The 57,671-nt window shown below is 49.8% G+C and carries 50 protein-coding genes (1 of these 50 running past the window's edge); 19 read left to right on the top strand and 31 right to left on the bottom strand.

The genetic code is table 11. The annotated features are described in order from the left end of the window. Nucleotides 1–1,343 carry the 3' end of an alpha-L-arabinofuranosidase C-terminal domain-containing protein gene (locus HMPREF9441_RS05235; RefSeq protein WP_244949628.1) on the top strand. It extends 3,880 nt beyond the left edge of the window, so 1,343 of the gene's 5,223 nt are visible here — the last part of the coding sequence; its start codon lies beyond the left edge, outside the window; it ends in the stop codon at nucleotides 1,341–1,343. Nucleotides 1,344–1,601: 258 nt separating this feature from the next. Continuing rightward, nucleotides 1,602–2,213 carry a porin family protein gene (locus HMPREF9441_RS05230; RefSeq protein WP_021981367.1) on the top strand — a complete coding sequence of 204 codons (612 nt, stop codon included), beginning with the start codon at nucleotides 1,602–1,604 and terminating at the stop codon, nucleotides 2,211–2,213. Between the two features lie 817 nt (nucleotides 2,214–3,030). On the opposite strand, the gene queG is transcribed toward HMPREF9441_RS05230, so the two are convergent. The 12 genes from queG to HMPREF9441_RS05165 form a co-directional block, all read right to left on the bottom strand. Continuing rightward, nucleotides 3,031–3,987 carry a tRNA epoxyqueuosine(34) reductase QueG gene (gene queG, locus HMPREF9441_RS05220; RefSeq protein WP_008618817.1) on the bottom strand — a complete coding sequence of 319 codons (957 nt, stop codon included), beginning with the start codon at nucleotides 3,985–3,987 and terminating at the stop codon, nucleotides 3,031–3,033. 89 nt (nucleotides 3,988–4,076) lie between these two features. After that, nucleotides 4,077–4,697 carry a polysaccharide deacetylase family protein gene (locus HMPREF9441_RS05215; RefSeq protein ID WP_008618807.1) on the bottom strand — a complete coding sequence of 207 codons (621 nt, stop codon included), beginning with the start codon at nucleotides 4,695–4,697 and terminating at the stop codon, nucleotides 4,077–4,079. Nucleotides 4,698–4,722: 25 nt separating this feature from the next. Continuing rightward, nucleotides 4,723–8,034 carry a DUF2723 domain-containing protein gene (locus HMPREF9441_RS05210; RefSeq protein WP_008618806.1) on the bottom strand — a complete coding sequence of 1,104 codons (3,312 nt, stop codon included), beginning with the start codon at nucleotides 8,032–8,034 and terminating at the stop codon, nucleotides 4,723–4,725. Nucleotides 8,035–8,141: 107 nt separating this feature from the next. Continuing rightward, entirely contained in the window at nucleotides 8,142–8,966 is an 825-nt protein-coding gene (locus tag HMPREF9441_RS05205) for a metal ABC transporter ATP-binding protein (RefSeq protein ID WP_008618805.1), read from the bottom strand. After that, nucleotides 8,963–9,844, bottom strand: a complete 882-nt coding sequence (locus HMPREF9441_RS05200; RefSeq protein WP_407946608.1) for a metal ABC transporter solute-binding protein, Zn/Mn family — start codon at nucleotides 9,842–9,844, stop codon at nucleotides 8,963–8,965. The genes HMPREF9441_RS05205 and HMPREF9441_RS05200 overlap by 4 nt, the downstream gene beginning before the upstream one ends. 5 nt (nucleotides 9,845–9,849) lie before the next feature. Next, complete coding sequence (locus HMPREF9441_RS05195; protein WP_008618803.1) at nucleotides 9,850–10,302, bottom strand: YqaA family protein; 453 nt, start codon at nucleotides 10,300–10,302, stop codon at nucleotides 9,850–9,852. Then, entirely contained in the window at nucleotides 10,278–11,225 is a 948-nt protein-coding gene (locus HMPREF9441_RS05190; RefSeq protein WP_008618795.1) for a hypothetical protein, read from the bottom strand. Before HMPREF9441_RS05190 ends, HMPREF9441_RS05195 begins: the two co-directional genes overlap by 25 nt. A 4-nt stretch (nucleotides 11,226–11,229) precedes the next feature. Continuing rightward, nucleotides 11,230–12,498, bottom strand: coding sequence for a phosphoribosylamine--glycine ligase (gene purD / locus HMPREF9441_RS05185; protein ID WP_008618793.1), 1,269 nt, complete (start codon nucleotides 12,496–12,498; stop codon nucleotides 11,230–11,232). Nucleotides 12,499–12,510: 12 nt separating this feature from the next. After that, a complete protein-coding gene (locus HMPREF9441_RS05180) occupies nucleotides 12,511–14,751 on the bottom strand; it encodes a S9 family peptidase (protein ID WP_008618791.1) in 2,241 nt (746 codons plus the stop codon). Continuing rightward, complete coding sequence (locus HMPREF9441_RS05175) at nucleotides 14,735–16,261, bottom strand: THUMP domain-containing class I SAM-dependent RNA methyltransferase (protein ID WP_039864956.1); 1,527 nt, start codon at nucleotides 16,259–16,261, stop codon at nucleotides 14,735–14,737. Before HMPREF9441_RS05175 ends, HMPREF9441_RS05180 begins: the two co-directional genes overlap by 17 nt. A 105-nt stretch (nucleotides 16,262–16,366) precedes the next feature. After that, entirely contained in the window at nucleotides 16,367–17,263 is an 897-nt protein-coding gene (locus HMPREF9441_RS05170; protein ID WP_008618788.1) for a serine O-acetyltransferase, read from the bottom strand. A gap of 116 nt (nucleotides 17,264–17,379) precedes the next feature. Then, entirely contained in the window at nucleotides 17,380–18,630 is a 1,251-nt protein-coding gene (locus tag HMPREF9441_RS05165) for a peptidase U32 family protein (protein WP_039864952.1), read from the bottom strand. A gap of 221 nt (nucleotides 18,631–18,851) precedes the next feature. On the opposite strand from HMPREF9441_RS05165, the gene dusB reads away from it, so the two are divergent. After that, a complete protein-coding gene (dusB, locus tag HMPREF9441_RS05160) occupies nucleotides 18,852–19,877 on the top strand; it encodes a tRNA dihydrouridine synthase DusB (RefSeq protein WP_008618785.1) in 1,026 nt (341 codons plus the stop codon). A 156-nt stretch (nucleotides 19,878–20,033) separates the two neighbouring features. Here dusB and HMPREF9441_RS05155 read toward each other — a convergent pair whose 3' ends face one another. The 7 genes from HMPREF9441_RS05155 to HMPREF9441_RS05125 form a co-directional block, all read right to left on the bottom strand. Beyond that, complete coding sequence (locus HMPREF9441_RS05155; protein WP_008618782.1) at nucleotides 20,034–20,642, bottom strand: hypothetical protein; 609 nt, start codon at nucleotides 20,640–20,642, stop codon at nucleotides 20,034–20,036. After that, entirely contained in the window at nucleotides 20,630–21,145 is a 516-nt protein-coding gene (locus HMPREF9441_RS05150; RefSeq protein ID WP_244949627.1) for a hypothetical protein, read from the bottom strand. Before HMPREF9441_RS05150 ends, HMPREF9441_RS05155 begins: the two co-directional genes overlap by 13 nt. Nucleotides 21,146–21,292: 147 nt before the next feature. Then, the gene (locus tag HMPREF9441_RS05145; RefSeq protein WP_008618779.1) at nucleotides 21,293–23,269 is read right to left on the bottom strand and encodes a TlpA family protein disulfide reductase; all 1,977 of its coding nucleotides are present in this window, start codon (nucleotides 23,267–23,269) and stop codon (nucleotides 21,293–21,295) included. Nucleotides 23,270–23,277: 8 nt separating this feature from the next. Then, nucleotides 23,278–25,245: a TlpA family protein disulfide reductase gene (locus HMPREF9441_RS05140; RefSeq protein WP_008618755.1), complete on the bottom strand. Its 1,968-nt coding sequence runs from the start codon at nucleotides 25,243–25,245 to the stop codon at nucleotides 23,278–23,280. 63 nt (nucleotides 25,246–25,308) lie between these two features. After that, on the bottom strand, nucleotides 25,309–27,210 hold the full coding sequence (locus HMPREF9441_RS05135; RefSeq protein ID WP_008618754.1) for a hypothetical protein: 1,902 nt from the start codon (nucleotides 27,208–27,210) through the stop codon (nucleotides 25,309–25,311). Nucleotides 27,211–27,245: 35 nt separating this feature from the next. Continuing rightward, nucleotides 27,246–28,130, bottom strand: coding sequence for an energy transducer TonB (locus HMPREF9441_RS05130; RefSeq protein WP_407946607.1), 885 nt, complete (start codon nucleotides 28,128–28,130; stop codon nucleotides 27,246–27,248). 319 nt (nucleotides 28,131–28,449) lie between these two features. Continuing rightward, entirely contained in the window at nucleotides 28,450–28,938 is a 489-nt protein-coding gene (locus tag HMPREF9441_RS05125; protein ID WP_008618752.1) for a Dps family protein, read from the bottom strand. Nucleotides 28,939–29,080: 142 nt separating this feature from the next. On the opposite strand from HMPREF9441_RS05125, the gene HMPREF9441_RS05120 reads away from it, so the two are divergent. Next, nucleotides 29,081–30,007: a hydrogen peroxide-inducible genes activator gene (locus tag HMPREF9441_RS05120; RefSeq protein ID WP_008618751.1), complete on the top strand. Its 927-nt coding sequence runs from the start codon at nucleotides 29,081–29,083 to the stop codon at nucleotides 30,005–30,007. 98 nt (nucleotides 30,008–30,105) lie between these two features. Beyond that, the gene (ahpC, locus tag HMPREF9441_RS05115) at nucleotides 30,106–30,672 is read left to right on the top strand and encodes an alkyl hydroperoxide reductase subunit C (RefSeq protein WP_008618750.1); all 567 of its coding nucleotides are present in this window, start codon (nucleotides 30,106–30,108) and stop codon (nucleotides 30,670–30,672) included. 84 nt (nucleotides 30,673–30,756) lie between these two features. Here ahpC and HMPREF9441_RS05110 read toward each other — a convergent pair whose 3' ends face one another. The 7 genes from HMPREF9441_RS05110 to HMPREF9441_RS05080 form a co-directional block, all read right to left on the bottom strand. Continuing rightward, nucleotides 30,757–31,188, bottom strand: coding sequence for a SufE family protein (locus HMPREF9441_RS05110; protein WP_008618749.1), 432 nt, complete (start codon nucleotides 31,186–31,188; stop codon nucleotides 30,757–30,759). A 1-nt stretch (nucleotide 31,189) separates the two neighbouring features. Further along, nucleotides 31,190–32,200, bottom strand: coding sequence for a M28 family peptidase (locus tag HMPREF9441_RS05105; RefSeq protein ID WP_407946606.1), 1,011 nt, complete (start codon nucleotides 32,198–32,200; stop codon nucleotides 31,190–31,192). A 29-nt stretch (nucleotides 32,201–32,229) separates the two neighbouring features. Further along, nucleotides 32,230–33,999 carry a fused gamma-glutamyl-gamma-aminobutyrate hydrolase/peptidase gene (locus tag HMPREF9441_RS05100; protein WP_008618747.1) on the bottom strand — a complete coding sequence of 590 codons (1,770 nt, stop codon included), beginning with the start codon at nucleotides 33,997–33,999 and terminating at the stop codon, nucleotides 32,230–32,232. Between the two features lie 5 nt (nucleotides 34,000–34,004). Beyond that, nucleotides 34,005–34,472 (bottom strand): Lrp/AsnC family transcriptional regulator, encoded by a 468-nt coding sequence (locus HMPREF9441_RS05095; protein WP_021979496.1) that lies wholly within the window; start codon nucleotides 34,470–34,472, stop codon nucleotides 34,005–34,007. A 129-nt stretch (nucleotides 34,473–34,601) separates the two neighbouring features. Then, the gene (locus HMPREF9441_RS05090) at nucleotides 34,602–35,498 is read right to left on the bottom strand and encodes an FKBP-type peptidyl-prolyl cis-trans isomerase (protein ID WP_008618745.1); all 897 of its coding nucleotides are present in this window, start codon (nucleotides 35,496–35,498) and stop codon (nucleotides 34,602–34,604) included. A gap of 9 nt (nucleotides 35,499–35,507) precedes the next feature. Continuing rightward, nucleotides 35,508–36,377: an FKBP-type peptidyl-prolyl cis-trans isomerase gene (locus tag HMPREF9441_RS05085; protein ID WP_021979494.1), complete on the bottom strand. Its 870-nt coding sequence runs from the start codon at nucleotides 36,375–36,377 to the stop codon at nucleotides 35,508–35,510. Between the two features lie 27 nt (nucleotides 36,378–36,404). Beyond that, nucleotides 36,405–37,010 carry an FKBP-type peptidyl-prolyl cis-trans isomerase gene (locus HMPREF9441_RS05080; protein WP_008618741.1) on the bottom strand — a complete coding sequence of 202 codons (606 nt, stop codon included), beginning with the start codon at nucleotides 37,008–37,010 and terminating at the stop codon, nucleotides 36,405–36,407. Nucleotides 37,011–37,127: 117 nt separating this feature from the next. Between HMPREF9441_RS05080 and HMPREF9441_RS05075 the strand changes: the two genes are divergently transcribed. The 7 genes from HMPREF9441_RS05075 to HMPREF9441_RS05050 all read left to right on the top strand — a co-directional run bounded on the left by HMPREF9441_RS05075 (nucleotide 37,128) and on the right by HMPREF9441_RS05050 (nucleotide 42,237). Then, the gene (locus tag HMPREF9441_RS05075; protein WP_008618739.1) at nucleotides 37,128–37,829 is read left to right on the top strand and encodes an SIR2 family NAD-dependent protein deacylase; all 702 of its coding nucleotides are present in this window, start codon (nucleotides 37,128–37,130) and stop codon (nucleotides 37,827–37,829) included. A 568-nt stretch (nucleotides 37,830–38,397) separates the two neighbouring features. After that, nucleotides 38,398–38,652: a hypothetical protein gene (locus HMPREF9441_RS19025; RefSeq protein WP_244949626.1), complete on the top strand. Its 255-nt coding sequence runs from the start codon at nucleotides 38,398–38,400 to the stop codon at nucleotides 38,650–38,652. 49 nt (nucleotides 38,653–38,701) lie between these two features. Then, nucleotides 38,702–39,562, top strand: coding sequence for a hypothetical protein (locus HMPREF9441_RS05065; RefSeq protein WP_008618733.1), 861 nt, complete (start codon nucleotides 38,702–38,704; stop codon nucleotides 39,560–39,562). Next, nucleotides 39,562–39,711: a hypothetical protein gene (locus HMPREF9441_RS18590; protein WP_008618731.1), complete on the top strand. Its 150-nt coding sequence runs from the start codon at nucleotides 39,562–39,564 to the stop codon at nucleotides 39,709–39,711. Before HMPREF9441_RS05065 ends, HMPREF9441_RS18590 begins: the two co-directional genes overlap by 1 nt. Continuing rightward, entirely contained in the window at nucleotides 39,708–39,872 is a 165-nt protein-coding gene (gene rd, locus HMPREF9441_RS05060) for a rubredoxin (protein WP_008618729.1), read from the top strand. The genes HMPREF9441_RS18590 and rd overlap by 4 nt, the downstream gene beginning before the upstream one ends. Nucleotides 39,873–40,510: 638 nt before the next feature. Beyond that, a complete protein-coding gene (locus tag HMPREF9441_RS05055) occupies nucleotides 40,511–41,119 on the top strand; it encodes a TetR/AcrR family transcriptional regulator (RefSeq protein ID WP_230315443.1) in 609 nt (202 codons plus the stop codon). Continuing rightward, entirely contained in the window at nucleotides 41,116–42,237 is a 1,122-nt protein-coding gene (locus tag HMPREF9441_RS05050; RefSeq protein WP_008618723.1) for a 3-oxoacyl-[acyl-carrier-protein] synthase III C-terminal domain-containing protein, read from the top strand. Before HMPREF9441_RS05055 ends, HMPREF9441_RS05050 begins: the two co-directional genes overlap by 4 nt. Before the next feature lie 56 nt (nucleotides 42,238–42,293). Here HMPREF9441_RS05050 and HMPREF9441_RS05045 read toward each other — a convergent pair whose 3' ends face one another. Next, nucleotides 42,294–43,979, bottom strand: a complete 1,686-nt coding sequence (locus HMPREF9441_RS05045) for a Na/Pi cotransporter family protein (protein WP_008618721.1) — start codon at nucleotides 43,977–43,979, stop codon at nucleotides 42,294–42,296. Between the two features lie 89 nt (nucleotides 43,980–44,068). Here HMPREF9441_RS05045 and HMPREF9441_RS05040 point away from each other — a divergent pair, with 89 nt between their 5' ends. After that, nucleotides 44,069–45,730, top strand: a complete 1,662-nt coding sequence (locus tag HMPREF9441_RS05040) for a nucleoside kinase (protein WP_008618720.1) — start codon at nucleotides 44,069–44,071, stop codon at nucleotides 45,728–45,730. A 24-nt stretch (nucleotides 45,731–45,754) separates the two neighbouring features. Here HMPREF9441_RS05040 and HMPREF9441_RS05035 read toward each other — a convergent pair whose 3' ends face one another. Genes HMPREF9441_RS05035 through HMPREF9441_RS05025 form a run of 3 tightly spaced genes read right to left on the bottom strand, consistent with a single transcriptional unit; the run spans nucleotide 45,755 to nucleotide 48,716 of the window. Beyond that, a complete protein-coding gene (locus tag HMPREF9441_RS05035; protein WP_008618719.1) occupies nucleotides 45,755–46,750 on the bottom strand; it encodes a phosphatase PAP2 family protein in 996 nt (331 codons plus the stop codon). Then, nucleotides 46,741–47,778, bottom strand: a complete 1,038-nt coding sequence (locus HMPREF9441_RS05030) for an NAD-dependent epimerase/dehydratase family protein (protein WP_008618718.1) — start codon at nucleotides 47,776–47,778, stop codon at nucleotides 46,741–46,743. The genes HMPREF9441_RS05035 and HMPREF9441_RS05030 overlap by 10 nt, the downstream gene beginning before the upstream one ends. A gap of 20 nt (nucleotides 47,779–47,798) precedes the next feature. After that, nucleotides 47,799–48,716, bottom strand: coding sequence for a cation diffusion facilitator family transporter (locus tag HMPREF9441_RS05025; protein WP_008618717.1), 918 nt, complete (start codon nucleotides 48,714–48,716; stop codon nucleotides 47,799–47,801). Between the two features lie 139 nt (nucleotides 48,717–48,855). On the opposite strand from HMPREF9441_RS05025, the gene rnr reads away from it, so the two are divergent. The 6 genes from rnr (at nucleotide 48,856) to cysS (ending at nucleotide 57,239) form a co-directional block, all read left to right on the top strand. Beyond that, the gene (gene rnr / locus HMPREF9441_RS05020) at nucleotides 48,856–51,081 is read left to right on the top strand and encodes a ribonuclease R (RefSeq protein WP_008618716.1); all 2,226 of its coding nucleotides are present in this window, start codon (nucleotides 48,856–48,858) and stop codon (nucleotides 51,079–51,081) included. A 95-nt stretch (nucleotides 51,082–51,176) separates the two neighbouring features. Beyond that, nucleotides 51,177–52,697, top strand: a complete 1,521-nt coding sequence (gene rpoN, locus HMPREF9441_RS05015; RefSeq protein WP_008618715.1) for an RNA polymerase factor sigma-54 — start codon at nucleotides 51,177–51,179, stop codon at nucleotides 52,695–52,697. Then, nucleotides 52,694–53,311 (top strand): membrane protein, encoded by a 618-nt coding sequence (locus tag HMPREF9441_RS05010; protein WP_008618714.1) that lies wholly within the window; start codon nucleotides 52,694–52,696, stop codon nucleotides 53,309–53,311. The genes rpoN and HMPREF9441_RS05010 overlap by 4 nt, the downstream gene beginning before the upstream one ends. 32 nt (nucleotides 53,312–53,343) lie before the next feature. Continuing rightward, complete coding sequence (gene purE, locus HMPREF9441_RS05005; protein WP_008618713.1) at nucleotides 53,344–53,850, top strand: 5-(carboxyamino)imidazole ribonucleotide mutase; 507 nt, start codon at nucleotides 53,344–53,346, stop codon at nucleotides 53,848–53,850. A 10-nt stretch (nucleotides 53,851–53,860) separates the two neighbouring features. Beyond that, nucleotides 53,861–55,735, top strand: a complete 1,875-nt coding sequence (locus HMPREF9441_RS05000) for a 4-hydroxy-3-methylbut-2-en-1-yl diphosphate synthase (protein ID WP_008618712.1) — start codon at nucleotides 53,861–53,863, stop codon at nucleotides 55,733–55,735. Nucleotides 55,736–55,754: 19 nt separating this feature from the next. Further along, a complete protein-coding gene (gene cysS, locus HMPREF9441_RS04995) occupies nucleotides 55,755–57,239 on the top strand; it encodes a cysteine--tRNA ligase (protein WP_008618711.1) in 1,485 nt (494 codons plus the stop codon). Between the two features lie 230 nt (nucleotides 57,240–57,469). Here the strand turns inward: cysS and HMPREF9441_RS18745 are convergent. Further along, on the bottom strand, nucleotides 57,470–57,671 hold a 202-nt coding region (locus HMPREF9441_RS18745; protein WP_008618709.1), incomplete at its 5' end, for a hypothetical protein.

The raw sequence follows: 57,671 nt of genomic DNA, 5'->3' as shown, positions 1-57,671 counted from the left end.
TTTTTTATTCCTATGCCGACCGGGAGTTCAAGACGCTGACCCAACCCCGTGTCTTTTTCGACCCCGGAATCTCGGTAATCGACGCGGACATCGTGTATAATCCTTACGACAGCCTCTACCATATGTATTACAAACGTGAAGGGGCTTCGGGCACGGAACGGGGCATTTATGAGGCCACGAGCAAGACGTTGGTGGGAGGTACCTGGACGGAAGTGATGCACGTGACGAACGAAGGTTCGGAACAGGTGGAAGGTTCGAGTACGGTGCGCCGCATCAATGAGGACGTGTACAACCTGTATTATATGCGCTACTCCGGCGGCAGTGCCTACAAGTATTGCGAGACAGACCATCTGGGATTGAACGTGACGCATTCCTCCAATGTGGAAGGGACCGGAGCGTTCCAGCACGGTTCCGTCATGACGGTGACGGAAGAAGAGTACCGCCTGTTGCAGGCATGGAGCGATGTGCGTTTGTATCTGCCACGTGTGGAGGATCTGAAGGAGGAGAGCGGTAGCCAAGTGTTCGATGCCGCCATCCGGCAAGCCGAAGAAGCGTTGGACCTGACCTCCGTGTCCGAACTGTCAATGGCTTTGCCTGCGGCCTACGAGGCCCTGAAAGCGGCGGTGGAAACCTATACGGAGGACTTGTGCGCCGGTTGGACACCCGGAGAGGAAGTAGACCTTACCTGGCTTTTAGTCAATCCCGATTTTTCGGAAGGCAGCAAGGGATGGGAAGGCACGTCTTTTACGGCGGCTTCTTCCGGTGTGGCTGAGTTTTACGACAAGACTTACGACACTTATCAGGTGTTGGAACGTATGCCGGCCGGTACATACCTCCTTCGCGCCCAAGGCTTTTATCGCTATGGAGACAAGGCGGAAGCCTATGACGCGCATCGGGACGGTTCGGAACAGCTTTTGGCCGGACTGTATCTCAATAGCAGCCGCCAGACGTTCATGTCTTTGTTCGACGGTTCCGCTCCCTACACTTACAATCCCTATACCTATCCCGATGATGTATGGACAGCCAACGATGCCTTCAACCGCGACGGGGAATACCGCGCCAACGAAGTGGAATACGAGTTATTGGCGAAAGGGGATTTGCGGGTCGGTCTGGACAAGACCGAGTATAGGTACCACGACTGGAACTGTTTCGACAACTTCAAGTTGTTGTATGTCGCCAAACCGACTGCCATTCGCGAAGTGACGGATTCGGCTGAGGTTCCGGTAGATGTGTACACCGTGAGCGGCGTGAAAGTGCGCAGTGCGGTCATGCCGCATGAAGCCGTGAACGGACTTCCGCACGGGATTTATATCGTGGGCACGCGCAAATTTGCGATTAAGTGAGCGCAGACCGAGCTTGCTCGAAGTCTGCCGAGCGTGAGCAAATTATGTAAAGTCGTGGTGGATTGACTTCTGCTTTTTAGAAAAAAGGTATGGCCGGACTGGAGATAAAGGCCGGAACCAAATGAAATCGAACAGGCTTCTAAAAGTTGGGGATAAAACTTTTAGAAGCCTGTTAGGTTTTATAGCTTGGAGATGATTGGCTGTTTCTTTACAATATTTGCGTACAATTATCGTTTGTTTTATATCAAAAAGTATGGAATGAAACGACTTTTTATAATAGGAATATGTTTATGTTTGAGCGGAATGGTTTCTGCCCAATGGCATGTGGGTTGTGAAGTGGGGGCAAACTGGTCCACGGTAAAGTTTCCTTCGTATGAGATGGGCGGCAAGCGTATGACCGGTTTTAATATCGGTGCGGTGGGGATGTACCGTTGGAGTGAGCGGTGGGGCTTGCAGGCCAATCTGATGTACACGACAAGGGGATACAACGTATCCGATGGAGTCATAATTCCCGGTGATGAAATCATAAAGGACAGGGTGGAAGATGTGGCAGTGGAGAGCAAGTATATCGACATCCCTGTGGTGGCCAAGTTTTATCCCGGCCTTGGTGTGCATTTGGATGCAGGCATGCAAGTCGGTTTTTTGGTGGGGCGGACGTTGAAGTACGGTAACAGCCGTCAACCTTCTTCCCTTTTAGGCGAGAGGCAGCCGGTAGATGTCGGGCTTGTGTTCGGGGGAGGATGGGAATCCCGCAGTGGGGTGAACGTCGGCTTGCGTTATATGTTGGGACTGAATTCTTGCTATAAGAAAGTGGATGACTTCACGAACCGTTCGCTCATGGTGACTGTGGGTTATTTGTTTTGTCTTTAAGATTTTGGGGAACATGTCGTCCTAACGTTGGGGGATGATTGGGAAGCATTTAGGATTGGTGCGTCTTTTCCGATTTTGGACATTTGATGTCGGAATCTCTCTTTATGCCGACAGAATGTAAGCGATTTGACGATTTTTGGAGAGATAAAAGTCGCCTAAAAAGTACGTTCCGTGTGTTTTTTAGGCTATTTTGAATACATATATTCACATTTCAGCCTCGTTTTTTATATACTTAAAGCATTTTTAGGAATCAGTTTCAGCCGAAAGATTTTCCGTTCGGCTGAAAAAACACTTTTTTTCTGCGCAGAACTTTTTGTGTTTGTCCGCATGTCGTTGGAAAAATCGGCTTCGGGCGGTACGTAGGTGTGCTCCGAGGGCTTGTTTTTTCTTTAGATGGAAGCCTGTTCCTATTCCAATCCGTGTGACAAGATGATTGGCCGGAAAGGCTCCGGGCTTACGTGGTGTGTAACGGCTTGCGCCCGGGATAATGGCTTTGTATGCAGGAAGTAAGCGTAAGGAGGGAAACGAGCGACATAAAGGATTTTGCAAGGCATGCGAGAATCGTGTTTTTTCGTCCGTGTGTATCGCTGTATCCAAAAATGGAATCCTAAGGGTGTTGGATTGACAGATTGTCAGAATGGCGTTTGCAGATTTGTTTTTTAGACAGAAGAACAAAAGAACAAATTTTTTCAATTCTGCCCGCCATTAAAACTTCTGTTCTTTTGTTCTTCTGTCCAATTCAAAAACCAGATTTTCCTCCGCTCACGCCATTAATACTTGTATTCCTTTGTTCTTTTGTCGAACCCGGAATATATTTTTATCTATCCCCGTTGCCGCGCAGTGCTTTCAGGTTGCGGATGAGGCCCTCGTATTTCGCCCGTTTCACGGCAGAGCCTTTGAAGAGCATCCGATAACGCTCCACGTCCAATCCCATCCAGTCCTCCTCCTCCATTTGCCGCAGTTCGGGACGGGGAGTGAAGGCCGGTTCCGTGGCGGGAGGCGCGGAACGCAAGTGAGGACAGGCACGCAGGCAACGGTCGCAACCGTAGAAATAAGGATACATCCGGGCAGCCGCCTCTTCGGGAATCCCGCCCCGGTTCTCGATGGTCAGGTAGCTCAGGCAGCGGCGGGCATCCAGTCCGCGTCCTTCTTCCAAGGCCTGTGTGGGGCAGGCTTCGATACAACGGCGGCAAGTGCCGCAACGGTCGGTGGGGAAAGGCGCATCGTAGGCATCCGCAGGCAGGTTGAGCATCAGTTCGCCGAGGAAGAATGCACTGCCCGCCCGGGGGATGACGAGTTGGGTGTGACGGCCTATCCACCCCAAGCCGCACCGCCAGGCCCAATAACGTTCCAGTACCGGTGCTGTGTCGCAGAAGGCGCGGCCTTGTAAGGTGCCTTCCGGCGTACTGTGCCGCAGGGCTTCGAGCAGGCTGTTCAGCTTCTGCCGCATGATGTCGTGGTAGTCTTGTCCGTAAGCATACCAGGCGATTTGCAGTTTATGGTCCGGGATGGGCGTGGACGGGCGGTAGTTCAGGGCTACGCTGACCACTGTCCGGCATCCTTCCACGAGGAGGCGAGGGTCGAGCCGTTTGGCTTCATGCCCTTCCATGTAAGCCATACCGGCCTGCCGTCCTTCGCCGAGCCAGCGTTTGAAGAAAGCGGCGTGCAGAGGGGCGACCGGTTCGGCCGGGGCCAGTCCGCAAGCAGAAAAGCCGAGGCGTGCGGCCTCGGCTTTTATTTGAGTGGCAGAAAGTATGTTTTCTGTTTTTACCATCCGTTATTTGCATAAATCGCTCACGCTCGGCAGACACTGAACAAGTTCGGCCTGCGCTCACTTACTCGCGTTTTTGCCATTAGATATACTTACTCGCGATTTTCTATCACCTTGAAAGCATATCCCTGGTCTTTCAGCCATTGCAGGGCTTCGGGCAAAGCTGTTTGCAGCTTGTCGATGCTTTTCAGCGAGTCGTGGAACGTGATGATGGAACCGTTGCGCGCATAGCGTTTCACGTTGTTTACCACGTCCTCCGCCGTCACCCTTTTACTGTAGTCGCGCGTGACCAAATCCCACATGATGATGCGGTAGTGCTTGCGCAGCAGTTTGAATTGCAGCAATCGCATCCAACCGTGAGGCGGGCGGAAGAGGTTGGTATGCAGCAGGCGGTTAGCCTTGTCGGCATTCTCCAGATATTCTTCGCTCGAATGGCGGAAGCCGCCGATGTGGTTGAACGTATGGTTGCCGACGCAGTGCCCGCGTTCGACGACCATACGGTAGATGTCGGGATACTTGCGCACGTTGTCTCCCACCATGAAGAAAGTGGCCTTGACACCGAACCTGTCCAATATGTCCAGCACAAACGGGGTGGCTTCGGGTATCGGTCCGTCATCGAATGTCAGATAGACTACTTTCTTCTTGCGGCTCATCCGCCATATCGCGGTCGGATAGAGCCATCGGAGAAAGACTGCGGGTTGTTCTATGAACATGGGTCTCTTCGGGTTTCAGACAGGATTACAAGCTCATGCCTCTCTGGTGGCAACGTGAAGCATAGTTGTTCACTTCCATGCGATAGGTCTCCGCTTTTTTCTTGTCTATAGGTTCCCATGTCTTGGCGATATCGTTCAGTATGTATATCTGCATCAGACACTCTCTCGATGATTGCAACAGGCGCTGGGTATTCAGGCTTAAATACCATTCTATATATTCCCTTGCATTCTGTCCTACAGCGTTAAGCAGTTTCTCGGCTTCGGCCTTATGGCCTAATGCCAGCCAGGCGTCAGCCAGTTCGAGCGAATGGCCGTAAAAGGCTTCGTGCGGGACGATGCTGCCCGGGATTTCTTCTTCGGCCCGTTGCAACACTTTCAATGCCTTATCTTTCTGTCCTTCTTTTAACAACTGTTGGGCCAGTTGGTTGAAGAGGCGACGGTGTGTGTAGCACATGCGTATCACGGTCTCGTCGAGGTAAATGTCCGGATTCTCTTTCAATCCGCCGTATTTGAACTTGTTCATCATGTTGTTGTACATTCTTTCGCTGTCGATGGTGCGGCCGCTCTGTTTGGTGTCGAACGGCGTGATGCGGCAGGCAAGGCCTTCCTGTACGAAGTTGTCGCCCAGATGTCCGTAATTGTCGGGACCTACTGTCGTAGACATGTAGAGCGGGCGTTCCCAGTTGGCCTGCGAAATCATTTCCAGCATCATCATTTCACTCTTGTAGACGGCGCGTTTGCCTTTGAGTGAGATGTGCATCACATCGGGAATGGAATCAGCGGCAATCATCATGCCGGAGCGTTTCACGGCTTCCTTGTCCACTGTCACTACGATACTGTCGGTCGGGAAGATTTGCAAGTCCGGGTTGTCGTTCAAGACCCAGTGCCGGATGATGTTCTTCAACTCGTACGGGTTGTCGCCCAACATCTGTTTCAGGTCTTCCGGACTGTCTTTGTAATAGTCGATGACTTGCTGGAGGGCATCGGGCTGCACGGGGATGCCTTCGCGCGTGCCGGTGACGTATTGCAGACGGGTCCAACTGATGGGCAACGACGGCGAGTCGTAGGCCGGACGGCGCATCTGGTCGATATACCAGTCGGTTTGCAGGTAACTCAAGTTGCAGACACGGGCATCGGTACGCACGCCTTCCGTTTCCTGGTTATACCACAACGGGAAGGTGTCGTTGTCACCGTTGGTGAAGATCACCGGATTGCCCTTGGCGTCCATGGAGTTCAGGTAGTTCTGTCCGAAGTCGCGGCAGGTGTAGCGTCCGCTGCGGTCGTGGTCGTCCCACGTCTGTCCGGCCATTTGTATGGGGACAAGCAAGGCGAGCAGACTGACTAAGGAGGCTGCGGTTTCCGGCACTTTGAGACGTTTCAGTCCGTCTACGATGGCGGCTACGCCCATACCTACCCAAATGGCGAAGGCATAGAACGAACCGGCGTAAGCATAATCACGTTCACGCGGCTGCAATGGTGTCTGGTTGAGGTAGACCACAATGGCCAGACCGGTCATGAAGAACAGGAAGAAGACGACCCAGAACTGGCGTACGCCTTCTTGGTTCTTATAAGCCTGCCAGAAGAGTCCGATGAGACCCAACAACAGGGGTAGGCAGTAGAATACATTATGTCCCTTGTTCTCTTTCAGTTCAGTGGGCAGTTTGCTTTGGTCGCCCAGACGGGCATTGTCGATGAACGGAATTCCGGTCAGCCAGTTACCGTGTTCCAATTCGCCATTACCCTGTATGTCGTTCTGGCGGCCGGCAAAATTCCACATGAAATACCGCCAGTACATGAAGTTTATCTGGTAACTGAAGAAGAAGCGCAGGTTTTCGGCTTGCGTCGGTACCTTTACCATTACCATTTGTCCGCATTGGTCGTAAGGTACTTGCTTGCCTTCCACGCCGCCCATCCAGTCTTCGTAAGCCCTGACGTGCTCGGGGCGGTCGGAATACATACGCGGGAACACCATGTTTTGTGCATAGATAGGTTCTTTGTCGTAATACACTATGCGATAAGCGTCCTTCTCGTCGGCACTATGTTTTTCTACGCGTTGGTAAATCGGTGCCCCTTCTTTATATTCCGGCATGCAGTAGCCGTCTTTGGTCTCTAACTGAACTTTCGAAGTGTAGGCCTGCCCGTAGAACAACGGACGGCTACCGTATTGTTCACGGTTCAGGTATTGTCCCAACGTGAAGATGTCCTCCGGTGAATTTTGATCCATCGGTGGATTTGCCGTGGAACGGATGACGATGACGGCGTATGTGGAATATCCGATCATGATCATCAGCATGCAAAGCAATGAGGTGTTCATGACGCGGGGGCTGATGAGCGGTTTTCCCTGTACCTTTCGGCTGAGGACGAAAGCTAAAATGCCTAAGACGATGACTCCGATGATGAAACTGCTCCATCCGTATCCGTAGAAGGGAATACCCAACATGCCTACGGATACCAGATAAGCGATATTCATGCGGCGACGGCTTTTCTGGATAAGCGTTTCGCGGATAGCCCAAAGTACGGTGGCTATCAGGCAGAAAATGTAGAAAATGAGGCCGGTGTTAAACGGAAGTCCCAAAGTGTTGACGAAGAACAGCTCGAACCATCCTCCTACTTTCACGATGCCCGGTACGATGCCGTACAGTACGGCGGCTACCAGAATAAAGGAAGCCACCAAAGCCCAAAGTGAACCTTTCAGGTTGGCATTGGGATTTTTCTTGTAATACCAAATGAGTACGATGGCCGGCAAGCACAATAAGTTCAGCAAATGCACGCCGATGGAAAGCCCCGTCAGGTAGGCAATCAGCACGAGCCAACGGTCGCTGTGAGGCTCGTCGGCATGTTCTTCCCATTTCAGAATGAGCCAGAACACCAATGCCGTAAATAAGGATGAATAAGCGTAAACCTCACCTTCTACGGCACTGAACCAGAATGTGTCGCTAAAAGTATAGACCAACGCGCCCACCAAACCGCTTCCTTCGATGGTAATCAACTTGGCAGTTGTCATCTGGTCGTAGTCGCTACATACCAGTTTGCGCGTCAGGTGCGTGATGCTCCAGAAAAGGAACAGGATACAACCGGCACTCATCAACGCCGACATCGTGTTGACCATCAGGGCCACTTGCGAAGGGTCGCTGGTAAATTGCGAGAATAAGTTAGCCGTAAGCATGAAGAAAGGTGCACCGGGCGGGTGTCCTACTTCCAGTTTATAGCCGGTAGTGATAAACTCCGGACAGTCCCAGAAACTTGCGGTCGGTTCAATGGTGGAACAGTAAACCCACGCGGCAATAGCAAATGTAATCCATCCCAAAAGAGTGTTTACAAGTTTGAACTGTTTCATTGTTTTGCTGTTATTTGATTTTGTTCTTATCGGTTGAGTTGCAAAATTAGTAACTTTTTCCTTTCTGTACGGCTCTTTTCCGAACTTTAAAAGGTTTGTCGGCCGTTTTAACTATGTTTGTGACATTTTAATACACGGTGAGGATAGTTGCCGTGTCCTACCAAATCGATGGGGCAGTTGAACTTGTCTTCGAGCCAGCCTTCCGGCAGTTCCGTGTCCGGATGGTAGTCGAGGGTCTCGTTGACACAGGCGATGGTACGTACATTCTGGAGTACCGAACCCAAGTCGTGGCTGACCAGGATGATGGCACTTTCGCGGTTGATTTCTTCTAATTGTTGATAGAGTTGCGTTTCGAACCGCTTGTCTATATAAGTATTGGGTTCATCCAGTATGACCACATCCGGTTGCGATATGATGGCCCGGCCGAGCAGGGCACGTTGCAATTGGCCGCCGCTGAGACTACCTATCGGACGGTCGGCCAATGTGTCCAGCCCCATACGGCAGAGCATGTTCCGCGTGGCTTGGTGCTGTGCCTTGGAATAACGCTTCCAAAAGCTTTTCCGCAGTCCCGACAGCACGACTTCGTAGACCGAGATGGGGAAGTTCTTGTCTATTTTGTTGTATTGGGGCAGATAGCCCATGCGGACGGAGGGGACGGGGCGGCCTTCACGGAAGAAGGTGACTGTCCCGGACATCGGTTTTTTCAATCCGAGAATCGTTTTGATTAAAGTGGTCTTTCCCCCGCCGTTCGGGCCGATGACACCCAAAAAGTCATGGGTGTACACCGTCAGGTCGATGTCTCGCAGGACTTGTTTTCCGTCATATCCTACCTGGATCCGGTTTAATTGTATAAGGGGCTCTTTGGATAAATCGCCCCCGCTCGGCAGACTCGAACAAGACTCGGTCTGCTCTCTCTTCATTTCGATTTTCATTGTGCGTGTAGTGTACGGGCTATTTTCAGCATTTCTTCTTTCCACTCGTATGACAGGGGGTTGATGTCTACGAGGTGCGTGCCGGTTTCTTTGGCAATGAGTTCCGCATTTCTCCGGTCGAATTCCTGTTGGACGAAAATGGTACGGACCTGTTTTTCTTTGCAAAGCCGGATGAGCCGGACGAGTTGTGCCGGGGAAGGTTCTTTACCGTCGGTTTCTATGGCGATTTGCGTGAGGCCGTAATCCTGTGCGAAGTAGGTGAGCGTGGGGTGGTAGATGAGGAAAGCTTTGGAGGGTAGGCTGTCTACGAGCGTGTGGATGCTGTCTTCCGTAGCTTGCAGGTCGGCCAGTGTCTGTTGCAGGTTCCGGCGGAATTGCCGGGCGTGTGCCGTGTCGAGCTTGCAGAGCGAGGCACAGATGTTTTGTGCGATGGTCTTCATGTGGACCGGTGAAGTCCATACGTGCGGGTCGGTTTCGTTTTCCGGTGTGTCGGATGAGCCGTGATGATGTCCCTCTATGAGCTTGATGCCTTCCGAAGTCCGGACGAACGGGACTTCGGGGGACATTTGCCGGAGCCGGTCTGTCCAAGTACGTTCAAAACCTAAATCGCCGACCGTGAAGTAGACCAGACTTTGCCCGAGTTTCATCATCTGTTCGGGAGTAGGCTCGTAGGTCTCGGGGCTGCTGCCTTTCGGTACGAAGGTTTCTATGCGGAACCCATCGCCTGCAATGCGTTCCGTAATGTAGCGCAGCGGTTCGATAGATACAGTGATCATCGGTCGCTGCGTGTCTTTGTTGTCTGTACGGCCGGACGGCTTGCATCCGGCGAGAAGGCAAAGACATGCCCATAGGTAAAACAGGAAGGGTCGTAATTTCATTTTCATTAAAATAAAGTGACGGTATAGACTAAAATGGCATAACGTACCAGTTTCCCGATCGTAATGGAAATCAGGCATATCAGCCAGTTGGCACGCATGAAACCCAATGCCACGGAAATGGCATCGCCGATGACGGGGACCACACATAGGACACCGCCCACCCAAGCGCCTTTACGTTCCATCCAATGTTGCGCTTTCTCCACGCTTTCCCGCTTCACGTGCAAGTATTTTTCTATCCATTCCATGCGGCCGAGCCGCCCTAAACAGTAATTGAACATGCTGCCGCCCACGTTGCCTACGGTGCCCCACACCAATAGCATGACCGGATCCAGACCGGCCAGTTGCAGGCCGACCATGACGGCCTCGGAGCTGAACGGGAATATGCTGGCAGCCAGAAAAGCAGCCAGAAACATGCCCCAATAGCCGTACTGTATCAGAAAGTCAACCACTGCGTCCATACGTTCAGAAAAGATAAGGCTGCAAACATGAACAGGAACAGCACGAACACCGCACGAGTAAACCGGCTGCCTGTCAGAGCAAAGTAATGGGATAGGATGGGAGCGGAGTTCATGACCAACAGACCGAGCAGTACTTGGAAATGTACGGGTTGCAGGGCCATGAACAGTGCGATAAGTAACTCTTGGGTGAGAATGAGATACAGGAACATCCGTGTGCGTATCTTGTCGTTGAAACTGGTGCGTATGCAATGCTGTGCGGCTATAAAGGTAAATACCGCCACCAGTCCTATGGTACTGATTTGCAAAAAATCGAGATTCCGGTAATTCTCATAATGTATCGGTTGGAAGAGGATGAGTTCCCGGAAATGTCCGATGAACCGGCTGAAGTCTTCCGTATAAAGGAAATATCCGGCCATGAACCAGTAAGGGAGAATCAAGCCCGTCATGGCCGCCCAGAACGTACGCCATGTCAGCGAACGGAGGTAGACTGTGGCATACCAAAGATAAAATGGGGCGAAAAAAAGCAGTTGCGGGAAAAACAGACTGCCGATGCCGAGACAGAGAAACGAGTGAAAGATAGGGCTTACGGCTTCCGTGCGCTGATAGGATTTGAACAACAGATAATAGGACGCCAGCATGAGGCAAGATACGATTAAGCCGTCTTGCAAAGGATGCAGGCTGAATATACATCCCGTCATCCACAGGTAAATGGCCGGTGTCAACCGGCTGCGGATGCGGATGAGCGAATGGGCATTGTTGGTCTCTACCCAAAAATAGGCCGTCAGGCCGCAAACGGCCCAACCCAGTATGCGGTCGGGCGTATAGATTCCTTCCGCACACCACAGCAGTGTGGTGAGAAAAGCGGCTACGGGCAGTGTGAAATTACTCGTAGCCACCTTGTTCTGGAATCTGTTCCGTCTCATTTCCTTATAAGTCTTGACCGATGTCGGAACGGAAATATTTCTTCTCGAACCGGATTTTCTGCGCCTGGCTGAAAGATTGCTTCAAGGCTTCTTCCTTATCCTGTCCGTAAGAGCTGACTGCGATGACCCGTCCACCGGCTGTAACCACCTGTCCGTCCTTCAAAGCCGTGCCGGCATGGAAGACGATGCTGTCCTGTACGTCTTCGATACCCGTGATGGGGAATCCTTTTTCGTATGCTTCGGGGTACCCGCCGGATACCAGCATGACACATACGGCACTGCGTTCGTCGATTTCCAGTGTCCGTCGGTCGAGGTCGCCCTGTGCCACGCCTTCCAAAAGCTCTACCAGATCGCTCTTCACACGAAGCATGACACTTTCGGTTTCTGGGTCGCCCATGCGTACATTGTATTCAATGACCATCGGTTCGCCTTCCACGTTGATTAGTCCGAAGAAGATAAAGCCCTTGTAGTCGATGCCCTCTTCGGCCAGTCCCTCCACCGTGGGGCGGATGATGCGGTCTTCGACTTTCCGCATCCATTCCGGGGTAGCGAACGGGACGGGAGACACACTCCCCATGCCGCCGGTGTTCAGACCGGTGTCATGTTCTCCGATACGTTTGTAATCTTTAGCCTCCGGCAGGATTTTGTAGTTCCGTCCGTCTGTCAGCACGAATACGGAACATTCGATTCCGCTGAGGAATTCCTCGATGACCACCGACGAGGAGGCCGTGCCGAACATGCCGCCCAGCATTTCTTTCAGTTCCTTGCGGGCTTCTTCCAATGTCGGCAGGATGAGCACGCCTTTGCCTGCGCAAAGTCCGTCGGCTTTCAGTACGTAAGGAGCTTTCAGGGTTTCCAAAAATTTCAGGCCTTCTTCCAACGTCTCCCCCGTGAACGTACGGTAGGCGGCTGTCGGTATGCCATGGCGTTGCATGAATGCCTTGGCGAAATCTTTACTTCCCTCCAGTACGGCTCCCTGTTTGGACGGACCGATGACAGGGATGTCTTTCAGTTGGTTGTCGTTCTTGAAGAAATCATACACTCCTTTGACCAAGGGATCTTCCGGGCCGACTACCACCATGTCCACGCCTTTGCTGAGGACAAATTGCCTGATGCCTTCAAAATCATCGGCTTTGAGCGGTACGTTTTCCCCCACACTGCCCGTACCCGCATTTCCGGGTGCGATGTACAGTTGGTCTACTTTCTTGCTTTGGGCGATTTTCCAGGCCAGAGCGTGTTCGCGCCCTCCGCTGCCTAACAGTAATATCTTCATATCCGATTGTTTTTATTTCAAATAGTCTTCAAAATATTGCGTGATGCGTTCGTGCAGGTGTACGCGGTCCTTTCCCATCATGTTATGTTCATCGCCCGGATAAGTGAAGAAATCCGGTTGGGTACCCGCGTCGATGCAGGCACGCAGGAACGACAGGGAGTGTTGCGGGACGCACACCGGGTCGTTGTAACCGATGATGACTTGGAGTTTGCCTTTCAGGTTACCGGCTTTGAGTCTCAGGTTACTGCCTTTGTAGCCTTCGGGATTGTCTTGCGGACGGTCCATATAACGCTCGCCGTACATCACTTCGTAGTATTGCCAATCGACGACAGGACCTCCGGCCACACCGGCCTTGAATACGTCGGGATAAGTCAGCATGAGGTTGGTGGTCATGAAACCGCCGAACGACCATCCGTGCACACCCATCCGGTCGACATCGACGTAGGGCAATGATTTCAGGAACTTTACGCCTTCCATCTGGTCTTTCATTTCTTCTATGCCCAGATGCCGGAAGGTAACGTTCTCGAAAGCCAGTCCCCGATGTTCCGAACCTCGGTTGTCGAGGATGAACAGCAGGTAACCTTTCTGTGCCATATAGATTTCCCAACCGCGTGCCAGATAATTCCGGCTCGCCTCTACGTTGTGAGCGTGCGGCCCGCCGTACACGTAGATTACGGTAGGATATTTCTTATTCGGGTCGAAATCCACGGGTTTCACCATCCGGTAATAGAGGTCGGTGGTGCCGTCGGCGGCTTTGATGCTACCGCATGTGATTTCCGGCACGTTATAGTCTTTCCATGGGTCTTCGGCAGTCAACAAGTTACAGCCTTTCCCGTTCCGGGTGTCTGTCAGGCTGATGCTGCGCGCCACGGTGGGGGAAGAGTAACGGTCTTCTACGTAAGTGCCGTCTGCATTCACGCTACCGTAATGTACGCCTTCGCCGTTGTCCAAAAGGGTACGTTTGCCGTCCTTTACGCGTACCTTATATATATTGGACTGCAACGGATGGATTTCGTTGCTGCAAAAAAGCAGGCTTTTTTCTTTCAGGTCAAAGCCCAAAACTTCTTTCACCACCCATTCGCCGGAGGTCAACGGGGTGACTTCGACATGCTCTTCGCACGCGCCGCCCTGAAATGTCTTATGTCGTTGTGGAGCCTGCGGTTTGGACAGGTCGAACAAATAGAGATGGTTGTAACCGTCCCGTTGACTTTGATAAATAAACTTAGAACTGTCCCATGGCAGGAACAGCAGGCCGTGCATCGGTTCCACGTATTTGGGATGCTCCTCTTCGTATATCACACCCTCCTTTTTGCCCGTAGCCGCATCGTAACGAACCAGTTCCGCACGGTTTTGGTCGCGGTTCAGTTCAATCATGTATATTTTCCGGTTATCCGGGCTCCAGGAAATGTTCGTGAAATAACGGTCGGTGGGATCTCCTGCTTGCAACCATACCGTCCGGCCTGTGGCCGGCGTAAAGACACCCACCGTCACTTTGTGCATTTTTTCTCCTGCCATCGGATATTTGCAAGGATAAGTGGTGGCTATGCGTGTCGTGATATCTACTTGCGGATAGTCGGGCACCATGCTTTGGTCCATCCGATAGAAAGCGAGTTGTTTCCCGTCCGGACTCCAAAATGTTCCTTTGGTAATGCCGAACTCGTTACGATGTACGGTTTCTCCATACACCAAGTCGTTGCTGCCATCGGAAGACACGGCCATCGTTTGCCCCTCTTTCGTCGTGACATATAGGTTGTGTTGCCGCACGAAAGCCAGGCTATTGGAAGACGGGGAGCGGTCCAATGCCGTGGCATCCGCCGGATATTCCTGTTCCCATACCTTCTTTCCCGATTTGAAGTCTACTACAGTGTATATGGAGGTCGGTTTACCTCCGTTTTTTCCTTTCCCGGAAACGACGGTGGCTACCCATGGTTGTCCGCCATCGGGGAACTCCACATTGTAGCAGCTCCGCACGACCGATGAGTCTTCCCCGGCTCCCAGCCATTGGTTCAGTTGCTGTAAGGTGAACAGCACCTTCTTGCTTCCGTTCTTGGGGTTTATCTCATTGCAGCCGTCCAAGTCCGTTTCTACCAACCGGTTACCCCACCAAGCCGTGTACAGGTTCTGGGGCTGTAATTGATGGTACGTACTTCCTCCCGGAAGCAAATCATCCAACGTAAAGCTCTTTTTTCCTTGTGCCATGGCGAGGACGGACAGAAGTGAAACCATTATGAAAAGATTAATCCTCTTCGTCATAGCGGTCGAATTTACGGTTTTTTCCGAATGGTTTCCGTTCGCGGTCAAAAGGTTTCCGCTCGCGTTCGAACGGCTTGTTTTTGCGTTCGAACGAGCGTTCTCTGCGTTCGAAAGGTTTTCCTTCGCGTTTAAACGGTCGTTTTTCGTATGACCCTCCTCTGTCCTCACGGTCTTCCCGTGGACGGCGGTCGAAAGAATGACCTCCGCGCGGCCGGCCGTTGCGGTCGTCGTAATCCCTTCTTCTGGGGGTGAAGTCTTCTTCATCGTCATCAATGGCCCTTTTAAACTCGCGGTGCATCTTGAAACGTCGTTTTTCCGCCATTTGCCGACGCTCTTCGTCGGTTTTGATTTCCTTGCCTTCAGCGCGTAGTTCCTTGTATTTTCCACTGAATATTTGGTATTTGCGGAACTCGCATTCCAACGAACCGTTGTACAAAGGTATTTTGATGGAAGGTTTCAAGCCTATCTGGTCGAAACATTCTTCGCGGTAACTCAGAATCCAGGCATCGTTGTCCAGGAACTGGTGTTTCAGCCGTTCGCCGATGGTCCGGTACAGCCCCAACAAGTCGGGCGTGGAGATACGTTCGCCATACGGCGGATTGGTGATGATGATGCTTTTCTCGGCCGGTTGCGTAAACTTGTGGAAATCTTGCTGGGCTATTTCGATCTCTTTGCTCAGTCCGGCAGCTTTGACATTCCGTGTGGCGATGTCTACGGCGTTGCGGTTAATGTCGTAACCATAGATCTTATGTGTGAATTCACGTTCTTGCGACTCGTCGTTGTAAATCCGGTCAAACATCTCCTTGTCGAAGTCAGGCCATTTCTCGAAAGCATATTCCTTGCGGAATACGCCCGGTGCGATGCCGCGGGCGATAAGTGCCGCTTCGATGGCTATCGTTCCCGAACCGCACATCGGGTCTATCAGGTCGCATTCGCCGTCCCAGCCCGTCATCAGGATCATGCCGGCGGCCAATACCTCGTTCAACGGGGCTTCCACGGCTTCCTGCCTGTAGCCGCGCCGGTGCAACGATTCACCGGAACTGTCTAACGACAGCGTACAGTCGTTTTCTGCAATATGGATATTCAGTTGCAAGTCCGGATGAGTCACGCTGATGTTGGGGCGCGAACCGGTTTTCTCGCGGAAGTAATCCACAATGGCATCCTTTACCTTATAGGCCACAAACTTACTGTGACGGAACTCTTGGGAAAAGACCACAGAGTCTACGGCAAAGCTGGTTTCATTGTTCAGATACTGATTCCAGTCGATGGCCTTGACGGCATCATAAACCTGATCGGCAGATTCCGCCTTGAAATGCTTGATAGGTTTAAGGATGCGGATGGCCGTACGCAGGGCAAAGTTGGCCCGATACATGAGTTCCTTGTCGCCGGTGAAAGACACCATTCGGCGTCCGGTCTGGATGTTGTTTGCTCCTAAGTCGGTCAGCTCTTTGGCCAAAACATTCTCTAATCCCTGGAAGGTTTTGGCGATGAGTTCAAATTCAGTTTCCATTGTGTAAGTTTTGTTGGATAAATCGCTCATGCTCGGCAGACTCGAGCAGGCTCGGTCTGCGCTCGCTTACTCGCGATTTTCGATGGATGCTTGTTTGCTATTGGTTTATTTATATTTCTTTTGTACGAGTCGGGCACCGGCAGATACGTCCTCCGTCACCCAGATGTTACCGCCTACCGTCGCACCACGGCCTACCGTGATGCGCCCCAGAATGGTGGCGTTGGAGTAGACAATCACGTCGTCTTCCAGAATCGGGTGGCGCGGAATGCCTTTGATGGGGTGTCCGTCGTCGTCGAGCGGGAAGCTTTTGGCTCCGAGCGTGACTCCCTGATAGAGCTTTACGTGGTTGCCGATGATGCAAGTGGCCCCTATCACGACACCCGTGCCGTGGTCGATAGTGAAGTGGTGGCCGATTCGGGCGGCGGGATGGATGTCGATGCCGGTCTCGGAATGCGCCATTTCCGTGATGATGCGCGGAATCAAAGGCACGTCCAATAAAAGCAGTTCATGGGCGATGCGGTAATTGCTCAACGCCTTGATGATAGGGTAACAACTGATGATTTCGCCGTAAGACTCGGCAGCCGGGTCGCCGTTGTAAGCCGCTTCCACATCGGTGGCCAGCACTTCGCGCAGGGCTGGCAGGCGGCTGATGAACTGTCCGGCCAAGTCGATGGCCTTTTCGCGTTTGGTGTCGCATGCACAGTCGCCTGTTTCCTTGGCATCGAAGCATAGTCCGGCATGTATCTGTTCGGTCAGCAGATTGTACAACCGTTCGATGTTGACACCGATATGATAAGTGATGGTATGATGGTTGACCGTGGATTTCCCGTAAAATCCCGGGAAAAGGATGGCACGGCACAATTCGATAATTTCGTGCAGGACTTTTCCCGAAGGGAGGGGGTCTCCGTCTTGATGTTCATGAAACAAACCTTTCAGAGACGAGTCTTCGGATAATTCCGTGACGGTTTGTGCCAAAAGGTGAGTGAAATTCAACAAACTCATTAAACTTTAAAATGTGTGATATTCTCCGTGCAAAGATAAAAAAATCAGGCTTCCTTCCCAAAAAAAAGCCTGATTATTTGTTACGGGCCTACGCTTTGCCCCGATATTACGACGCGTCATGCTTCTTTCGCGCTTTTCACCAACTTATACAACTTGTCGTTCGGCCTTATTTTCTCCGGCACTTTAAACGACACGCGCATGCCTTTTCCTACGGTTTCCACCGGTTTCAGGTCGTAACGCACTTCTTCCAAATCCATGAACAATGCCCCTGTCGTAGGACCGGTGACGAGCAGACGGTCGCCTACACTCATGTCCGCCGCTTCAATTTGGAACTCTCCCACGCCAAGTTTGGAAAAGTATTTGATGGCCTTGCCCACGTAGACCTTTTTTTCCGTGGCGGCCGAGCCGTAGTTCGTCGTCCATTCGCCTAAAGTCTGTCCCTGGTAGTACCCGTCCCAGAAACCACGGTTGAACACGCGGGCCAACCGCGCGTCCCATCCGTCTTTTTTCTCTTCGGTGAACGTCCCGTCCAACACGCTTTGTATGGCTTCCTGATAGCAGCCCACGACGGTGGCCACATATTCCGGTCCCCGGGCACGTCCCTCGATTTTGAACACGCGTACGCCCGCCTCCATCATCCGGTCGATGAAGCGTACGGTCTTCAGGTCTTTCGGGCTCATGATGTATTTGTTGTCGATTTCCAGTTCCGTGCCCGTTTCGCGGTCTTTCACGATGTAGCCCCGGCGGCAGATTTGCATGCAGGCCCCCCGGTTGGCCGACCGTCCTGTGTTGTCCAGACTGAGGTAACATTTCCCGCTGACGGCCATGCAGAGTGCTCCGTGACAGAACATCTCGATACGTATCAGCTCTCCGCCCGGACCGCAAATGCGTTGTTCCTCTATTTGCCGGTGTATGTCGGCCACCTGCGTCATATTCAGTTCGCGGGCCAACACCACGACATCGGCAAATTGGGCATAGAATTTCAACGCTTCGATGTTGCTGATGTTCAGTTGGGTGGACAGGTGTACCTCCTGCCCTATCTGTCGGCAGTACATCATGACGGCTACGTCCGAAGCTATGACAGCGGAGATGTCGGCTTCCTTGGCTGCATCTATGATGGTACGCATCAGCGGAAGATCCTCGCCGTAGATGATGGTGTTTACCGTCAGATAGCTCTTGATGCCGTGTGCGGCACAAGTTTGTGCCATTTCCTTCAGGTCGTCGATGGTGAACGTACTGGCCGAATGCGCCCGCATGTTCAGGTTTTCGATGCCGAAGTATATGGAGTCGGCTCCGGCTTTGATGGCTGCGGCCAATGATTCGCGCGAGCCTACCGGTGCCATGATTTCAAAATCTTTTCTCGTCATGGTGTGGGGTTTTGTTTGCAAAGATACGCCCTTTTCCCGACATACCGGAGACGCGGTAGTTTTTTTTGCTTTTTTACGCTCTCTTTGGGCTTTCTTTGCCGTTTCATTGAAGAGGTTGCTGACCTTGCTTCCCGCGAAGGTAGGCTTCGGCCCAGCAGAGCCAAATAAGAAAACTTCGTTTTCATTTGTCTCTGCTCTCACCTTTCACTACCTTTGCACCCATGAAAATAGGAAATGTGGAGTTCGGGCCTTATCCCGTGTTTCTGGCCCCGATGGAAGATGTGACGGACATCGGTTTCCGTCTCTTATGCAAGCGTTTCGGCGCGGCGATGGTATATTCCGAGTTTGTGGCGGCAGATGCCTTGGTGCGCATGGTGAACCGCAGTTTGGAGAAACTGGCGGTGTGCGACGACGAGCGTCCCGTGGCCATCCAGATTTACGGCAAGGAACCGGGTCCGGTGGCCGATGCGGCCCGTATCGTGGTGGAACGTGCCCGTCCCGACATGCTCGACTTGAATTTCGGTTGCCCCGTGAAGCGCGTGGCGGGCAAGGGAGCCGGGGCCGGCATGTTGCAGAACATTCCCAAGATGTTGGAAATCACGCGGGCCGTGGTGGATGCCGTGGACATTCCCGTCACGGTGAAAACCCGTCTGGGATGGGATGAAAGCAGCAAGGTGATTGTGGATTTGGCCGAACGTCTTCAAGATTGCGGCATCCGGGCGTTGACCATACACGGCCGTACTCGGGCGCAGATGTACACCGGCGAAGCGGACTGGACGCTCATCGGCGAGGTGAAAAACAATCCGCGCATGACGATTCCCATCATCGGAAACGGCGACATCACTTCACCCGAACGTGCCCGTGAGTGTTTCGACTGCTACGGGGTGGATGCCGTCATGGTGGGGCGTGCCACTTTCGGCCGCCCATGGATTTTCAAGGAAATCATGGATGTCCTGAACCCGGAGAGCGTGTCGGTTGCGCACGAAGCCGTGAAGAGCGGCTATCCGGTGATGAGTGCGGACTGGAAGATAGACGTGCTCAAGGAGCAGGTGCTCACCAGCGTGCGCCGCATCGACGAATACCGGGGCATCCTGCACAGCCGCCGCCATCTGGCTGCGTCGCCCGTGTTCAAGGGAATCCCCAATTTCCGTGAAACACGTATCGCCATGTTGCGTGCCGAAACGGTGGACGAACTTTTCGCCATCTTGGAACGTGCCCGCGAGGCGGTGAGGCAGGTTACGGATTGAAACCGGGAGGCGGGAAAATCACCTTGCGCCAATCGGAAAATCAATCTCAGCCGAACGAAAAATCGTTTGGCTGAGATTGGAAAATCATTCGGCTGAGATTGATTTCTGCCCTTGGAGGATTGTCGTAATCCTTTGTATATCTGTATGCTTAACAGTCTATAACCGAAAAGCTTCTTTTAGCCTGTCCATGACCTTGTCCGTAGAATCCTCGTCCATGAAATCCAACATGTCATATCGGGCATAGACACTGCCGGATTTGGAGTGGTAAATGTTTTCGGGCATATGGATAAGTTCGCGGATGGTGGCTTCACTGGTGTGCATGGCATTGCCTGCGGGTTTCATTTTAAAGATAAGCAATGACCCGCATTCGTCTGCCGGGGGGAAAGCGGAAGAGTCTTTCTTCTTGTAACTTTCAACCGTGGTTCGGTAACTGCCCGTATCGCTTACTTGAATGACAGAAAAGCTTTTCCCTTTGACGCTTCCCAAGTAGAACTCCAGTACATGAGTATAAATCAAATCCCACGCCCAATTATCGGGGGAGAACCCGAAACAAGAGCCGGAAAGAGCTTTGTCGGGGGATTTGATGGCTCTGAGCGGGCTACAGAAAAGGCGGCGGCACTCTAACTTGCCGGGTAACAGCCCGAACGTCGGCATGACCTTTTTGAATATGACTTCAAAAATGGCGGTCTGGCATTCGTTGATAAGCCTGTGTGCGCTACGGAATTCCCGGAGCAATTCTTGTCGTGAGTCTGTCATCTTTTCCATATCGTTCGGATGGTGTCTGAGGTGTTGTTTGTTATTCCGTAAGGACTTATCTGTCCCAACCATTTGCGAATCCGGAATTCATGATATAATCCGAAAGCCGATTCTAAATCATGAAGGATGCGGTAGGCCGGAGTGTAGGGCTTTTCTTGCTCTTGTCGTATGCAAATCTGATTTAGGAGGCTGTTCCAAGAAGATTTGTAAATCCGTCCCAACGGCGTGTGGAAGGCTTCGGGCGAAGTGTTGCCGCCCAATGCGATTAATAGGAGAGGCTTGTTTTCCCCGTGCGTTTGTCCGTTGACGAAGGCCTGTATCTCATTTTTCCACTGCCCTTCGTATTGCCGGTAGGATTGTACGTCCTTGCGTTTTATTTCGACAAGCAGGTTGAAGTATTCAAATTCCAAGAGAAGGTCGGGCTCTACATAGCTTTCGTTGGATGTATGTTCCGTTTTGTTATAATTGGGCCAAAATTCATAATGAAGCAATTCCCCGCCTTTTTGAGGCATGGACTCGTTGTCGAAGCAAGAGGATCGCAGGATTTGCCATAGTGTATTTGCGGGCAAATAGAGTAAAGGCCCAAAGATTAAGGCAGTCCGCTCATCTTCCGCCCCTGATTTGTGTTTTATGCGTGCGTGTATCATACGGTGTCGGTCTTATTTCTTTGAAAGCTGTTCTTCCAATGTCTGTATCAGTTTGTCCTTGAAGACAGGGTCGGGGGCTTCTTTGGTGACGAGCCGCCCTTCCTTGTCGAACAGGCCATAGGAGGGGTAGCCGCCTTGGCGAAGAACGGCCTCCACGGCCTTTTGCTGTTCATGTGGCAAATTGTAATGTACGGTTTGCGGCCCCACGCACTTATACTCCTTGATGATTTGTTTCCAAGAAGTGTCCGAGGTGTTGTTGGCGAAGTATAAAAATATGACATCCCGTCCCTTCATGGCTTCCTTCACGGTAGGAACGTCGTTTTTTATCGCGTGTTTACACGGACTGCACCATCCGCCCCAGATGTCGGTGTAGACCACTTTGCCACGATAGGGGGCGAGGATGCGTTTCAGAATCTCGTTTCCGTCGGTCAGTCCGGTTACGATGTCGTTGCTTTTGAGTGAACCTTGGAAGTCGAACGGTCTTTGCTGTTCGCAGACGTAGAAGTTTTGCTGCCGGACGACGGCCTCGCGCAATCCCGGAGTGTGGATACGGCTTATGGCTTCCTGTAATATCTTGTCCGTCAATGGGATATGGCTTTGTTCCAGTGCATAGAGTGTGGAAAGGGTTGAGGCGAAATCCTTTTGGAAACCGGATAGGGCAAGGCGGTCGATGATGTCCCACTCTTCCCTCAGATTCACGATTTTGAAAAGGTCCATGAACGAGTTTTTCTGGACGGAAGCTTCAAGTCCTTTTACGATGTCCTCGTGGTTTTGATGGTAGGTACGGACAAGGGCTGTATCTTTTCCTTCTTTCGATTTTATACGTGCTTCCATGGCCAATGTATGGTCGATGAGCTGCATGAGGCTGTCCGGGACTTGCAAGTCCCGGTGTTCTTGCATGGCTTGTTTCAGCCGTCTCAGGTCGTATGCGATATTGCCGTGTTTGTGGGCTTGGTAGTTATGATAGTTGATGTAGTTCGAGATGAAGTTGGAATAGCGGGAGTTTACGGTGGTCGGCACGGGAGGCATCTCTTTCATCAATGAATCTATCATGTCCAAGATGCCGGGAAGCAGGTGGTCGTTTCCTTGTGCATGGCTGTCGTAGGATTGTGTGATTAGCCTTCCGAGACTACTGTAATACAGGTCTTCTTTTGCCAAGGTCCGGAAGTCTTCCGAAAGGTTCGGATGCTTCTTGAGAAGAGCGTCTAACGCGTGTTCCTTTTCAGCCAACCCTTTCCGGATTTCGCTCAGGCAGACGCTGTCGCTTACCACATTGGGATACCGGAGAGTTTTCGGTTGGACGAAAAAACTTTCCTGTATGTCCGACAACTCATGGTTGATTCTTCCATTCTCGCCCATCATTAAAAACGAATTTCCTTTTATCCACAGGAAACATTCTGACTGAGGACTAAGCAGAAGGGAAAACATATGAGACTGGATGCGAAAAAGCACTTCTGTCCGCCCTAAAACGGGGATGCTTAACTCGAACCGTCCGATGGAATCGGTTGGGACATTGGCTATCTTTTGCGTGTCCTGAAATCTTTCATAGTAGATATATTCCAAGTTTTGGTTGGGAAAGTCCGGCAGGTATCCTCTTAACATGACGCTGTTTTCGTGGAATTGGCACGGTCGGGACGCGGCTGTGTCAGCCGGCAGGTAGGAAAGGATGCTTTTCGCGCTGTTCCACAACCGGTAGGTCTGTGCCTTTCCGTCGTCGACGGCGATGGTACAAACGGAGTCGTTTTGGTAGCGGATTTCCAATTGCAAGGTTTCTTTGCCGCTTCGTAAGGTGACGGCGGTTTTCTTTCTGCCTTCCTTGACGGCGGCATATTGCCATTGACGTGCGTCGTGTACGGCAAAGTCCTTGAAGAAGCCCCATTCCCATGCACCGGTCGCGGCGTTAAGCCAACAGGCGTCGCGGCCGACGGTTTGTGCTTGCAGGCTTATGGCAGTGCAAAGCAGGAGGATGGATAAGATAGCTTTTCTCATGGTGTTTTCTATTTGTTGAGTTGTTCTTCCAGTGTCCGTATCAGTTTGTCCTTTTCGTTGGGGCGAGGAGCATTCTTGGTGACGAGCCGCCCCTCCTTGTCGAAGATGGCGTAAGAGGGATAACCGCCGTTCAAGAGTATGTTTTCTACGGCTTCCTGTTGTGTGCCGGGCAGGTTGTAGTGTACGGTTTGTGCACCTACTGAGCCGTATTCCTTGATGATTTGTCGCCATGCGTCGTCCGGTGTACGGTTGGCCAAATAAAGGAATACGACGTCGCGCCCTTTCATGGCTTCTTTGATGGCCGGGACGAAATCACGCATGTACCCCTTGCACGGGCCGCACCATCCACCCCAGATGTCGGCATAAACCACCTTGCCGCGATAGGGGGCGAGGATGCGTTGCAGGATTTCGTTCCCGTCGGTCAGTCCGGTCACAATGTCGTTGCTTTTCAGCGAACCTTGGTAGTCGAAGGGCGTTTGCAGTTGGCGGGTGTAGAAGTCTTGCCGCCGGGCGACGGCCTCGCGCAACACGGGAGTTTGGATATGCGCCATGGTTTCGCGCATCAACGGTTCCGGAAAGGGGGTATGGTCACGTTCCAATGCCTCCCATGCCATCAAGGTTCCGGCCAGGTCTTTCTGGAAGCGGGTCCATGTGGAAGACGCAAGGAGTTCCTGGTATCTTAACAATTCCGCGTTTCCGATGATTTGGGGTACCCGTTCCCGAAATTCCGGAAACTGGTGTATTTCTCTCGCAATCTTGAAATGGTTTTCATCATAAGCCTGCATGGCCGTGCTGTCAGACGGATTGTCGCGGGAGAACTTTCGTCCCATGTCCACCGTCCGGTCGATGAGTTGCAAAAGCGTGTTGGGGAGGTGCAAGTCTTCTTGCCAGGGCAACACTTGCTGCAACTTTTCCAAGTCTATCATGACGGCAAAACGGCCGAGGAATTGTTGGTACTGGTAGTAGACGGATTGTTGCAGGAAACCGTGGTAGTCGGGGAAGATGGTGTAGGGTACGGGCGGTATGGCATGGCATAAGGAATCAATGGCTTGTATAATTTCCGGAGAGAGACGCTTTTCACCGAAATCCGACAGGTTGTGGTGTTGGTAGGCGAGACGGTGGAGGGCACTGTAACGGATTTCTTCTTCTTTCAGGGTACGGTAACGCCGGGACAGATTGGGGTGTTTGCCGATGAGGCTGTCTAATTGCCGTTCACGGCGCGTCAGTTCGTGCCGTACCTCGTCGAGGCAGGTACGGTTGTCTACCGAGTGGATGTCCCTTTCGGTCGGAGAGAATACGTCTAAATTCATTCCGATAGCCAACAGTTCGTTGCTCGTCCGTGCGTCTTCCCCCATCAGGATGGGAGTACGTCCGTTCATATATAGGTAGTAGTCTTGTTCCGGACTGAACAGCAGCGTGAACGTGCGTCCCGCGATGCGGCAAAGGGCTTGTGCCGGTCCGAAGGCCGGGAAACGCAACCGGAAACGTCCGAGCGAGTCGGTTTGTGTCTGGAATTTGGGATATTCGGTGAGTTGGGGCATGGAACAGGTAAAAGTGGCATGCTCCATGCCGGGCAGATAACCGCACAATGTGACGCTGTCTTCCCGGTAACTGCATGGTTGCGGCGGCGTGTCGTCAGCCGGCAGGTAGGAAAGGATACCTTTCGCGCTGTCCCACAGCCGGTAGGTCTGTGCTTTTCCGTCGTTGACGGCGATGGTACAAACGGAGTCGTTTCGGTAACGGATTTCCAACTGCAAGGTTTCTTTGCCGCTTCGTAAGGTGACGGTGGTTTTCTTTCTGCCTTCCTTGACGGAGGCATATTGCCATTGCCGTGCGTCGTGTACGGCAAAGTCCTTGAAGAAGCCCCATTCCCACGCGCCGGTCGCGGCGTTAAGCCAGCAGGCATCGCGGTCGGTTTGTGCCTGTATGCCTACGGCGGCGTAGAACAAGAAAAGGGATAAAACAGCTTTTTTCATGGTGTATTTATCGATTGAGTTGTGTTTCCAATGCTACTAAAAGGAAGAACAGTGGCGTTACGGTTATTCGGATTTCCGTTTCAGTATCACGCGGCTGTAGTTTCCTGTGGGGCTTTGTCCCGCTATAAACGCTTGGTTTTCGTCCAGTTCACCGATGAGGTCGCCCAATTCGAACTCCAAAGTCTTGTTTTCGGGATTGAAAGTGATCGTAGCTTGGTACTCAGCCATTTCGCTATAGCCGTCTAACACAGTGATGAATGCCTTGTTGCCGATGACTTCGTTGAGAGTTATCTTGTTTTCGGATACTCGCTGTGGTGAAGTAGTGGCAAGGTTCATCCATCCGTCGGCTGTTCCGCCATCTCCTTTCACGGAGTTGGCGTTGTAGAAATCAAGCTTGAGAGTGACGACGGCGGCTGGTATGTCATCATCATAGTAGTCGTTGTGGATCATTTCATCGGTCCAACTCCAAGTGCCGCGGAAAGGTTGCGAGTAGTCTTTTTCTGTGACATCCGTCGTCTTTTCAGTAGGAGCGTCGGTTTCGACTATTTCGGCTGTGGGCTCGTTAGCGGTTTCGGGTTCATTACCGGATTCATCTCCGTTTTCAGGTGTTGTCCGGTCCGAGATACGGTCGAGTGTGAATGTCACGGGGAAGATATAACCGTATCCTCCGCATTCCAATTCAGGCGTATCCTCGTTACCTACGGTGATGTCTATTTTTGCACTGTCCGTCCGGAGGGAAAGTGTGGCCGGCACGATGATATCTTTGTTTTCCAATTCGTCCCACCATGTCAGTTCGAGCTTGGCCGTATTGCCCTCCACCTGGACAGAAGCCACGTTGAAACTGATAGAGAAGAACCCCATCTCTTCTTTGCTGCCGAAATAGAATGTGCCTTTTGTGGAATCGCTTTTGAGGTCGAGGATGAGTTCGGCGGCTTCGGATTCGTTGTCGAATCGCCATGTACCCGAGAATTTGTCCTTAGCGGAAGAACCACAGAAAGCCATGCAAATTGCTGTAACGAGGATGGCCAAAGCGATACCACCGTAAAGGAGGATCTTGTTCCTTTGCAAAGGGTGGGATTGGGGAACGCTGTTTTCGGTATCCGGAGTGTTTGTATGGGGTGTGTACAGGGCGGTGTCCGTTTGAACTTCGGGGATAAGGGGAGCGGTTGCAGTTGAGTTCTCATCTTGTACATTGGTTTCCTCTACGAGGCGCCCCGCATGGATGTTGATCCATCCGAGGATACGCAGCACGAACTGCATGACAGACCAATAGAGCATGATGAGGCCGAAGGCCAGTATCTCAAGCCCTACGGCAAAAACGGTACCCTTGATTTGACGGGAGATTTCATCGAAGCCCGTGTACATAAGGTTGTTGAAATCTATACCTTTCGTAAAGAGAAGAATGCTGACCACAATGACGGCGGCAGCTACGAACGGCATCCAAATCAAGTTGATGTTGTATACGGCGGATTTGCGTAGCTGCTCGGCACCTTTGAGAGCCGGTTTGCTCCATGTCGCTTCTTCACGGAGTTCTTCAAAAGCCGATTTGAGGAGGATTAGCGAGATTATCGTGCATACGAAAGCGCCGAACCGAAATAACCAACCGAAAATGACAGGTAGGAAAGAGGCCGGGAAGAGCAATAGGGTGGCTGCGATTTCGAAACCGCAAGCAGTGGAGATGCGTCCCACCATGGCTGACGCCTCGTAATTCTTTTGTATCGACTTAAAGCCATTCAGTCCGACGAGGTACAAGATGTAGCCTATGATAGTCAGAGTTTGTGCGCTGAGAGTGAACGGTTTTAAAGGCAATTCTTCTTCGCCAGCCGCTTTCAGCAAGTCGTTGGCAGTGTCTATGGCAATGGAAGCCGTTTGTAGGATACCGGTCACCCAACCGGCTATGGCTACGATGATAACTCCCGTCAGGATGAGGCGGATATGTTTGGTCCAAATTTCGTTGTTGTACATACGGATAAGGTATTAATAAGGTATAAAAAGGAAAGTTATTTCAATCGGAAGTGGACGGGGAGGGTGTATTTCACCCTAACCGGTTTGCCTTTCTGCTTGCCGGGTGTCCACTTGGGCATGGAGGATACCACCCTGAGAGCTTCTTTGTCGAGATAGGGATTCACGCTTTTGGTCACTATGGTGTTGCTGATACTTCCGTCTTTCTCCACGCAGAATTGTACGACGACTCTACCTTGTATTCCGTTTTCCAAAGCTATTGTGGGATACTTCACATTACGGGCGATGTAGGACATACAAGCAGACAATCCTCCCGGAAACTCCGGCATTTGTTCCACTGTGTCATAGATGTTCTCGTCTTTCTCTGTTTCCGAGGGCTGCTGTTCCGTACTGGGGATTTCCGTATCCGCAATGGCGTCCTCCACGATGTTCTGGATTTCTGGTAGTGCGGGTGGAGGAGATACCGTTTCGGCTTTTTGGGCGGCTTCGCGCCTTTCGTTTTCCAAAATCCGTGCCAGTGCCTCGTCATGGATAAAGAAACCGTTGAACGAGGATGGTGCATAGCCTTTGAAAGCCGACACGATGTCGAACTTGAACGATTTGCCTTCCGTGATGGCAGGGAAGATGTAAGCCCCGGCTATCTGTACCCGGTTGTTGGGAAGCAGGTACATCATATTGATGGTATGGGAAGAAGATGACTTGGCCGCCTTGCCGTAGATGCGGAACTTGTAGCCGCCTGACGACGGACCGAGACAGAGGATTTGCGTGACATGCCAATAGCGGTCCACTCCGGCATCGGTCTTGTGAGGTACTTTCACGGGATACGCCTTGGCGGGCAGTTTTACGGTAGTTTGTGCATGGCTTCCGAAGGTAACGATAAAAAGCCACACCAATGATACGAAAGCCACAATTGTCTTTTTCATAAGTTTCATCAGTAAATGTGGAAGAATTGATTCCCAAACACGCTGTAAAGGTAGCGATTTTTCTCAAATGGAAGTATGCTGAAGTATATTATTTTTGCAATATGCCTGCTTTTCACCATTTACGTACTTCCTAAAATGCTTTTGCTGTTCTCATTCTATTTCTTTTTGGTGCTTTCTAAGACCACCTTTTCATGTAGCCTTTTTAGGTAAAACGTATAAATAAAAAATAACATTCCCCCAAAGAGAATGTTCTTAACGTTTGTATGGAAAGAAATTCTCTATTGGGGGGAATGTTATCCGTATCGGATTTTCCGACAGTCTATTTGCCGCAAGTCTTGCTGCTGAATGCCGTTAGCATCCAAACCATCTTTTCCTGTTCTTTCAGGTAGTCGCTCATCAGCGATACCGTTACTTCGTCTCCGGCTTCTGCTGCCAGATCAAGAACCTTTCTTTCTTCTCCGATAAGATGACCGTAAGTAGAAAGGATATGTTCTACGGCTTCACTGCCACAGGTTACGCCTGAAATTTCCTTGATTCTTGCCACCTTCAAATAATCACTGAATTTGTTTGAGGGGACGCTGCCCAACGTTAAGATACGTTCTGCGATCTCATCGATTTTCTCGGCTGTATCGTTGTACAAGTCCTCAAATTTACTGTGAAGAACGAAGAATCCATGTCCTTTGATATCCCAGTGAAAGCCACGGAGGTTGGTGTAATGAATCTGGAAGTCTGCCAATAAAAGATGTAATGCCGTAACGACGTCCGCTACTCTTTTCTCGTCCAAATGCAAATAATTTAAAGTATTCATAATGTTTCTGTTTTTGAGATTTAATATTCTGTTTATTTTGTTTGATGTGACAAAGATAGGCTATAAACATACGCTTGTCAAACAGATAATTTCTATCTTTGCATAGATTGATTCTATATCACTTTTTAAATCCTTGTTTGCTATGACTTTACAACAAATGGAATATGTCTTGGCTGTAGACCGTTTTCGCCATTTTGCCAAAGCGGCGGAACATTGCCGGGTGACACAGCCTACTCTGAGTGCCATGATACAGAAACTGGAGGAGGAGTTGGGAACGAAAATATTCGACCGGGGACAACAACCGGTTTGTCCGACGCCTGCCGGAGTCTTGGTTATATCCCAGGCTCGTAACGTGCTGTTCCAGGCAGGACGTATAAGAGATATAATAGAAGAGGAAAAACATTCTATGTCCGGAACGTTTAATTTAGGAGTATTGCCCACGATAGCCCCTTATTTATTGCCTCGTTTTTTTCCGCAGTTGATGAAGAAATATCCGCAACTGGATATCAGAGTAGTGGAAATGAAAACCGATGTCATCAAGTCTGCCTTACGTACCGGAGAGATAGATGCCGGCATCGTGGCCGGTCTGTCTGATATGGATGAGTTTGACCGTGTACCCTTGTTTTATGAACCTTTTCATGTATATGTTTCGCGCGAAAGTGAATTATTCGGGCGTGAAGTGATACGTACTTCGGATTTGTCGGGTGCACAACTATGGCTGTTGGACGAAGGGCATTGTTTCCGCGACCAGTTGGTACGTTTTTGTCAGCTTAAAGCGGCGAAGGCCAGTCAGATGGCTTACCATTTGGGAAGTATGGAGACATTTATGCGTATGGTAGAGGGGGGAAGAGGGATTACCTTTATTCCGGGACTGGCCGTGTTGCAGCTCAGTGAGGCACAAAAAGAGTTGGTACATGCCTTTGCTATTCCTTGTCCGACCCGTCAACTCATTCTGTTGACGCATAAAGATTTTGTACGGCAAACATTGAAAGAAACGCTTGTTCGGGAAATCCGTAGGGCTGTTCCTTCAGAAATGCAGGAACTACAGTCTACCCAGGTATTGGTATAGATTGTATCTATCGGTTCATTTATATTTTCAATCGGAATTGTAGATTGGATACGGAGGAAATGGTTTATTTTTGTAACGAACTAAAACTTTAAAAGATTATGGAACCGATTATCAATTCACAACTTCCTGAATTCAAAGTTCAGGCGTTTCAGAATGGAACTTTCAAGACAGTGACAAACGAAGATGTAAAAGGCAAATGGGCTGTTTTCTTTTTCTATCCGGCCGATTTTACTTTTGTATGCCCGACGGAATTGGTGGACATGGCTGAGAATTATGACCAATTTCAGGCCATGGGCGTGGAGGTCTATTCCGTAAGCACCGATTCGCATTTCGTACACAAGGCATGGCATGATGCTTCGGAGAGTATTCGGAAAATCCGGTTTTCGATGTTAGCCGACCCGACAGGGGCTTTGTGCCGTGCGTTTGGCGTGATGATAGAAGAAGACGGTATGGCCTATCGCGGTACTTTTTTGGTAAATCCTGAAGGTAGAATCAAATTGGCCGAGATACAAGATAACAACATCGGGCGCAATGCAGACGAATTGTTGCGTAAGGTGGAAGCTGCGCAATTTGTGGCTACACACGATGGGGAAGTTTGTCCGGCTAAATGGAAGAAAGGGGCCGCCACGTTGAAGCCGAGTATTGATTTGGTCGGCAAAATTTAGTCACATCGGATTAAAATGTATTTACTCAGGTGCGGGATTTCTTCCTACACCTGAGTTTCAGTTACTCGTCTAAGGAAGGCGTGTTTATGTCGTTTCCTCTTTGGCCTTGAAAGCCAAAGCGTACATTTTCATTTGTTTGAGCATGGCTACCAGACCGTTGCTTCGGGTGGGCGAAAGATGCTCTTTCAGTCCGATACGGTCGATGAAGTAAAGGTCGGCATCGAGAATCTCTTGCGGGGTATGTCCGCTCAACACCCGCACCAACAAGTCCACAATGCCTTTTACAATCAGCGCGTCGCTTTCGGCGCGGAACACGACCCGTCCCTCCCGGTAGTCGGCTTGCAGCCACACCCGGCTTTGGCAACCGTCTATCAGGTTCTGTTCGGTCTTGTACTCTTCGGGGAGTGGTTCCTGCCCGCTGCCCATGTCGATGAGCAATTGGTATTTGTCCATCCAGTCATCGAAGCCGCTGAACTCTTCGATGATTTCGTCTTGTACTTCGTTAATCGTTTCCATTTTATTGGTTTTCGTTATAAATCACTTGGGTTACCGTCTGTCCCACAGCTTTCAGTACCTGTCGGTCTATGTGCTCCATATTGTCGTTTACCGTGTGCCACGTGGGGCCGAATCCGGACGGGGCATCGGTAAAGTAAGGGATAATATCGATGCACGGGATACCGGCTATCTCGTTGACCGGTACGTGGTCGTCGGTGATATAACCCCCGTCACGCATCGGGAAGAATTGCCCGTATCCTAATTGGGCAGCCGTGTTCCAAACCAAATCGACGACTTGTGAGGCGTATCTTTGGGAATATCCTTCTTTGGAGAAAGTACTGCCTCGCCCGCCTACCATATCCATCAAGATGCCGAAGCGCGCCTGATAACCGTATACATGCGGGTTGGCCGCCCAATATTGCGAGCCGAGGCACCATGACGAAGCATCTCCGGCCTGGTCGGACCATTGCGGCACGCCGTAGTCTTCCGCATCGAAACAGATAAAGTCTATTCCTATTTCAAGGGGATGGAGTTGGATGAGCCGTGCCATTTCCAACATGACGGCCACATCGCTGGCTGCATCGTTGGCTGCCAACACCGGTTTGTGCCAGTTGGCAGAGTCCGGGTCGTTGTCGGCCCACGGACGGCTGTCCCAATGCCCGCAAACCAGTATGCGTGCTTTTGCATCGGGGTTATAAGATGCGATGATGTTACGGGCTTTCAGGACCGTACCGTCGTATGCCTTCACGTCTGCATATTGGTCGGTGACGGTCGCGCCGAAACTTTTGAATTTCTCGGCAATGTACGTGCCGCAAAGACGGTGGGCTTCCGTGTTCGGTACGCGAGGCCCGAACGCGCATTGTGCAGCCGTATAGGCGAAAGCACTGTCTGCATTGAATTCCGGTGCGGCAGCCATGGGAATGCTGTCGGTTGTGCCTGTCCCGTTTCCGGTTTTATGTCCGCAAGCCGTACAAACGGATAGAAAAACACCGAGGACTGTGCTCCATTGCAAGTTTAAAATCGTTCTTTTCATGAATCTGTTTTGCTTATTCTGTTTTCCGGTCAGCAAGTCCTGCTGTCTTGCACGAGTTGCATGACCCTTAGGAAATTTCTTCCCCAGATGCCGGCTATGTCCGTGTCATTGTACCGTTCGGCTAACAGGCGGCGGGTGAAGTTGATGACTTCCGCTGCCGATGCGCATCCCGGTATTCCTCCGTCACCGTCGAAGTCCGTTCCGATGCCTACATGCTCTACGCCCATGATGTTTACCATGTGGTTCAGGTGTTCTATGGCATCGAGGATGGAAGCCTCACCGTCTTCGCGCAAGAAGCCTTTATAGAGAGTGACTTGGGCCACTCCGCCTTTTCGGGCGAGTGCCTTCATCTGTTCGTCGGTCAAGTTGCGCGGTACGTTGCACAAGGCACGGCAAGACGAATGGGAGCAGACGATGGGAGTGGAACTAAGTTCCAGCGCATCGTAAAAGCTGCTTTCCGCTCCGTGGGAGAGATCCACCATCAATCCTAAGCGGTTCATTTCCTGCACGACCTCACGACCGAATGCGCTGAGTCCGCCGTGCTCTCCTTTCCCTCGCGCCGAGTCGCAAATATCGTTGTCGCCGTTGTGGCATAAAGTCATGTACACGATACCCCGGTCACGGAAGTGACGCAGGCGGGAGAGGTCTTTCCCGATGGCGTATCCGTTTTCGATGCCCAACATGATGGCTTTCTTGCCGGCATTTTTCAAACGTAGCAAATCGGATGGAGTGTAAGCGAGGTCTACTCCCGTACAATGGGCTGCCGCCATTTCTTCTATTTGTGTCAGTATGCGGTCGGCTTTCGCAGTGGCGGCCTGTAAAGCCTCGTCCGTCCGTTCGCCTTGTGCCAGATAGGCCACCATAATCGTGGCATCCAACCGGCCTTCCGTCATTTTGTGGAGGTCGACGAGGATGTTCGGGTCCCGTTGGTCAAAATGAATGCCTTTGTGGAAAAACATGGGGGTATCGCAATGGCTGTCCAACGTCAGCATCTTCCGGTGAAGGGCTTTGGCTTCGCGGAAAGAACCGGCTTCTTCACATAGCCACCGGAACAAAGGCATCATGCTCTCGTCTTGCCGCAGGATGAAACATTCGGGATGCCATTGTACACCCAATACCGATTTATATTCCGCCGACTCCACTGCTTCGATAAGACCGTCCGGCGACGTGGCGCAAACCCGCAGGAGAGGACCTGTCTCCTTGACGGCCTGATGGTGGAAAGAATTGACTGCGACCGGTGCCTCGCCAAGCAAGCGGCGTAAAACCAAGCTGTCGGCGGTAGGCTGTATGGTATGCGACGCATACCTTCGATCCAGTTGTTGGTCGTGTCCGAGCAGTTGCCGGTCCGCCTGTTGGCTGTAGATGTCCTGATAGACAGAACCGCCCAATGCCACGGTGAGCATTTGTATACCCCGACAGATACCCAACATCGGAATCTGCCGGTCGTAAGCCAGACGGATAAGCAGCAGTTCGGCCAAATCACGTTTGTAGTTGACGCTGTGCAGTTGCGGAATCGGTTCTTCGCCGGTAAACAGCGGGTTCAGGTCGCCTCCGCCCGAAAGCAAAAGGCCGTCTACATGCTCCAGCACATTGGCCAACGCATCCCGGTCCTCAAAAGGAGGGATGATGACCGGAGTGGCTCCCGCTTTCAGTATGGATTCAAAATAACCTTCGGCCAGTTCGCACCCCTTTTCTCCGAAATTGCCCGTAATGCCGATTACAGGTTGTTTTTTATATCCCGGGAAGCGGTTGTGGTATTGGCCGTAAGCGGTTTCCCAGTCGAAGTAACCGGAACTCATGAGAGTTATTTTTTATTTAAAACGATAGGAATTTCTTTATTGATGCTCTGTTCCAGTGAAATTAAGGTTTCGGTGGAGATTACTCCCGGAATTTCTTGCAGCTTGTTGTTCAACAGTTCCATCAGATGGGCATTGTCGCAAGCATACAGCTTGATGAGCATTGTGTAAGGTCCGGTGGTGAAATGGCATTCCACGACTTCCGGAATGTGGTTCAGTTCCTCTACTACGCGTTTGTACATCGAACCGCGTTCGAGAATGACACCTACGTAGGTACAGGTGCTGTAACCCAATGTCTTGGGATCTACGTGGTATCCCGAACCTACTATGACACCGAGGTCGATGAGGCGCTGTACCCTTTGGTGGATGGCCGCGCGTGATACGCCGCATTCCGCAGCCACATCTTTAAATGGAATACGTGCATTTCCCGTAATGATTTCCAAGATTTTCTTATCTAAATTGTCTATCTTCTCCATGGGTCTGTTTTTGTATTGATTGAACATTTTGTAAGCAAATATAGCCGTTTTTCTGCAAACTGCATGCGGTTTTAACAAAAAAAGACGCCAAAACGTGTTTTTGGCGTCCTTTTATAGAGAATAGTTCACTTATTTTTCAATTTCCAACAGTTCAACCGTAAAAATCAATGCGGAGAAGGGTGGAATTTTGCCGGCTTCGCGTGAGCCGTAACCCAGTTCCTGTGGAATGTAGATTTCCCATTTGGAACCTACCGGCATCTGTGTAAGTGCTTCCGTCCAACCTTTGATGACTTGGTTGCAGCCAAAAGTGGCCGGTTGCTTACGTTCGTATGAACTGTCAAAAACCGTACCGTCTACCAAACGTCCTTCGTAGTTCACTTTTACTTTGGAGGTGGCGGTAGGAACCTCCCCGTTGCCTTGGGTCAATACCTTGTATTGCACTCCCGAGGGTAAGGTCCGTACGCTGTCCTTTTTAGCATTGGCTTTCAGGAAAGCTTCACCGGCACGGCGGTTGTCGCCATACTTGCGTTCCATGTTTGCGTCATGGTAATACTTCATTTGCTTTTGGGCCACTTCCTCCGCTTTTTGCAAGCTCATATCCGTAGGTTGGCCTGCCAGCATCTTGCCGAATCCCTCCAAAAAGAGGTTGCGGTTGAGGGTCTTCACGGAGTCGTTCCCTGCTATCTGTTTGTCTATGCCCGGGATGACTTGTTCCTCTACTTGCTGACGAATCTGCAATCCGGCACTGTATGCCTGCAACTTTTTGCGTTCGGCTTCCGAGAGCGAAGCGTTAAAACCTTCGATGAAGTTTGCCATATAGGCGGTGTCCACGTTCATACGGCTGGTGACGTAGTTTTTCAGTCCCTGCGTGTTAGCCATACCCATGGCATAACTGAACGTGTCTACGGAACATGTATCCACCCGGACTGTTTCCGCTTTCTTGGCTTTTTTGTTTTTTCTCTTTGCGCTACCGTCGAAGCAGGCGAGGACAGCCAAGGAAAGGACCGCATATTTTAATCCGTTCATCTTCCGGTCTTATTTTTTGATGCTCAGCAATTCGATTTTGAATTTCAAGGCAGAGAACGGTTTGATTTGGCCGGCTTCTCTTTCAGCGTATGCCTGATCCTGCGGGATATATACCATCCATGTCGAACCGACGGGCATGTGGGTCAAAGCTTCGGTCCAGCCCGGAATTACCTGATTGCAACGGAATGTGGCCGGGCTCTTGCGTTCGTATGAGCTGTCGAACACCGTGTCATTGATAAGCTTGCCTTCGTAGTTTACTTCTACACGGCTGGTGTCTGCCGGAATTTCACCGTTACCTTCTTTGATGACTTCGTAATATACGCCGTTGGCCAGTTTCTTGATGCCGGCCTTCTTGGCGATGTTCGCCATGAACTCTTCTCCGGCTTTTTTGTTGTCGCCGTAAGTCTTTTCAAGGCTCTTGGCTTTCACTTCCTTCATTTTGGCCTGGGCCAGTTCCTGAGCCTGTTCGAGGGTCATTTGGCCGCCTTTTTCCATCACACCGGCAATGAAGCCTGCCAGGAAATTCTGCAAACTGATGGTCTGGGTAGAGTCGTTGCCGAACACTTCGTAGTTGATACCCTTGATCATTTGCTGGCTCACTTGCTGACCGATTTGGATACCGGCATAGTAAGCCGTTTTCTTCTTGTCGTCGCCTGCGTTGGCGCCTTCGTTCAGACCTTTTACGAATTCAGCCAGATAAGTGGTGTCCACGCCGAGGCGGTTTACCAGATAAGGCTTCAGTCCTTGGGTCTGCGCCATACCGATGGAATAACTCAAAGAGTCTACGTCCGTTTTCATGTCTGCCTTCGGAGCCGAAGAAGAACAAGAAGAAATGAGTGCTGCCAAACCGGCAGCCGCGATAATACCTGTTTTTTTCATTGTTGTTACTATGAATTAAATAAAATTTTAAAGTACTTTAATGAGTTCCACATCGAAAATCAATGTGCTGTAAGGCGGGATGGAATTTCCTGCGCCGCCTGCACCGTAGCCCAGTAAGTAAGGGATAAAGAAACGGTATTTTGCACCTTCTTTCATCAGTTGGAGGCCTTCGGTCCATCCGGCGATTACCCCGTTGAGCGGAAAATCGGCCGGTTCGCCGCGTTGCAGGCTGCTGTCGAAGAGCGTTCCGTCGATGAGCATCCCTTCATAATGGCAACGCACCTTGTCTGTCGCTTTCGGGCTTTTACCGTCGCCTTCTTGCAATATCATGTATTGCAGTCCGGAAGCAGTCGTGACTACGCCCTCTTTCTGCGCGTTTTCCTTAAGGAATTTCTCGCCGTCAGCTTTCGCTTGTTTGCCTTTGGCCTCCTTTTCCTTGTTCATGGCTGCTTCTTTTTCCTGAAAATATTGGGTCACGATACTTTGTGCCTCGTGGTGCGATACGGCCAGTTCTTTGTTTTCGAGTACGTCTTTGATGGCTTGTGCAAAATCATTGATGCAAAGGTCTTGCGCTCCCATGCTTTTGAGTTGTTGCCCGATACCCAAGCCCAATGCGTAACTTACTTTATCCATTTGCGGTGTTTTTATTAAAATGTTCTTACTAAAGCCGCAAAGTTAATTGAATTATTTGACCTTTAGGGTGATTTGCTTGTATTTTTTCCTATTTTTGTAGGTAAAAAACTAAAATAGATGAAAAAAGTTGTTGTTTTGACAGGGGCCGGCATGTCGGCCGAAAGCGGTTTGAGTACGTTCCGGGATTCAGGAGGGCTGTGGGATCGCTATCCGGTGGAGGATGTGGCCACTCCCGAAGGATATGCCCGCAATCCGGAGTTGGTCACCCGTTTTTATAATGAACGCCGCCGTCAGTTGCAGGAGGTAGAGCCATGCCGGGGACATGTGTTGCTGGCGGCCATGGAGCAAGATTACGATGTGACGGTCATCACGCAGAACGTAGACAACCTGCATGAGCGTGCCGGCAGTACGAAAGTGATTCACTTGCACGGCGAGCTGACGAAAGTCACGTCGAGTCTGGAACCGGACAACCCTAAGTACATCCGTGAGCTTCGCCCTGAAGAGTGGGAAGTGAAAATAGGCGACCGTGCGGCAGACGGCAGCCAGTTGCGGCCTTTTATCGTTTGGTTCGGCGAGGCGGTACCGATGATAGAGACAGCTATCGACGTCACCTCGACGGCCGATATTTTTGTAGTTATCGGCACTTCCCTGAATGTTTATCCGGCGGCAGGGCTGCTGAATTATGTCCCGTCCCATGCTCCCATTTATGTGATAGACCCCAAGCCCGTGGCAGGAATCCATGGCGGGGGACGTGTGCATCATTTGATGAAAGGAGCTTCCGAAGGGGTGGAAGAGCTTATGGCTTGTTTGGAGAAATAGTTTGCCGTGCCTCTCTGTTTCGCCCGTCTTGCTTCCGTTTTTGTGAAAGGGAGGAGAAGGGGTAAAGGTACATCTTTCCCCCCCTCCAGGGATTTTGGGAAAAAATGTTTCATCTTTCAGGTTTCACCGTAATGGTTTTGTATCTAATGAGTTATGAACTGAAGGATGATTCAGTCATCTTTCAGCCCTGTTTCAGTCGCGCCTTGTAGAGAACCGGAAATCGTTTGGCACACGGGCCACTTTTTTTCTCAGCCAAACGAAAAATCAATCTCAGCCGAATGATTTTTCGTTTGGCTGAGATTGATTTTCACCTCTCTGCATGACGGGAGGCTGAAAGATGGCCGAACCATCCTTCAGGGTATTAATGCGTTTTGTGCCAGAGCTTTATGTATCATCCTGAAAGATGAAACATGTTTTTGGAAAAACTCTGGGGGGGAAGGGGATGTCCTTTTATGGTTCTTTGTTAAAGAAGACTAATACCATTGCATTCCAACAGGTAGTTTCCCGCTGTCTAACGTATATACATATAGTTAAGCGGATGAAAGGTATAGTTTTACGTTACTCGAATATGAAGCATAAATATAAGAACGGTATAGTGGAAGCCTTTTCTTGGACATGGGGAATAAGCATGCTGGCTTTAGGGCTTTATTTTTTGACTGAAAGGAACAGTTGGGCTGTCGTTTGCCTTGCTGTTGGTGCGCCGATGTTTAGAACCAAGTTGTGGTGGGCGAGGATGGGGTATTGTATCATCATGATGGGGCTGCTCATATTTTGTGTGTATGTATCCTGTTCCGGAGGTTTCTGGACTGTGGGCGAGGACTGAGTGTAGATGACGGTTGTTTGATGTATTGTCGAATATAAATTCTAAATAAATGAAGGGTATTTTATATAGGGTAAGCTATGTGGTATTCTTGATGTGGAATATGCCGATGACAGCACAAGTGGCAACCAGTGTACGACCGGAAACGTGGAAAGAACAGTTGGAGTACACCCTGAAGCACCACGGGGAAGAGGCTGTGAAAAGACGGGATGGAAATGAAGCGGGTCTCTATCTGAAAGGATATACTTACCGGGGAACGATTGATTCGGAAAGAGAACTGGAGGAGGTGAAATCACGCTTGTTTTCGGACGTGGCCAACACAGTGTGCTATTATGACAAAACTCATGATGCCTACGACGTGGTGAGCGTGGGGCTGATGAGGTGCTTGTCGGGCGTGATGGGGCGGCCCGTTATGATTGACGTCATTCGCGGCGATTGTGAAAAGGGGATGCATGCGGGCATGGAAACCATTGAACTGGAATGGTGCAGGAATGGCAATACCTACCGTTCGTGGGCAGTAGCGGAAAAAGGGGGACGTATTGTTTTTGAAAATATAGGTTGCCTTATTGCAGACATGGAAAGTATGGAGCAATGCGACAGGGACAGCGCGGAATCGGAAAGAGAAAAAGTATTCGAGAGGTCCTGCACGTTGAGGAACTTGTTGGGGATGGAACTTTATTCATATAGCATGTATTGCCGCTCTTCCTTTGGCGAAGACGGAATTTTGAAGTCTGTCCAAATGCGTGCCAAGCAGTCTTCTGCTTTTGGGTGGCATTGTTCGGCTGATATTTATACGGAAGGCGGGGCAATAGACCAAGATGCTTACCATCTTTGTCACTGGAAGAATGAGGTCACCCCTCCTTGGGGCAGCACCGAGGGTGAAAGCGGAACATTCACGCACAAGAAAGAATAATGGAACAAAGAAGAGGGCGAAGTTATAGTCAGGTATATGTGTTAAAAAAACAAAAGCAAACAGGAGTTTCCGCTGTTTTCTACCTAAAAAGTAGTATACTTGCACAAGTTATTGATATAAAAATGAATTTAAACCAATTAAAACGATGAAAAAGTATATTTGTACAGTATGCCAGTGGGTTTACGACCCCGAGGTAGGAGACCCTGAATCAGGTATTGAGCCGGGTACGGCTTTTGAAGATATTCCCGAAGACTGGGTTTGCCCGGTTTGCGGTGTGGGCAAGGATGATTTCGAGCCTTACGAGGAATAAGATTTAAAAAAGGACAAAAGCGAAATTGCTTCCGGCCTGAATTCAGGCCGGAAGCAATTTTGTTTTTAAGACCTCCCATTGTTCCAAAGCGTTTTTAATGGTTTCGTCCATATTGAAACTCGGACGTACAGTTTGTTCTATAGTGTATGTTAATGCTTTTTTGTTATAAGGTGGTTTTGATATATAGATATATAGAAAAACCGGAAAAGTCAGATTGTAGATTTATCAATACCATTAATCACATAGGGCATGGTGATGGCGTGTTCTGCTTATTGAAGTATGGATTTTGTTAAGGTGGACACGCCTTTCGGATATCTTGTCCGGCTGTTATCCGAACAGAAGCTCCTATCACCTTTATGTAGCAGGTATTCAAAAAGATAGGAATCTATGAATCCGGCTTTTCCAGTTATCATTATTGTGTTTATATCGAAATAAGATATAGGTCTCACTCTTCAAAGGTAAGCAGATTATTATAATTGGCATTATATATTTGAAAATAATTGTGTAAAATTAACTATTGTGGCTGTTTTTTGCGATATGAAATATAGATTTAATATAATACTTGTTTTTATTTTATTGACTTTATTTGCTATTCTCTTTTTATTATGGTATTTTTGTGGCACATTATAAAAATACGTATGACTAAGAGTGATAAGAAAATTTTGGAAGGGGCGTTTCGTCTTTTCTTAAATGCTGATTATGAAGGCGCCTCTACGTCCGATTTAGAAGCGGAAATAGGGCTGACCAGGGGAGCCATATATTATTCTTATAAGTCTAAGGAAGAACTTTTTAAAGCCGTCATAGATCGCTTTGTCTTGAACAAGCAGAATGTATTGCAGAAGACCGGTTTTAAGGAGGAGGCTGCCAAGTGGATTTCCTTGAAAGAATATCTTGAGGTATATATAAACGGGGCGAAGAATACGATTGAATCGATGAAGCCTTTTGTTTGGGAGGGGAACAATGGCTTTGGAGGTTACTTCAGCCTTTTATATCAGGCACATAAGAACTATGAAGGATTTGATAGTAAAATTTACAACCTGTTTTTTCATGAGTATTCTTTTATAAAGGCTGTAGTAAAAAATGCCATTAAAACGAAGGAAATAAGAGATTTAGATGCCGAGGAGGTAGCGCATCACTTGAGGTATATTTTTATTGGTTGTGCTTTTGAAGAGTCTTTTAATAATGGGCTTACGGTAGAAGAGGTACAGAAGCACTTAATGTTTTATTATAATATTATAAAGCGATGAATAAAGTTTATATAAATTGTTTAAGTTCGTTTTTGCCGAATGAGTCTGTAGACAACGAACATATAGAAGATTTCTTGGGTTACATCGAAGGAAAGAAATCACGTATTAAGTCTATTGTATTAAAGCGTAATGGCATTAAGCATCGTTATTATGCACTGAATGAGGAAGGAGCGGTGACCCATCGGAATTCCGGAATGGTGGTAGAGGCTATCAAAAAATTATCTTCACTCGGGGGATGTATAGAGGATATCGATACTTTGTGTTGTGCGACAACGACACCGGATCAGTTGGTACCGTCGCATGCTTCTATGGTTCATGGGCAATTGAAATGTCATCCGGTAGAAATTTTCTCTTTTTCCGGTGTTTGTCTGACTTCTTTGCAGGCTCTAAAGACTTTGTTCAACGCTATTCGGTTGAATGAAAGTCATAAAGGTATTTGTACGGCATCTGAGTTGATTTCTCCTACATTCAGGGCTGTTAATTATGAGGTGCCCGAAGCCGTATGCGATGAGTTGTCCAATACTCAATATATGGAGTTTGAACGTGATTTCTTGAGGTTTATGTTGAGCGACGGTGCGGCAGCCTTGCTTTTGTCGGATCGGCCGAATGAAGCTGGTCTTTCTTTGAAAATAGAATGGGTGAAGACAAAATCTTATGCCAATGAGACTTCTACGTGTATGCGTATGGGAGGTGAGTTGCTTCCGAATGGAGAATTGAAAGGTTGGAAAGAGTTCGGCGACCGTTTAAATATCGGTAATTTCCTTCTCTGCCAGGATTTCAAGATTTTAATGAACGGAATGAAGTATTGGGTGGATTTTATAGAAGAGTGTATACAGGAATATGCTATGGATGTACATGAGATAAAAACGGTTATTCCTCACATCTCTTCGGCTTTTATAGGAGATGAACTGAAAAAGGAAATGCAAAGCCGTAATGTAGAATTATGGGATAACTGGTTTACGAACCTCTCTGAAGTCGGTAATATCGGGTCTGCATCTATCTTTGTTGCTTTGGATGAATACATGGCTACGCGTGCACAAAAAGGTGAGAAAATATTGCTGTTGGTTCCGGAGAGTGCGAGGTTTAGCTATGGTGCAGCATTGCTGACCGTTGTCTGATATTATCAATGTATAAAGTTGATAAGTGGGGATAAAAGGATTAAAGCCATGAGCTTTTAGGATTCTTTGGCTTCCAACCGTGCTTCCGTTACATTGAGGATGCAGTCGGAGAGTTGTTCGCATTCGTTGATGACGTCCATATACATTGCCCCGGTCTGGTAATTATACACGCCGTTGTTTACGTCTGTAAAATTCAGATTACGTAGTTGATTGCGGAATTTATTGATTTCTCTTTCTATATAGTAAGCTGTGGAAGCCTCTCTCGGGGCTTTCCGGATGGATAAGATGGTTCGCATTTGTTCCAGTGCTTGTTCTGCCAGTTGAAACATTTGGTGAATGTGTTCCAACTGTTTTTCCGTGAGTTGTTGGGTGCTTCGATAGTTCCTCCGGGCAGTATGGGCGATATGATGGCAACTGTCTCCGATGCTTTCTATTTCAGCTACTTCGCGTAGCATGCCGCAGATTGCACGTTTAAGGTCGGCCGATGGCTCTTCGGCACAGACTTTGTTCAGGTAGTTGGCTATGTCCACTTCCATTTCATCGCAAATGTCTTCATAGTGTTCCACCAAGGTGAAAATATTTTTAAATTCCGTTTCATTGGATACGGAGAATAGGAAACGGGTTTGTGTGAACATTTTTGTGACGGTGTCGGCATAGTTGATGATTTCCTTACGGGCTTCCATGATGGATTGTTCCGGAGTGTCGAGTATCCCTTTGGTAATGAAACGCAACTGGCTTTCCTCTTCGTCGTTGTGTCGTGGTTTGGCCACCCAGCGGGTAGCCAGTTGTTCGAGAGGGTTGACCAAACCGATAAACAGGGCGGCGTTGCAAAGATTGAAACCGGTATGAAAGGCTGCCAAAACGTAAGCCAGATTTTTGTCGGCCGTCATGAGTTTTTGCGTCGGGTCGAAATGGATAAAGTCACATAGCAAATTGACGAAATAAGGAAAGGCCAAAAACATCCAGGTTACGCCACTCAGATTGAAAACCAGTTGCCCGAGAGCAGTACGGCGGGCAGGTGTTCCGGCAGAAGATGCCGCACGGCAAGTGACGATGGCGCGGCCGATATTCTCACCCAACACAAAAGCCACGCCGGAATAGATGGACCATACGCCGGTGGAACACAGAGCCATTGAAGTGGCCATGAGGACGGCTGAGGACTGTACGCCGAAAGTGACGGCGGCACCAATGAATAACAATATGGCGTATGAACCGTAATTCTCATGGGAGACGGCCAAGTAGCGGGCTATACCGTCAGGACCGGTCAGCGTCATGTCGTCGGCCATGTGGCAGAGCAGGCCAAGGCTCAGCAGGATGAAGCATAGGCCGAAGATCGAGTTTCCCAGCGCATTCCATTTGCGGTAGTAGGTCATTATAAACGCCACTAATATCAAGGGGTAAATGTAGTTACTGATGCTGAAATTGAATTCGGCGGCCATAATCCAGGCGATGAATGTATTGCCTACTGATGCTCCCATGAGGATAGGCAGGGCTTGGACGAGTGTGAGCATGCCGGCATGTACGAAACTGACGGTCATCAGAGAAGCTGCGGTGGAAGACTGTATCATGGCTGTGACCAATGCACCGGTGAGTAATGACGTGAAGCGGTTGGTGGTCAGTGAATCGAGAATATGTCTGAGCCGGTCTCCGGCCAGTTGCTGCAGACTCTCTCCCATGAGTCTTGTACCGTACATCAGCAGGCCAAGGCAACCTAAAAGCTTTAAAAATGCTAAAACCACCATAAACAGTCGAAATATAAGTGAACGATAGTATGTTTTCTCCGTCCCATTGCCTATTTTTAAGGTGTTTATTCAAATCCTCGAAAAGCTTTATGGTACAAGAAATCAAAATACGTTGCAAAAATAATAAAAAAACTCTTCAACTCCCTATCGGAAGTACACTTTGGGATGCTTATCATGCGTTAAATCTGCAAATGCCTTACGGACCGGTCAGTGCGAAGGTCAATAATAAGGTGGAAGGACTTCATTATCGTTTTTATAATGACAAGGATGTGGAGTTCCTTGATGTCACTTCATCTTCAGGGATGCGTACTTATACCCGCTCGCTTTTTTTCGTGTTGGTAAAAGCTGTGAAAGATTTATTTCCCGAGTGTGTGTTGCGCATCGAGACGCCGGTATCGAGAGGGTACTATTGCGACTTGCGTATAGGGCGGCCGATAGAAGAGGATGACGTGACAGCCATTTGGCGTCGGATGCGTGAAATTGTAGATGCCGATATACCTTTTCACCGTATACAAAGTCCTACGGAGGATGCGATAGAAATGTTCCGTCGTCAGGGAATGACGAGTAAGGTGAGGTTGTTGGAGAGTTACGGTGCTATCTACACACATTATTACCAGTTGGATCAGACGGTGGATTATTTTTACGGTTCATTGCTGACGTCGACGGGAGGATTGAAGGTGTTTGACGTAATGAAATATTATGATGGCCTGTTGTTGCGTATTCCGTCCAGGAAGAATCCTGAAAAACTGGAGGAGATGGTACATCAGGAGAAGATGCTTGAAATCTTTCGGGAACATCATCGTTGGCAGGAAATCGTTGGACTGGGTACTGTAGGTGACTTTAACAAAGCTTGTCAAGAGGGGCGGACTACGGAATTGATCAACGTAGCCGAGGCATTACAGGAAAAGAAGATCGTACGTATTGCCGATGAAATACAGTCGAGGCGGAATCTGAAACTGATATTGATAGCCGGTCCGTCGTCGAGTGGGAAGACGACATTCAGCAAACGCTTGTCCATTCAGTTGATGGCTAACGGGATAAAACCTTATCCCATATCGTTGGATGATTACTTTTTGGATCGGGAGCACACGCCACGGGACGAGCATGGAGAATATGATTTCGAGTCGCTCTATGCTTTGGATCTTCCGTTTTTCAACAGTCAACTGCAGGCTTTGTTGGCAGGCGAGGAAGTAGAACTACCCCATTTTAATTTTCAGACAGGGGTACGTGAGAAGAGTGGGAAGAAACTTCGGTTGGAAGACCACATGATTCTGATTCTGGAGGGTATTCACGGTTTGAATCCTGAGCTGACAGCCCAGATTGAGGAACAATACAAATATCGTATTTATGTCTCGGCCATGACGACCATCTTGTTGGATGCGCATAATTATATTCCGACTACGGACAACCGTTTGTTGCGGCGTATCATTCGCGATTACAAATATCGGGGTTATTCGGCCTTGGATACCATCCGCCGCTGGCCCAGTGTACGCGAGGGAGAAGACAAATGGATTTTCCCTTATCAGGAGGAGGCCGATGCCATGTTCAACAGTGCTTTGTTGTTCGAACTGGCAGTCATTCGCAATCAGGCTCTGCCGATATTGGAGAGGGTACCTGAAAATGTACCGGAGTATTCCGAGGCTTATCGTTTGCGTAAGTTCCTGCGCTATTTCGTACCTATGGCAGATGATGAAATTCCACCGACTTCCCTGTTACGTGAGTTTGTGGGGGGGAGTTCTTTTCATTATTGATTTCCGCAGTCTCTCGGCGGACATTCATGTTGCTGAAGACAGGGGATTCTTTGGGGCTCCGGTCGAAAGGGAATATATCCATTTGCTCAGGCAGAAAACCGGATAGGAGGCTAATATCCCGGCAATGGCATCCACTAAGTAATGTGCCTGAATATAGACTGTGGCCAGTGTCAAAAGGAAGGCGAAAGGCAATAATATGAAGAAGAAACGTTTGCTTTGCGGACGGATCAGATAAAGCAGGATAAAAGTAATACCGATATGCGAGGAAGGAAAAGCGGCTGTCGGACGTTCGCCGGAATCCTGAGCCCATTCTACTAAATGACAGAAGAAACCGTCGGCATAGCCCGGCGAGGGTAGCATATCGGTACGATGGTTGAAGTAGGTGCCTAAAGACGGAAATATCCCGTTCTCGACACTTTCCGGACTTACGGCCTGAAAATAGAATTGGGGGCCGGCAACGGGGAGGAAAATATAGACAAGATAAAAGATGAAAAAGGAACACATGACGGTGAATGAGGCTTTCTCGTAACGGTCATTGCGACAGAGAAAGAAGAAAACCATGACGGCCACGATCATGGGATAATAAGAGAAATAACCCATATTTACGGCTTCGGAAAACCAGGGCCATGGACAAAGGCGGCTGAATTCCAATGAAGGCTGGCAACCGAACAGCACTGCATCCCATCGGGCGAATATGTGGTCCAAATTGGGAAACGTCCGGTTGAACTCGTAAGTGTCCGGATACCAGTAGCTGAGCAAAGCCATCTGTGCCGTGATACGGATGAAAGTCATAAGTCTGCGCGGCCAAAGGAGATAGATTCTCCATAATAAGATTGTACCGAGAAAGATGTACAGGCGGTCGGCGAGCATGTCCCAAGGATGGTTCATGTCCGGCCAAAGCACGAACATGGTCAGGGTTGTGAGGATACTGTAGATTATAGCCAGCCATTCAATCGGCCATAAGCCTTTGGATTGATTGTCGTGTCCGGTAAGCCATTGGAAGGATTTTTTCATAGCCATCCCTCCTTTTTATACCAGGCTATCGTTTCTTTGACTCCTCGTGCCAAAGGATATTCGGGACGGAAGTCCAGTTCTTTCACGGCCGGTTGGATGTCGCATTGCCAGTTGCGTTGGCATAGAATGTGAAATTTGTCACGGTTAAGGGTGGTGGTGCGGCCTCGCCATGTGCTGAAACTGCCATTTATGGCGCATACGACACGAAGAAACCATACCGGGGCTTTGATGCGGAGCATGAACGGATGTCCGAGCTCCGTGCGTATCAGGTCGCTGAATTCCGTACTGTGGTATATGTTTCCATCGCTGATGAAAAATTCGCGCCCGATGATATCTTTTACCATGGCAGAGAAAACGGCTTGTACGAGGTCTTTCACGTAAATGAATGTGATTTCCTGCGGACGGTAACCTACGCTGAAGTCCACGTGTTGTTTAATACTTTGCGCCATGACGAAATAGTCTTTTTCACGTGGCCCGTATACGCCGGTGGGACGGAGAATGACATAAGGAAAATCTTTCAAAGACTTGAGATAACGTTCGGCTTCCAACTTGCTTTCCCCGTATGCCGTGTTGGGGCGTGGCGTATCATTTTCCCGTATCGGGGCATATATCCAAGGATTGTCCGAGGTGGCGTGACGTACTGCCTGTTCGCGTATGGCGCCGAACACACTGAGGGAACTGATGAAAATAAAACGCCCGGGCACCATGTCCAGTTCGCGGAGCGTATCGACAAAATGACGTGTACCTTCCGTATTGGTGCGGAAAAAGTCTTCACGTCGGATACATTTGGTGGCTCCGGCTGCATGTACGATGACATCCCAACCTCCGAACTCGGCCTTGCATGCCGCCAGTTGGGAGCGTAGGATTTCAGGATGTTCCATGTCTAATTCAACGAAACGGATTCGGGAATCCTGAAGATAGCTCCGGCTACTGGTGGCACGTATGCCTGCCCACATCGCGTGTCCTTCCGTCAGCCCCTTTTCAACGATAAAACTACCGATGAAGCCGCTGGCTCCTGTTACTAATATTTTCATACGCGTTTGTTCTATTGGTTTTATTCCCTGTAAGTGCCATCGGCACTCTTCACGGGTTCCACATGGATGCCCACATGGGTTTCATTTCCGTATTTTTCTTTCAATTTGTTTTCTATGACCGATGCCTTGGCGTGTGCTTCATACAAAGTCAAATGCCCGTCCATCCGGATGTGCATCTCTATGGCATAATGGTTGCCGATGCGGCGTGTGCGTAAGTTGTGTATGGCCGACACTCCCGGTGTGTTCTCCGTAATGAGGCAGATTTCTTTTTCTATTTCATCCGGCAATGATTTCTCAGTCAGCTCGTCCACACACGGCTTCAAGAGTTGGACGGCTACCTTCATGATGAAGAAACTCACGACCACTGCAGCCATAGGGTCGAGCACACTCCATGATTCACCTAAAACTATAGCCCCTCCGATACCTATGGCTGTTCCGATGGAGGAGAAGGCATCGCTACGGTGATGCCAGGCATTGGCAATGACTGCACTGGAATTGATTTTGCGTCCCACGTGGATGGTGTAACGATATATCAGTTCTTTGGAAACGATGGAAATGATGGCTCCGGCAAAAGCAAGCATGCCCGGGGCGGGAAGACGACCTCCTTGCCATACGGTTTGGATAGCTTGTAGTCCGTTCCAACAGATGCTTGCGCCTACGGCAAAAAGTACGATACCTATTATTGCTGTGGCCAGCGTTTCGTATTTGCCATGGCCGTAATCGTGATTTTTGTCTTGCGGTTTATTGGAAATACGTGTGAAGATGAGTACGACGATGTCTGTTGCAAAATCAGATAATGAATGTACGGCATCCGCTATCATGGCTGCGCTATGCCCCAGAATTCCGGCTATGAATTTGAATATGACTAACAGAAAGTTGACAAAACTTCCTGCCCATGTGACTTGATAGATGGCTTTTTCCCGTTCGGTTAGTTTCATTGGTCTGTTGGCTTATGAAAAAGAAAGAACAAAGATAAGCATTTTCAGAAAAAATAAGAGATAAAAGAGGAGCGGAATGAATAAATATGCTTAACTTGCAGAAAGATTATAGATAACAAACCTCTAAAATATCAGATTTATGGGAAAAACAGGAAAGAAAGGCGGCAAGCGCCTGAAGAAAAAAGAACTGGCGAAAATGTTAATGGAACTTTTTCAAAATAATCCCGCCGAGGTTTACGACATTAAACGTATATTCAGAGACTTGAAACTGGACACTCATCCCGCCAAGTTGCTTTGTATGGACTTGTTGGAAGATTTGGCGATGGATGATTATATAAAAGAAACGGAGAAGCTGCATTTCCGTTTGAATACCACAGGGCAAGTGTTTGAAGCCATATTCAATCGCAAAGCGAACGGTAAAAATACCGTGACCCCGTTGGATGGAGGAGAGCCTGTTCTTGTGGCCGAACGGAACTCTTTGCATGCCATGGGAGGAGACAAGGTGAAAGTGACTTTGTTAGCCCGCAGGAAGCATCATGTACGCGAGGCGCAAGTGGTCGAGATTCTCGAAAGGAGTGACAGGTCGTTTGTCGGAAGATTGGAGGTGCGTAAGGATTTTGCTTTCCTGCTCACCGAGGACCGTACGCTGGCCAACGACATATTTATTCCTAAAAAAGCGTTGAAAGGTGGTAAAAGCGGAGATAAGGCTGTGGTGAAGATTACCGAATGGCCCGAACATGCCAAGAATCCGATTGGTAAGGTCGTGGATATATTGGGGCAGAGTGGAGACAATACCACGGAAATGCACGCCATTTTGGCTGAATACGGTTTACCTTATGCTTATCCCAAGTCCGTAGAAGATGAGGCTGAGAAGATCGACCCGGGTATTACGGCCGAGGAAATCAGGCAGCGTGAGGACCTGCGTGAGGTGACGACATTTACCATCGACCCGAGGGATGCCAAGGATTTTGATGATGCGATTTCCATTCGTAAAACGGATGACGGATTGTGGGAAGTAGGAGTACATATTGCAGACGTCTCGCATTATGTAAAAGAGGGGAGCATCATAGACAAAGAAGCTGTGAAGCGTGCCACCAGCGTGTATCTGGTAGACCGGACGATTCCGATGCTGCCTGAACGTTTGTGTAATTTCATCTGTTCTTTACGTCCGAACGAAGAGAAGTTGACTTATAGTGCCGTTTTCAAGTTGGACGACAAGGCTGTAGTCAAAGACTGGCATCTGGCCCATACGGTCATCAAGAGTGACCGTCGTTTTACGTATGAAGAAGTACAGAAAGTGTTGGAAGACCATAAGGAAGCTTCGCCTGAAGACTATAAGATGCCGGGCGACCATGCGGCAGATCCGAACTTTAACGGGCCGGACGTATTGCCGGCCGAACATTTTGCCACGGAATTGATAACGTTGAATCGTTTGGCCAAACAACTTCGTGCTCGGCGTTTCGAACATGGTTCCATCAATTTCGACCGTAGTGAGGTTCGTTTTGATATAGACGATAAGGGTAAACCGATAGGAGTGTATTTCAAGGTGGCGAAAGATGCGAACAAATTGGTGGAAGAGTTTATGTTGCTGGCTAATCGTACGGTAGCTGAGAGTGTGGGGAAGCAGCCTAAAAATAAAAAGCCCAAGACGCTGCCTTATCGTGTGCATGATTTGCCGGATCAGGACAAGCTGATTAATCTGAGTGAGTTTATTGTGAAATTCGGCTATAAACTGAAGCCGACAGGGGCTAAGGAAGAGGTGGCTAAAGGATTGAATAAGCTATTGACCGACATTCAGGGGAAGAAAGAACAAAATCTGATAGAAACCGTTTCGTTGCGGGCCATGATGAAGGCGCGTTACAGTACGCATAATATCGGACATTACGGGTTGGCATTCGATTACTATACGCATTTCACCTCCCCTATCCGCCGTTATCCAGACGTAATGGTGCATCGGTTGCTGACACGGTATGCCGACGGAGGACGCAGTGCCAGTCAGGACAAGTATGAAGAATTGTGTGAACATTGCAGTGCGATGGAGCAGTTGGCTGCCAGTGCCGAACGTGCCAGTATCAAGTATAAGCAGGTGGAATTCATGAGCGACAAACTGGGGCAAGTGTTTGAAGGAACCGTAAGCGGTGTGACGGAGTTCGGCCTGTATGTGGAAATCAATGAGAATAAATGTGAAGGTATGGTGCCTTTGCGTGATTTGGATGACGATTATTATGAATTCGACGAGCGTAACTACTGCTTGTGGGGACGTAAGTATCATCATCGTTATTCTCTGGGGGATACGGTACAAGTAAAAGTGGCGAAAGCCAATTTGGAAAAGAAGCAGTTGGATTATGCTTTGGTCAGAGAATGAGAGGGCGGAATCCAATCATTTGTCTGAATATATTTGGCATTTTTCGGGTCATACGCTAACTTTGCAACGGAAAACGTCTCATTAAACGTGTATATATGTCACAGAAATTAGTTCAGTCTCAATCTATGCAGCAGGTTCAGACACTGTCCCCGCAGCAGGTGTTGCAGGTGCGGTTGCTGGAAATGCCCGTTTCAGAGCTGGAACAACGCGTGAAAAACGAATTGATAGACAACGGAGCGTTGGAAGAAAGTCTGGGAAGTCCCGAGGATGCCGATACGTCTTCGGAAGATGTCTATGACGGAACAGATGCAGAGTCGGCCGGAAGCGAGACTTCCGGGTTGGACGGTGGTCTGCCTTCCGATGAATATCGTCCGGCAGAGGTGCGGCAGGCGATGGATGATTATCGGACTCCGGACGATGTGCCGGATTATCTGTTGCAGGAACGGGGAGGGAAAGACCGTCCGGAAACGATGGACTATGGCGACACGACATCTTTCTATGAGCAGATGACGGAGCAGATGAACGAATGTGACCTGACACCGCGTGAACAGGAACTGATGACTTATCTTATCGGTTCGTTGGAAAATGATGGCTTGTTGAAAAAGAAACTTTCCACATTGGCGGACGAATTGGAGATATATGCAGGAATACAAACTACGGAGGCGGAACTGGAAACAGTGTTGGCCCGTTTGCAGACTTTCGATCCTCCCGGTATCGGAGCACGCGATTTGAGAGAGTGTCTTTTGCTGCAACTCCGCCGGGACGAACATCGCGGGAGCCGGCAAAAACAGTTGGAGTATGAAATTATCGACAAACTGTTTGATGAATTTACCCATAAACGCTGGGACAGGATTGCCGCCCGTCTGCATTTGACAGAGGCGGAATGCGAACGTTTACAGAGAGATTTGAAGAAGCTCAATCCGCGTCCGGGAAGTGCCATGGGCGAGGTGGTAGGACATAATTATCAACAGATTGTGCCGGACTTTGCCGTAGAGACCGATGACGATGGGGGGATTACCCTTTCGTTCAATAAAGGCGACGTACCGGAGTTGCGTATCAGCCCTTCGTTCATGGAAATCCTTCACCAGGTGGATACCGGGCGTGCCAAGATGAGTCGGCCGGAACGGGAAGCTTTGCAATATACCCGCCAAAAGATAGAAAAAGCACAGGGCTTTATCGAGGCTGTGAAACAGCGTCGGCGTACGTTGACCGCTGTCATGCAGGCTATTATTGATTTGCAGCGTCCTTTCTTTCTGGAAGGAGATGAGACTTTGTTACGCCCGATGATATTGAAGGATGTAGCCGAGCGTACGGGATTGGATATCTCTACCGTATCCCGTGCTGCCAACAGTAAATACGTGGAGACCCATTACGGGACTTATCCGCTCAAATGGTTTTTTAGCGACGGTTATGTGACAGACGATGGGCAGGAGATTGCTACCCGTAAGATTCAGGCCGCTTTGAAGGATTTGGTCGAGGCGGAAGACAAGAAGAAGCCGCTGAGCGATGAGGCATTGACGGCGATGTTGAATGAAAAAGGCTTTCCCATTGCGCGGCGCACGGTGGCCAAATACCGGGAACAACTGGGAATCCCCGTAGCACGGTTAAGAAAATGAAACACAAGGGACTTATTGTAGCGGCTCGTCTGTTGTCGGCAGTGTTCAGACCATATTACATACCGATTGTGGGGTTTGTGGCCTTGTTCACTTTCACGTATCTGAGCCTGTTGCCGTTGCTTTACAAATTGACGGTGGTGGCGATGGTATATGTTTTCACTATATTATTGCCTCGCTTGTGTATTTACGTATATCGTAAGCTGAACGGATGGGCGCCGGTGCAACTGCGTTTGCGGGAGAACCGTGCCATACCTTATATATTGTTCATCCTGTCTTACGTGGCCTGTCTTCATTTGATGTTCCGTATGCACATGCCGCGTTATATGTGCGGTATTTTAGTGTCGGCTTTGCTGATACAGATGGTATGCGTCATTGTGAATGTGTGGTGGAAAATCAGCATGCATTCGGCCGGGGCAGGCGGTGTGATCGGTGCGTTAGTGGCTTATTCGGTACTGTTCATGTTCAATCCTGTTTGGTGGCTGTGTGTTACGGTACTGATATCTGGAGCTGTGGGGACAGCACGTATGTTGCTCCGTCAGCACAGTCTGGCGCAAGTGGTGGCCGGTACCCTCGTGGGAGTGGTTTGCGGTTTTGCCGGTATAATTTTATTATAGAAAACGAGTTCAATTAAAAATTCAGATAAGTCATGAAACCAGTTGTAAGTATTATCATGGGCAGTACGTCCGACCTTCCGGTGATGGAAAAGGCTGCCAAGTTCTTCGATGAGATGGAAATCCCTTTCGAGATGAACGCTTTGTCGGCCCATCGGACACCGGTCGAGGTGGAGGCTTTTGCCAAAGAGGCTGCCGGACGCGGCCTGAAAGTAATTATTGCGGGAGCGGGGATGGCAGCGGCTTTGCCGGGTGTGATAGCGGCCAATACGACATTGCCCGTCATCGGGGTTCCTATCAAGGGGATGTTGGACGGTTTGGATGCCATGCTTTCCATTATTCAGATGCCTCCCGGCATACCGGTGGCTACGGTGGGAGTCAACGGAGCGCAGAATGCCGCCATTCTGGCCGCACAGATGCTGTCGCTGGCTGATGAAGGACTGGCTTTGCGTTTGGCGGGTTATAAAGAAAACCTGAAGCAGAAGATTGTAAAGGCCAATACGGAACTGGCCGATGTGAAGTATAAGTTTAAGTGCAATTAAAGACAGACGGATGAACTTGTTCGATTACCGACGCAGGGAGACCGGTGAAGTGCAGATCGGCGGTACGCCGTTGGGCGGGAACCATCCGATTCGGGTGCAGAGCATGACGAACACTTCTACGATGGATACCGAGGCCTGTGTGGCTCAGACGTTACGCATTGCCGAAGCCGGAGGAGATTATGTACGTCTGACGACCCAAGGGGTGCGTGAGGCCGAGAACTTGCGGAACATCAACGCCGGTGTACGTGCGGCAGGCTGTGCGGTACCTTTGGTGGCCGACGTGCATTTCAATCCGAAAGTGGCCGACGTGGCAGCTTTGTATGCTGAGAAGGTACGTATCAATCCCGGAAACTATGTGGACGCAGCCCGTACGTTCAAGCATCTTGAATATACGGACGAGGAGTATGCGCAGGAGTTGAAAAAGATAGAGGAGCGTTTCGTTCCTTTCTTACGCATTTGCCGTGAGAACCATACGGCCATTCGCATCGGTGTGAACCACGGTTCGTTGAGCGACCGCATCATGAGCCGCTATGGAGATACGCCGGAAGGTATTGTGGAGAGTTGCATGGAGTTCCTGCGCATTTGTGTGAAGGAAGATTTCAAGGACGTGGTGGTGTCCATCAAAGCCAGCAACACGGTGGTGATGGTACGTAGTGTGCGTTTGTTGGTCGATGCCATGGAGCGTGAAGGAATGCGTTTTCCTTTGCATTTGGGTGTGACCGAAGCCGGCGACGGTGAGGACGGACGTATCAAGAGTGCCGTAGGCATCGGGGCTTTGTTGGCAGACGGTATCGGTGATACGGTCCGTGTGTCATTGAGCGAAGCTCCGGAGGCTGAAATTCCGGTGGCACGTAAGTTGGTGGATTATGTGCTCCGTCGGGACGGTGCCATGATGATACCGGCAGCCGAAGCGGAGGATTTCGATTACTTGAACCCCGTACGGCGGAAAACGCGAGCCGTGCGTAATATCGGAGGAGACCATGTGCCTGTTGTCATAGCCGACCGTATGGACTTGGCTGCTTCCGGCAGATTGAAAGGTTTCAAAGCTCATCCCGATTTTCGTCCCGACTACATTTATTGCGGCCGTAATCTGCCTCCCGTGGAAGAGCGTGAGGGGGATTATATCGTGGATGCGGATGTCTGGACCGGTGAATCCGGTACGTATCCGGCTTTTCCTTATAATATGCTGCCTTTCATGAGCCAGTGTACAGCCGATTTGAAGTTTCTTTTCCTTTCATACGGAGCTTTGAATGAAGAAGTGCGTGCCTGCCTGAAATATCATCCGGAGGTGGTGGTGATTTCTCAAAGCAACCATCAGAACCGTTTGGGCGAGCATCGTGCTCTGGTGCACGAACTGACGCGCGAAGGTTTGCAGAACCCCGTGGTCATTTTCCAACAGTACGCCCACGGGCAGGAGGAAAAGGAGGATTTCCAAATAGAAAGTGCGGCCGACATGGGAGCCTTGCTCTTCGATGGGCTTTGCGACGGCCTGTACCTATATAATAATGGTACGTTGGAGCATCGCGACATAGACGCCACCGCATTCGGTATCCTCCAGGCTGCCCGTTTGCGGACGACCAAGACGGAATATATCTCTTGTCCCGGTTGCGGGCGTACGCTCTACGACCTGCAAGACACGATAGCCCGTATTAAGGCGGCCACCGGGCATCTGAAAGGCCTGAAGATTGGCATCATGGGCTGTATCGTGAACGGTCCCGGCGAGATGGCGGATGCCGATTACGGTTATGTGGGGGCTGCGCGCGGTAAAGTCAGCTTGTATAAGAAAAAAGAATGTGTGGAGCGGAACATTCCGGCGGAAGAAGCTGTGGAGAAACTGCTCCGTCTGATCCGGGAAAACGGAGACGACCCGGAATATGCATCATAGACCATCAAATACATTGATTATGGAACAAAAATTATTTATCTATAATACGCTTTCCCGTAAAAAGGAAGAGTTCAAACCCGTCACGCCGGGTCGTGTCGGGATGTATGTCTGCGGGCCGACAGTATATGGGGATGCTCATCTGGGACATGCCCGTCCGGCCATTACGTTCGACCTGCTGTTCCGTTACTTGCAGCATATCGGTTATAAAGTACGCTATGTGCGTAATATTACGGATGTGGGGCATTTGGAGCACGATGCCGACGAAGGCGAAGATAAAATTGCCAAGAAGGCTCGTTTGGAGGAATTGGAGCCGATGGAGGTGGCACAATACTACACGAACCGTTTCCATGCGGCCATGGAGGCTCTGAATGTGTTGCCGCCCAGCATCGAACCGCATGCCACCGGGCATATCATCGAGCAGATAGAACTGGTGAAGGAAATCCTGGATAACGGTTATGCCTACGTCAGTGAGGGCAGCGTGTACTTCGATGTGGAGAAATACAACAAGGCGCATCATTACGGCAAGCTTTCCGGACGCAATCTGGAGGATGTCATCAACAACTCCCGGGCTTTGGACGGCGTGGGAGAGAAGCATAACCAAGTGGATTTCGCTTTATGGAAGTGTGCCCAGCCTCAACATATCATGCGTTGGCCCAGTCCGTGGAGCAACGGTTTCCCCGGTTGGCATTGCGAGTGTACGGCCATGGGGCGCAAGTACTTGGGCGACCATTTCGACATCCATGGTGGAGGAATGGACCTGATTTTCCCGCACCATGAGTGTGAAATCGCACAAGCCGTGGCCAGCCAGGGCAGCGACATGGTGAACTATTGGATGCACAACAACATGATCACCATCAACGGGCAGAAGATGGGCAAGAGTCTGGGTAATTTCATTACTTTGGCACAGTTCTTCAGCGGTGAGCACGAAAGCCTGACGCAGGCTTACAGTCCGATGACCATCCGTTTCTTCATTCTTCAGGCTCATTATCGCAGTACGGTGGATTTCAGTAATGAAGCTTTGCAGGCCAGTGAGAAAGGATTGGCCCGCCTGATGGAGGGCATAGCCAATCTGAAGCGGATTACCCCGACAGCGGGTGGCAGTGTAGAGATGGCGTATGTGGACGAACTTCGTCGGAAGTGCTACGAGGCGATGAACGACGACCTGAATTCACCCATCGTCATCAGCCACTTGTTCGATGCCTGCCGTGTCATCAACACGGTGGTAGACCAAAAAGCTACGATGGCCGGTGATGTATTGGCCGCCTTGACCGAAGTGTTCCATACCTTTGCTTTCGACATTCTCGGTTTGAAAGAAGAAACGGGAGGCGGAAGTGGACGTGAAGAAGCTTTCGGCAAAGTGGTGGATATGCTTTTGGAACAGCGTATGATAGCCAAAGCCAATAAGGATTGGGCTACCAGTGATAAAATCCGCGATAACCTGGCCGCTTTGGGCTTTGAGGTGAAAGATACGAAAGACGGTTTTACCTGGAAACTGAATAAGTAAATCCGGGGCTTCTTTTCCGGTTATGCCGGATGGATAGGAGTTGCGCACGTGGGGGGATACCTTTACGTGCGCAGTTTGTTTTACAGGCTTGGTGGCTTTGGGACTTGTTTCGTTGCCGATGCTTTCCGCCTTGCCGGAATGGTCTGGATATGGAAAGGGGCAGCCCTTCCTTGGACTGCCCCAAAATCGGGAAACGTCTTGTAGTTCCGTTCCTCTTCGAATGGGAAACCTTAAAACTCGTTTCCCCAGATGTCTGTGAACTTCTCCATGTTGGTCAACACCTCAATGTCTCCGTCTGCAGGATCTTCTACGCGAGGAGGGATGGTGCTGGTTGCCATCATCTGGTCGGTTTCCACATTGCATATTGAAATCTCTGGTTGGATATATTTGCTCTTTTCCAATGTTGTCCTAAACGTTTTTCGATAAAAACAA

This window comes from Paraprevotella clara YIT 11840, assembly GCF_000233955.1.
Lineage (GTDB): Bacteria > Bacteroidota > Bacteroidia > Bacteroidales > Bacteroidaceae > Paraprevotella > Paraprevotella clara.
The sequence above is the reverse complement of the archived record's forward strand: the minus strand, read 5'-3'. Positions and strand labels throughout refer to the sequence as shown.

Bases quoted from the DNA above. Each gene is read 5' to 3' on its own strand.
- HMPREF9441_RS05230 (WP_021981367.1), top strand. From the start codon at position 1,602: ATGAAACGACTTTTTATAATAGGAATATGTTTATGTTTGAGCGGAATG.
- queG (WP_008618817.1), bottom strand. From the start codon at position 3,987: ATGGTAAAAACAGAAAACATACTTTCTGCCACTCAAATAAAAGCCGAG.
- HMPREF9441_RS05215 (WP_008618807.1), bottom strand. From the start codon at position 4,697: ATGTTCATAGAACAACCCGCAGTCTTTCTCCGATGGCTCTATCCGACC.
- HMPREF9441_RS05210 (WP_008618806.1), bottom strand. From the start codon at position 8,034: ATGAAACAGTTCAAACTTGTAAACACTCTTTTGGGATGGATTACATTT.
- HMPREF9441_RS05205 (WP_008618805.1), bottom strand. From the start codon at position 8,966: ATGAAAATCGAAATGAAGAGAGAGCAGACCGAGTCTTGTTCGAGTCTG.
- HMPREF9441_RS05200 (WP_407946608.1), bottom strand. From the start codon at position 9,844: ATGAAATTACGACCCTTCCTGTTTTACCTATGGGCATGTCTTTGCCTT.
- HMPREF9441_RS05195 (WP_008618803.1), bottom strand. From the start codon at position 10,302: ATGGACGCAGTGGTTGACTTTCTGATACAGTACGGCTATTGGGGCATG.
- HMPREF9441_RS05190 (WP_008618795.1), bottom strand. From the start codon at position 11,225: ATGAGACGGAACAGATTCCAGAACAAGGTGGCTACGAGTAATTTCACA.
- purD (WP_008618793.1), bottom strand. From the start codon at position 12,498: ATGAAGATATTACTGTTAGGCAGCGGAGGGCGCGAACACGCTCTGGCC.
- HMPREF9441_RS05180 (WP_008618791.1), bottom strand. From the start codon at position 14,751: ATGACGAAGAGGATTAATCTTTTCATAATGGTTTCACTTCTGTCCGTC.
- HMPREF9441_RS05175 (WP_039864956.1), bottom strand. From the start codon at position 16,261: ATGGAAACTGAATTTGAACTCATCGCCAAAACCTTCCAGGGATTAGAG.
- HMPREF9441_RS05170 (WP_008618788.1), bottom strand. From the start codon at position 17,263: ATGAGTTTGTTGAATTTCACTCACCTTTTGGCACAAACCGTCACGGAA.
- HMPREF9441_RS05165 (WP_039864952.1), bottom strand. From the start codon at position 18,630: ATGACGAGAAAAGATTTTGAAATCATGGCACCGGTAGGCTCGCGCGAA.
- dusB (WP_008618785.1), top strand. From the start codon at position 18,852: ATGAAAATAGGAAATGTGGAGTTCGGGCCTTATCCCGTGTTTCTGGCC.
- HMPREF9441_RS05155 (WP_008618782.1), bottom strand. From the start codon at position 20,642: ATGGAAAAGATGACAGACTCACGACAAGAATTGCTCCGGGAATTCCGT.
- HMPREF9441_RS05150 (WP_244949627.1), bottom strand. From the start codon at position 21,145: ATGCCTCAAAAAGGCGGGGAATTGCTTCATTATGAATTTTGGCCCAAT.
- HMPREF9441_RS05145 (WP_008618779.1), bottom strand. From the start codon at position 23,269: ATGAGAAAAGCTATCTTATCCATCCTCCTGCTTTGCACTGCCATAAGC.
- HMPREF9441_RS05140 (WP_008618755.1), bottom strand. From the start codon at position 25,245: ATGAAAAAAGCTGTTTTATCCCTTTTCTTGTTCTACGCCGCCGTAGGC.
- HMPREF9441_RS05135 (WP_008618754.1), bottom strand. From the start codon at position 27,210: ATGTACAACAACGAAATTTGGACCAAACATATCCGCCTCATCCTGACG.
- HMPREF9441_RS05130 (WP_407946607.1), bottom strand. From the start codon at position 28,130: ATGAAAAAGACAATTGTGGCTTTCGTATCATTGGTGTGGCTTTTTATC.
- HMPREF9441_RS05125 (WP_008618752.1), bottom strand. From the start codon at position 28,938: ATGAATACTTTAAATTATTTGCATTTGGACGAGAAAAGAGTAGCGGAC.
- HMPREF9441_RS05120 (WP_008618751.1), top strand. From the start codon at position 29,081: ATGACTTTACAACAAATGGAATATGTCTTGGCTGTAGACCGTTTTCGC.
- ahpC (WP_008618750.1), top strand. From the start codon at position 30,106: ATGGAACCGATTATCAATTCACAACTTCCTGAATTCAAAGTTCAGGCG.
- HMPREF9441_RS05110 (WP_008618749.1), bottom strand. From the start codon at position 31,188: ATGGAAACGATTAACGAAGTACAAGACGAAATCATCGAAGAGTTCAGC.
- HMPREF9441_RS05105 (WP_407946606.1), bottom strand. From the start codon at position 32,200: ATGAAAAGAACGATTTTAAACTTGCAATGGAGCACAGTCCTCGGTGTT.
- HMPREF9441_RS05100 (WP_008618747.1), bottom strand. From the start codon at position 33,999: ATGAGTTCCGGTTACTTCGACTGGGAAACCGCTTACGGCCAATACCAC.
- HMPREF9441_RS05095 (WP_021979496.1), bottom strand. From the start codon at position 34,472: ATGGAGAAGATAGACAATTTAGATAAGAAAATCTTGGAAATCATTACG.
- HMPREF9441_RS05090 (WP_008618745.1), bottom strand. From the start codon at position 35,498: ATGAACGGATTAAAATATGCGGTCCTTTCCTTGGCTGTCCTCGCCTGC.
- HMPREF9441_RS05085 (WP_021979494.1), bottom strand. From the start codon at position 36,377: ATGAAAAAAACAGGTATTATCGCGGCTGCCGGTTTGGCAGCACTCATT.
- HMPREF9441_RS05080 (WP_008618741.1), bottom strand. From the start codon at position 37,010: ATGGATAAAGTAAGTTACGCATTGGGCTTGGGTATCGGGCAACAACTC.
- HMPREF9441_RS05075 (WP_008618739.1), top strand. From the start codon at position 37,128: ATGAAAAAAGTTGTTGTTTTGACAGGGGCCGGCATGTCGGCCGAAAGC.
- HMPREF9441_RS19025 (WP_244949626.1), top strand. From the start codon at position 38,398: ATGAAGCATAAATATAAGAACGGTATAGTGGAAGCCTTTTCTTGGACA.
- HMPREF9441_RS05065 (WP_008618733.1), top strand. From the start codon at position 38,702: ATGAAGGGTATTTTATATAGGGTAAGCTATGTGGTATTCTTGATGTGG.
- HMPREF9441_RS18590 (WP_008618731.1), top strand. From the start codon at position 39,562: ATGGAACAAAGAAGAGGGCGAAGTTATAGTCAGGTATATGTGTTAAAA.
- rd (WP_008618729.1), top strand. From the start codon at position 39,708: ATGAAAAAGTATATTTGTACAGTATGCCAGTGGGTTTACGACCCCGAG.
- HMPREF9441_RS05055 (WP_230315443.1), top strand. From the start codon at position 40,511: ATGACTAAGAGTGATAAGAAAATTTTGGAAGGGGCGTTTCGTCTTTTC.
- HMPREF9441_RS05050 (WP_008618723.1), top strand. From the start codon at position 41,116: ATGAATAAAGTTTATATAAATTGTTTAAGTTCGTTTTTGCCGAATGAG.
- HMPREF9441_RS05045 (WP_008618721.1), bottom strand. From the start codon at position 43,979: ATGGTGGTTTTAGCATTTTTAAAGCTTTTAGGTTGCCTTGGCCTGCTG.
- HMPREF9441_RS05040 (WP_008618720.1), top strand. From the start codon at position 44,069: ATGGTACAAGAAATCAAAATACGTTGCAAAAATAATAAAAAAACTCTT.
- HMPREF9441_RS05035 (WP_008618719.1), bottom strand. From the start codon at position 46,750: ATGGCTATGAAAAAATCCTTCCAATGGCTTACCGGACACGACAATCAA.
- HMPREF9441_RS05030 (WP_008618718.1), bottom strand. From the start codon at position 47,778: ATGAAAATATTAGTAACAGGAGCCAGCGGCTTCATCGGTAGTTTTATC.
- HMPREF9441_RS05025 (WP_008618717.1), bottom strand. From the start codon at position 48,716: ATGAAACTAACCGAACGGGAAAAAGCCATCTATCAAGTCACATGGGCA.
- rnr (WP_008618716.1), top strand. From the start codon at position 48,856: ATGGGAAAAACAGGAAAGAAAGGCGGCAAGCGCCTGAAGAAAAAAGAA.
- rpoN (WP_008618715.1), top strand. From the start codon at position 51,177: ATGTCACAGAAATTAGTTCAGTCTCAATCTATGCAGCAGGTTCAGACA.
- HMPREF9441_RS05010 (WP_008618714.1), top strand. From the start codon at position 52,694: ATGAAACACAAGGGACTTATTGTAGCGGCTCGTCTGTTGTCGGCAGTG.
- purE (WP_008618713.1), top strand. From the start codon at position 53,344: ATGAAACCAGTTGTAAGTATTATCATGGGCAGTACGTCCGACCTTCCG.
- HMPREF9441_RS05000 (WP_008618712.1), top strand. From the start codon at position 53,861: ATGAACTTGTTCGATTACCGACGCAGGGAGACCGGTGAAGTGCAGATC.
- cysS (WP_008618711.1), top strand. From the start codon at position 55,755: ATGGAACAAAAATTATTTATCTATAATACGCTTTCCCGTAAAAAGGAA.